Genomic DNA, 51,690 nt, shown 5'->3' on the forward strand with positions numbered 1-51,690 from the left:
GTTGTAGTTGAACGGGTGCGCGTGGTCGGCGAACCAGCGTGACCGTGGCTCGGCGTTGACCTCGGCCTCCAGGGCCTTGATCCGCTCGATCACGGGCATCGCGGCCAGCGCGGCGTTGATGGCTTGGTCCGCCCGTTCAGCGTGGGCGGCCTTGCCATGGACGGTCAACCGCGCCCACAGCACGCCGACCTGCGCCTCCAACGCCGCGTGGTTGAAGGGCTCGGGGATGAGCGCCGCATCCGTGCGCGGGCAGCGGGCCCGGCAGGCGGCGGCGCCGTTGCCCGTGCACTCCTCCTCGACGACGGTCTCGACGAAGACGTCGCCGCGCAGGCCGGCCTCGCTGAGCGCGCGCACGGCGCCGAGCATCGCCACCACGCCGGCCTTCATGTCCGCGGCGCCGCGGCCGTACATGCGGCCGCCGTCGATCTCGGCCCCCCACGGGTCATACGACCAGCGATGCTCCAGGGTCGCGGGGACGACGTCGATGTGACCGTTGAAGGTCAGCGAGCGCCCGCCGCCCAGCCCGGCGAGCCGCGCCGTGACGTTCGGGCGCCCGGCGTACCCCATCAACGGCGGCGAGGCGCCGGGCACGTCGGGGTTCACGTCCCACAGCTGCGGCTGCAGCCCGATCGAGCGCAGCTCCTCGGCCACGAGCTCCTGGGCGGCAAGCTCGTTGCCCAGCGTGCTGGGCACGCGCACGAGCTCCTTCAACAGCGCGAGTTGGCGGTTCCAACCCGCGTCGACGGCACTGCGCAGGTCCATCCCGAAACGGTGGCACACTCCGGCACGTGACGGACTTCTACCTGCTCGACGAGAAGCTCACCGACGACGAGCGCGGCATCCGGGACCGGCTGCGCGCGTTCTGCGCGGCCGAGATCACGCCCGTGATCAACGGCTACTGGGAGCGGGCCGAGTTCCCGTTCGAGCTGGTCCCGAAGATCGCGACGCTGCAGATGGCCGGCGGGACGATCGAGGGCTACGGCTGCCCCGGGATGAGCGCGACCGCGGCCGGCCTGGTGAGCATGGAGTGGGCCCGCGCCGACGGGAGCATGGGCACGTTCTACGGGGTGCACTCGAACCTCGCGATGCAGTCGATCGCGATGCTCGGCTCGGACGAGCAGAAGGCGCGCTGGCTCCCGCCGATGGCGGACCTGGACGCGATCGGCGCCTTCGCGCTGACCGAGCCCGAGCACGGCAGCGACGCCGTCCACCTCGAGACGAGCGTGCGGCGCGAGCAGGACGAGTTCGTCATCAACGGCCGCAAGCGCTGGATCGGCAACGCGAGCATCGCCGACGTCGTCATCGTCTGGGCGCGCGACGAGGACGGCCACGTCGGCGGCTACCTGGTCGAGAAGGGCACGCTCGGCTTCGACGCGACCGTGATGACCGGCAAGACCGCGCTCCGGGCCGTCTGGCAGGCCGACATCACGATGACCGACGTCCGCGTCCCCGCCCACAACAAGCTCCCCGGCTGCCGCAACTTCCGCGACGTCGCGGGCGTGCTCTCCCGCACGCGCTACACCGTCGCCTGGCGCGCGCTCGGCATGGCGCTCGGCGCCTACGAGGCGGCGCTCGCCTACGCGAAGGAGCGCGAGCAGTTCGGCAAGCCGATCGCGAGCTACCAGCTCGTGCAGGACAAGCTCAGCCGCATGCTCGCCGAGATCACAGCCATGCAGCTGCTGTGCCTGCGCCTCTCCGAGCTGGTCGAGGACGGCCGCCTCACCGCCGGGATGGCGTCGATGGCCAAGATGAACCACGCCGCGAAGGCGCGCGAGATCGTCGGCATGGCCCGCGACATCCTCGGCGGCAACGGCATCCTGCTCGAGAACCACGTCGCGCGCCAGCACGCCGACATGGAGGCGATCTTCACCTTCGAGGGCACGGACAGCATCCAGGCCCTGATCGTGGCCCGCGAGATCACGGGCCACAACGCGATCACTACGTGAAGGCCGGGAGCCCCGTGATCGCCTGACCGAGGATCAACGTGTGCATCTCGTGCGTGCCCTCGTACGTGAGCACCGACTCGAGGTTGTTCGCGTGGCGCAGGACCGGATACTCCAGCGTCACGCCGTTGGCGCCGAGGATCGTCCGGGCCGTGCGCGCCACGTCGATCGCGGCGCTGACGTTGTGGTACTTGCCGTAGGACACCTGCTCCGTGCGCAGCGTCCCGGCGTCCTTCATCCGCCCGAGGTGCAGCGCGAGCATCGTCGAGTTGGAGACCTTGACCGCCATGTCCACGAGCTTGGCCTGCGTGAGCTGGAAGCCCGCGATCGGCTTGTCGAACTGCACGCGGGTCTTGGCGTACTCGAGGGCCGCCTCGTAACACGCGCGCGCCGCGCCCGCCGCGCCGAAGACGATCCCGAAGCGCGCCTCGTTCAGGCAGCTCAAAGGCGCCCGCAGCGACGTCGCCTCCGGCAGCCGGCTGGACTCGGGCACCTCCACGTTGTCGAGCACGAGCTCGCTGGTCACCGACGCGCGCAGCGAGAGCTTGCCGTGCATGACGGGCGCGCTGAACCCGGGCGTGCCCTGCTCGACCAGGAACCCGTTGACCTTGCCGTCCTCGTTCTTCGCCCAGACGACGGCCACGTCCGCCAGCGAGCCGTTGGTGATCCACATCTTCGAGCCGTTGAGCACCCAGCCGGCGTCCGTCTTCTTCGCGCGCGTGCGCATGCCCGCGGGATTGGACCCCGCGTCCGGCTCGGTCAGCCCGAAGCAGCCGATCAGCTCACCGGCAGCCATGCCCGGCAGCCAGCGCTCCTTCTGCTCCTCGCTGCCCCACCGGTGGATCGCGAACATCGCCAGCGAGCCCTGCACCGAGCAGAACGACCGCAGGCCGGAATCGCCCGCCTCGAGCTCCAGGCACGTGAGCCCGTACGCCGTCGCCGACGCGCCCGCGCAGCCGTAGCCCTCCAGGTGCATGCCCAGCAGCCCCAGCTGACCGAGGTCGAGCCCGATCCCGTCCGGCAGCGACCCGGCCTCGAAGTGCTCCGCCACCACCGGCAGGAACTTCTCGCGCACGTACTGGCGCACGGTGCTGCGGATCAGCCGCTCCTCGTCGTCGAGCTGCGCGTCCAGCGCGATCGGATCGAGCGGATCGAAGGTCGGGAGGGTGGCGGTGGACATGCCCCAAGGGTACGCCCGGAATATGTCTGATGTTTGGTGGGTATTCGGCTCCAATGAGGAGAGCCTGGCCCGCATATCGCACCCTGTGGATCTTCCTGCTGCTCGGCTGGACCGTCAGCGCCGCCGACCGCGCCCTCACCGGCCCGGTGGTCACCTGGATGATCGAGAACAAGGTCGGGTTCCTCTCCGCCACTGAGAACCGGTACGCGCTCGGCGGCCTGATCGGCGGCCTGTTCTTCGCCGGCTACATGCTCACCCAGTTCCCCGGCGGCTACCTCGGCGACAAGTACGGGCACCGCACGATCATCACCATCAGCCTCATCTGGGCCGGCATCGCGACGATGCTCAGCGGCTTCATCACCGGCCTCGTCGCGTTCATCGCCATCCGCGTGCTCACGGGCCTCGGCGAGGGCGCGTTCTACTCCAACGACCGCAGCCTGATCGCCGCCGAGACGCCCCAGGAGAAGCGCAGCCTCGGCATGGGCGTCGTCATCACCGGCCTCGCGCTCGGCATCACGATCGCGACCGTGTTCGCGCCGAACATGATCGAGCTCGGCGGCAGCGTGTTCAGCGACGGCGAGGACGCCTGGCGGATGCCGTTCCTGATTCTCGGCGCGGCGACGCTCGTGGTCGGGATCGCGACCGCCGCGTACTTCCGCCGTCAGGAGCGCGGGCTCCCCTACGCCCGCGCCACCCTGCACCTGCTCGCCTACTCCGCCGTCGGCCTCGCGGCGGTCATGGGCGTGTACTTCGTCGGGGACGCCGCGGGGCTGAGCGACCTGTGGATCGCGATCCTCGAGGTCGGGCTCGCGCTCGGTCTCGTCGCGTTCGTCTTCTCGCGCCGCCAGACCGAGATGGGCGCGGTGCTCCAGAACCGCGACCTGGTGCTGATCAACCTGGCGTTCATCGCGGTGCTGTGGAACCTATGGTTCTTCAGCTTCTGGTCGGTGTCGATCGTCGCCGACGCCGCCGGCTCGTCGTTCGGCCGCAGCGCGATGATCGCCGCGTTCAACGCCGGCGCGGGCATCCTCGGCTTCCCGACCGGCGGCTGGCTGTCGGACGTCGCGGTGCGCCGGGGGATCGGCCGCAAGCCGCTCGTGGTCGGCTTCACCGCCGCCCAGTGCGTGCTGACCGTGATCTTCGGCTTCGTCGTCGCGGCAGGCGCGGCGAACGTGTGGCTGATGGCCGGCCTGCTGTTCTCCGCGAGCACGTTCTTCAACGCCATGCAGCCGATCGCGCACGCGATGCTGGCCGACATCGCGGCCCCGGAGCATCACGGCGCGGCGTTCGGCATGAACAACCTGATCGGGGAGATCGGCGCCGTGCTCTCGCCCGCCGTGAGCGGCGCGCTGCGCGACGCGACCGGCGGCTGGTCCGCCGCCGTCTTCGTGGACGCCGCGCTGATCGGCGGCGCGGTGATCCTGTTCCTGCTGGTGCGGGAGGCGACGAGCGTGGGCGACCGGCCCGCCGGAAGGTTCCGGCGGGCCGATTCCCAGACGACTACGGCTGCGTCGTCGACAGCGTGAACGTGAGGGTCTTCGAGTAAGACCCGGTGCGCAGCGCGTCCTTGTCCCCGATGGCCTGCTTGAAGGTCACGTTGACCTTCTCGCTCGAGGTGGGCGCGCTCCACGTCTTCACGGTGCCGAGGCCCTGGAGGGGCTGCGGCAGCGAGAAGGCGCCGTTGACGAGGTGACCCGTGGCGGTGGTGCTCGGGTCGGCGACCGTCAGCGTCGCGTTGCCGGCGGTGCTGGTGACGGTGGCCTCGGTCGTGGCCGTGTACTCCTTGGCGACGCCCGGCGTGAACGCGCCGAACGAGGCCGGCGTGCCCAGCGTCAGGGCGAGCGTCGCAGGAACGCTCCCACCGACGGTCCCGTCCTCCTGGTCCAGATCGCCACCGGTGGCGTTGGCGAAGGCCTTCGCCCCGCCGACGACCGGGAGCGAGAACGCGGTGCCGGCCAGGTCGACCGACACCTCGGTGCCCGGGGCCGGGCGGATCGAGAACTCGTTGTCGCTCGACAGGACCATCAGGCCGATCCGGCGGCCCGCGGCCACGACAGCGTCCTTGCCCATGAGCTCGAAGCTGTAGTCGTAGAACGTGCCGGGCGTGATCGGGTCGGTCACGTAGTCCGAGTTGCGGTTCTCGGGATCGATCCAGCCACGCGTGAGGATCGAGCCGTTGCCGGTCGCCGGCAGCGAGACGAGGATCGCGGTCAGGTTGGCCTTGGCCTTGCTGAACGCGGCCTTGATCTTGATCTTCGGCGTACCGGAGATGCGGATGTCCTTCGTGAGCGGCGGCGTCACGTAGAGCAGGCGCGAGTCGTCGGTCGCGGCGTTCATGAGCGTCGCGGCCGGCTGGCGGGCGTCGTCGACGAGCGTCTCGGAGCCGGTCGTGGCGCCCGCGACGGTGAGGCCGCCGCGCGTCAGGCCGCCCGTGGTCGGCTTGAGCACCGCGTCACCCGCGGCGACGTCGGGCCACTCGGGGTACTCGGTCGGGTTCGCGTTGCCGCACACGAGGTTCACGACCGCGCCGGAGGCGACCGTCTGGCCGGCGCCCGTCGCGAACGCGGAGGCCAGCGTGAGCGTGTTGCCGGCGATGTTGGTGATCACGCGCGTGGTGTTCGTGACCGTCCCGGTCGTGTTCAGCTGCGGGATCGTCAGCGTCTGGCCGACGCGGAACGGCGAAGCGTCCGCGACGGTCAGCGTCGTGCTGGCGTTGGGCGCCGCGACCGTCGTCGTCGACTGACGCGGCGGGCACGCGGTGGTCTCACGCACGACGTACGACTTCGGCTGGTTCTGCACGCCGTTGTCCTGGTTCCACAGGTACTTCGTGAACCACAGGTTCAGCAGGTAGTCCGGCGGCGCGCCGCCGTGGCCGCCCTGGTGGAAGTAGAACTGGTGCGGGATGTTCTGCTTCTTGAGCTCGGCGTAGAGCTGGGTGGCGTGCTTGGTCATGACGTTGAAGTCATTGCCGCCGTGGGCGATCAGCGTCGCGGCCTTCAGCTTGCCGGCGCGAACGTCCTTCATGTAGTCGCGCGCGTCCCAGAAGGCCGAGCGGTCGCCGGTCTTGCGGTCCTGGTCGATCTTCAGCTGCTCGATCAGCGGACGGCAGATGGAGCGCGTGTTCGGCGGGTTCTCGTCCCAGCGCGTGTACACGTACTCGGTCAGGACGTCGAGGTCCTCGCCCTGGTAGCCGCCCGGAGCCTTCACGGCGCCGTTGGCGCGGTAGTAGTCGTACCAGTCGGAGATCGCGGAGATCGGGACGATCGCCTTCAGGCCCTCGACGCCGGTCGACGCGGCCGCGATCGGCAGCGTGCCGTTGTAGGAGGTGCCCATCATCGCCGTGTTGCCGTTGTGCCAGGTGACCGGCGCGGCCTCGACGTTGCCGTCACGCGACGTGAAGGCCTTGCGCTTGCCGTTGAGCCACTCGATGACGCCGGTCGCGCCCTGCGTCTCGATCGGGGCGCCGGAGTTCGGGCAGCCCGTCGAGGAGCCCGAGCCGGGCGATTCGGCGTGCACGACGGCGTACCCGCGCTGCACCCAGTTCGCGCAGCTGTTGCTCGCGACCTCGCAGATGGTCGAGATCGTCGAGGTGTGGGCGCGGCCGTTGAACGCGGCGGGCAGCGCACGCATCGCCGGCGGGACGCCGAGCTCGTGATCCACAGCCCAGTTGTCCTGGTTCGGGCCACCCGCGTAGTACGGGCTGTCCTCGAAGATCACGGGGACCTTCAGGCCGTCCGTGTTGGTCTCGGTCGGGCGGGACACGTCGGTGTGGACGCGGTCCTTCTTGCCGTCGCCGTCGGTGTCGACGTCGAGCTCGACCCAGAGATCCTCGTTGACCCAGTTCACCGCGCTCGGCGCGAAGACGGGCTGCGACATGCCGTTGACGAACGTCGGGACGGCAGGCGCGGGCGCCGCCTGCGCGGGCGCCGACATTGCGACGGCCGCGGCGCTCGTCTTCGGCGGCAGCGGTGACGCTCCCGCGGAGCTGGTCGCAACGATGCCCGCGAGCGCCGCTGTAACCGTGAACGCGCTCGCCTTCGCGAGACGCTTGCCCAAATCCATTCCCTCGACCCCTCTCGTCGACCCAGCTAGAGACGCTTGAGTCTGTTGGGGGAACGCGCCGCCCGCAACTGCCAATGGACGGGTGGCGTGCGGAGATCTCTCCACACCTGTATAGGGTCCGCGCGTGAAGCGCGTGCTCTTGATGGGTGGAGGCGACCTCGCCAAGGAAGTTCGGGTCGCACTGGAGGCCGCCGGGGCGACCGTCGACTGGATCGACGAGCCCGACGACGAGGCGGTCCAGTCGGCCATGCGATCCGCCCGCTACGACGTGGCCTGCGCGGCTTCGCGCGAGGATGCGTTCCCGCTGCGGATGGCCCTGCTCGTGCGCCATCTGGACGAGGAGCTCCCGCTCGTGGTGACGATCTTCGATCCCGCGATCACCCGGCAGGTCGAGCGCACGATCCCGCACTGCACGGTCACCTCGGTGGCCGACATCGTGGCGCCCTTGCTCGCCGGGCCATGTCTGGATCCAGACATCGTCGCGGTGCGTCACTCCGCTTCTGGGTGGGTCGGGCTGGACGACTCGCTCGAGGAGGTCCCGCTGCCGGACACGCGTGCGCGCAAGCTGCGCGCGCTGGTCGAGGCCGTGTTCGCGCCCTACGACCGCTCGGCCGGGCTGCTCTTCTACGGCTCGATCGGGCTGGCGGCGATGCTGGCCTTCGAGTGGGTCGGGTCGATGATCGTGCTCGAGCAGGGCGCGATCGACGCGCTCTACGGCTCCACCAAGTCGCTGGCGACGGTCGGCCCGAACGCCGCCGTGGACGACGGGCCGAAGTGGTTCAAGGGCGCGATCGTGGCCTCGATGGTCCTGACGTTGCTGAGCGCGGCGTGCTTCACGGGCGGGCTGATCAACCGGCTCGTCGACTCGTCCTTGACCGGGTTGATCGGCCGGCGGGCGGTGCCGCGGCGCGATCACGTCGTGGTCGTCGGGCTCGGGCAAGTCGGGCTGCGGCTGTGCCTGCTCCTGCGCGAGTGCGGCGTGAACGTGGTCGCGGTGGACACCAAGGCGGACGGCGAGAACGTCGGGTTCGCGCGGCGGGCGAAGCTGCCGGTGGTGATCGGGCGCGGCGCGAACCCGGCGATGCTCCGGAAGCTGTCCTTGGAGCGGGCGCTCTGCCTGGCGGCCGTCACGCCGGACGACCTGAACAACATCGAGGCCGCGATGGCCGCGCGCGCTGCCGACGAGGACCTGCGCGTGCTGCTGCGCGCGGGGGACGGCGACGTCGCGGACGAGACGGCGTCGCTCGAACGGATCGGGCACGTCGTCGACGTGCATCAGCTCGCCGGCAAGCACATCGCGGGCCTTGCGCTCGGGCGCGAGATGGACGTGGCCGAGTTGGCGCGCTCATAGTTGGGTAATTCCCCAACTATGGATGAGATGACGTTGGAGGTCGCCGAGGTCTCGGGCGCGCGACTGCGCTTCCGGTGGGGCGGAGCCGGGCCGGTCGTGCTGCTGCTGCACGGGCACCCGCGGACGCACACGACGTGGTGGCGGGTCGCACCGCGGCTGATCGCGGACGGGTTCACCGTCGTCTGCCCGGACCTGCCGGGGTATGGGGAGTCGCGGATCGCGTCCTACTCCAAGCGGGCGATGGCGAGCGCGGTGGCCGAGCTGATGGAGCGATTCGGGCCGTACTGCGCCGTCGGCCACGACCGGGGCTCGTACGTCGCGCACCGGCTCGCGGTGTCGCACGGCGCCGAACGGCTGGTGGTCCTGGACGGCGTCCCGATCGCGCACGCGCTGGGCACGTGCGACGCGAAGTTCGCGGCCGCGTACTGGCACTGGTTCTTCTTCCTGCAGGAGGACAAGCCGGCGGAGGAGTGGATCTCGCGCGATCCTCTGGCCTGGTACCGGAACGCGGACCCGGAGGCGATGGGTGCGGAGAACTACGCGGACTGGAAGGCGGCCGTGACGAATCCGGAGGTGGTGGCGGCGATGGTCGGCGACTATCGGGCGGGGCCGCAGGTGGATCGGGCCGACGAGGAGGCGGACTTCGCGGCGGGGCGACTTGCCTCGTGTCCGACGCTGGTCGGCTGGAGCGCGCATGACGACCTGGAGGAGCTGCACGGCGACCCGGTCGCGGTGTGGCGCGAGTGGCTGACCGGGCCGGTGCGGGGCGTCAAGCTCGACTCCGGGCACCACATGGCCGAGGACGCGCCGGATGCGCTCGCGGACGCGATCGCGGGGTTCATGCGTGAGTGACGCGCGGGTCGCGGTGTTGAAGGCGCTCGGGCATCCGCTGCGGCTGCGCGTGGTCGACCGGCTCGGGCACGTCGGGCCGGCGCCGGTGAGCGCGCTGGCGGCCGAGCTCGACGCGTCGCTCCCGGACGTGTCGGCGGCGCTGCGGGTGCTGCGGTCGGCGGGGCTCGTGTCGGTGGCGCGCGAGGGCCGCTCGTCCGTGTACGCGTTGACGGCGGGCGTGGACCTGGTGCTGCCGTGGCTCGATCGCGTGGTCGGCGCGGGGCCGGCGCCGGCGAGCGCGCGGCCGCGCGTGTCGCGCACGTGTTACGGGCACCTCGGCGGGCCGCTCGGCGTCTCGCTCTACCGGTGGCTCGTCGCGCGGGGCGCGCTGGTGGCGGGCGAAGACGGCGTGGTCACCGTCGTGCGCGAGGACGAGCTGCGGTCGCTCGGCGTCGAGTCGGTCGAGATCGGCCGCCAACGACTGGCGTTCGAGTGCCTGGACGCGACCGAGCACGCGCCGCACCTGGCCGGCGCGCTCGGCGACGCGCTCGCCGCCGCGTTGTTCGAGCGGGGCTGGATCGAGCGTGCCGGGGACGGGCGTGAGGTGACGGTCGTGGACGGCCGGCTCGAGCGGATGATCGCCGGCGACGAACGCTGACGCTCCCGCTGGTGGAGCGCTCGTCCACCCGGTCGGAGCGGTCCGGAACACGACGGGACTAGTCCAGGTGAATGACAGCTGTTCGCGCCAGCTTCCCTGTCTAGTCGAACATCCGTCCCTGGACCCCGATTCGGTCATCTGGCTGCCCGATACGGCCCCTGTCCCCTCCCCAGGGCGAGAGCCCGATCAGGAGCCGTTATGAGCATCAACGTCCAGGGCGCCACCGGCGCCACCCAGTGGACCGACTGGGCCGGCGCTCCCAAGCGCCAGACCGAACCGGAGCGCGAGCGCACGACCGTCGTGGCCGAGACCGCGACGATCAAGACCGCCGCCCCGACCCGTCCCGCCACCCCGAAGCTGACCCAGCAGGACTTCGAGGTCGCGATGCGCCTGAAGGCCGGCGCGACGATGAACCGCACGCTCGACCAGCTCGTCGACGTGGAGAAGATCGACCGCCGCGGCTTCGACCCGGTCGAGGACCGCAAGCAGGTCACCCAGTCCGACCGCGTCACGACGTCCCTGCGCAACGCGGCCCTCCGCTACAAGACGGCCGCCCCGACGCCGGCCGAGGTCGTCGAGGCGCCGAGCGAGACCACGACCGCCTCGACCGCCGCCACCGCCTGGGCCTACAAGCCGCAGTCCAAGCACGAGTTCGGCCAGCAGTACGTGCTCGACGCGCTCGCCGCCTACCAGCGCAACGCGAGCGCGAGCGCGACCACGGCCACGACGCGCGTCGCCGCGGCGGTGACGACGACGGTCGCCGCGGTCACGGCACCGGTCGCGACGGTCGTGTCCGCAGCCACGACGCCGGCCACCACCACGAGCACGCAGCCCGCGGCGACGACCTCGCCGGCACCGGCCAGCACGACGCAGCCCGCCGCCACGACGAGCCCGACGCCGACGCAGCCGGCCGCGGCGACCCAGCCGACCACCGCCGCCGCCCCGAAGGCGCCGGATCTCGCCGCGCACCTCACCGCGCTGCTGAACACGCTCCTCGGCAAGCGCTGATCTCCCGCGTGGGCCTCGGACGCCCGTGGCCCACGCGAGACGATGCACCATCATGTAGTTCTCGCCACTCGCTTTGGTTTCCTGTAGCGTGGCGTTGACGCCATGAACACGCACGCCCCGCACGAGGAGTCGGTGGCGGTACGCCCCGCGCGGCCGGCGCCACCGCCGGCGCCCGACTGGTCGACGCTCTCGCCCGAGCTCGTGCGCACGCTCCAGCGCACGGCGGGGAACGCCGCAACCGCCCGCGCGCTGCAGCGGATGAAGGACGAGAAAGGCGAGCCGGTCGACATCGAGGCGATCGACTCGCTCGGCGCCGCGAAGGACGCGCTGTGGAAGCTCGACCACGGGGTCTACACCGAGGAGGTCGGCGACCGCGACGCGCTGGGCAACCGCATCGGCGAGCTCCGCGGGACGCTCAAGGAGCAGACGGCGAAGTCGACCGTGGACACGATGGACGCGCTCAACCAGGGCCGCGTCATGTACCACCACAACGCCGTCGCGCATCACAACGACCTACTCGGGACCCTCGACGACCCGGCCAACGGGTACGCCAACCCCGCGTTCTTCACCCGGACCAAGCCGTTCACGTGGACGCTGAACGAGCGCAAGAGCGCGTCGCAGGCCCTGCGCGCCTTCCTCGAACCGGGGCCGGGCATCACGGTCGTCGAGTGCCAGACGGCGGCGCAGGCCGCGCTCTACAACTCGATCCTGCGCGCGGTCGGCGACCAGCGGTTCGACCGGCGCTTCGGCCGCGCGGACCAGGCGACCGCGGAGGTCGAGCGGCTCAAGCTCCAGAAGGACATGGACCGCAACAACCCGCTCATGACCTACCTGGAGGCGCCGACGCTCGACGTGAGCGACGACGACGAGGCAAACGAGCTGACGCAAGATCTCCAGGGCAACGTCGTCAGCGCGCCCGGCGACCGTCCGGCGCGGGTCGGCGGCTGGTACTACCTCGCGAACCACCCGAAGTACTCCCTCCGCCACCCCGACGGCATCTGGGGCGGCGAGAACGCGATCTACATCGGGCGCGACGGGAACCAGGTCCAGCGGTTCACCGGGTTCGGCGTAGAGAACAAGACGGAGACCGAGCTCGCCGTGTTCTTCGCCACGGACTTCCGCAGGCCGCCCTCCGCGGCCGAGATCACCAAGATCCTCAACCGCAGCCCGGGGGACTGGTCGCTGGTCCTGCCCACGCTCGGCGACCTGGCATCGATCGGCGAGCTCGTGCTGACCGAGCGGGACGTGGAGCTCATCGAACGCGCATGGAGCTTCGAGCGCGAGCAACCCGGCCTGGAGGGCGACCGGCTCGCCCAGGCACGCGAGAAGCTGCGGCGGATCATCGTCAGCCGCGGGAACCTCGTCCAGCCGGTGACGCCCCAGGACCTCCTGAAGACCATCAGCGTGTCCCGGAGCGTGAACACGCCGTCACCCGGTCCGGCCGTCACCGCGGAAGGCACGTGGACGGCGCCCACCAAGGGCGCTGTGACTCTGACGCTGGGGAACGCCAAGAAGCTCTCGCTCTACAGCTACACCGACCTCTACTGCAAGCAGTTCGGCCTGCGCCTGGCGGGCCAGCTGGTCAGCGCGGTGCGCGGCCTCAACCAGGCCACGTTCGGCGCCGTCTCGGAGAAGAGCGGCGTGCCGCTCAAGCAGGGCGACACCGTCAGCTTCCCGAACACCGACGACGTCTCCAAGCTCGCGATCACCGGCGGCGGATTCCAGAGCTGGGGCGAGCAGCTCCTGTCTCCGGACAAGATCGGCGAGCTCGCCGACACCAACGTCGGCTGAGCGGGGAGTGGGCGGTGCGCGGCTCGAACGCGCGACCTCCTGCTTGTAAGGCAGGCGCTCTGACCAACTGAGCTAACCGCCCCTGGGTTTCGCGCGGGCGGCGAAACCGGGGGCCAGGATAGACCTCGCCTGTCCGATCTCGACCGAGGGGCTCGAACCGGTCAGCGCGGCCCACCCGCTGTAGGCCGAACGGCCATACAGGCGGCGACACGCACGGGCCCCCTCTGGTACACCCCCGTACTGGTGTTGCGGCGACTCGCCCCGATCGTCGTACTCGCAGGCCTGTCCGTGCTTCTCGGCCTGCCGTTCCTGCGTTCCGCGTCGGCGGCGCCGCTCGCCGCGAAGGGCGCCGTCCGGCTCGTCGACCCGAGTGGTGGGCCACTTTCCGGCCAATGGCAGAGCTGGGCGACGCACGCGCTCGTCCCGACCGTCACGGGGCAGGTGACGCTGCGGCTGACCGGGTGTCCGGGACTCCCGCGGATGGCCGGCTGCGTGTACACGCGCCAGCCGCGCGTGATCTACGTCAAGCCCGGCATCAAGCAGCCGCGGGCCGTCCTGCTGCACGAGCTCGGGCATGTCTATGACCTGACCGTCTTCTCGAACACGGATCGCGGACGGTTCCGCAAGATCATGCGCCGGCCGCACACGCGCTGGTGGAGCGGGACCCGCCCGCTGGCCGAGTGGTTCGCCGAGGCCTACGCGTGGTGCTCCCGCTACGCGCGGATCGAGTCCGTGAAGGACTACGCGATCTACGAGTACGACCCGACACCGGCCCAGCACCGCCAGGCCTGCTCGCTGATCAAGACCGCGGCCCGCGACCGCACGCCACCGGCGCCGCCGCCCGACGCCCCGCCGGTCGTGACCGGCGACCCGGCCCAGAGCTCCACCCAGCCCGCCCCGTCGACGACGCCCGGACCGGCGCCGATGCCGACGGTGCCGGCGAGGTCGACGCCGGCCGGGCGGGCGGCCGAGTCGACGCCGAGCCCGGCGAAGACCGCCACGCCGACCGCGACCAAGACGCCCACCGCGACCCCGACGGCGACGAAGACGCCGGCGCCGAGCCCGACGCGCACGGCGAGCCCGACCCCGACCGCGACGCCCACGGCCACCAGCACGGCGTCACCGACGGCCACCGCCACCACGACGGCGAGCCCGACCGCCACGGCGACGAGCACCCCGACGCCCTCGGCGACCCCGACGGCGACCGCGACGCCGACGCCTTCCGCGACGGCCACCGCCACGCCGACCACGACCGCAACGCCGGCACCGACTCCCACCGCGACCGCAACGACCACCCCCGAGCCGACGGCGACGCCCACGGCGACCGCGTCACCGACGGCCACCGCCACACCCGCCCCGACCGCCACGCCGACGGAGACGCCCGTCGCGACCCCCACCCCCGTGGCGACCGAGACGCCCTCGCCCGAGCCCGAGCCGACCGAGACCCCCGAGCCGCCGGACCCGTTCGACCCCGCGTGGTGGGTCTGGTGCGTGCTCTACGGCGACTGTGGCGGTCCGCTCGAGCCGATCTGGCCGGACTTTCGGGAGCGCGTCTCGCTCGTGCCATGATGGCCGGCATGGAAGGGTCGGTCGTGTGGCGCGCGGCGCTGCTTCAGGCGCTGACGCTCGGAGTCGTGGCGCTCACGTTGTCGGTGACGCTGGATCGGGAGTTCTTCGTGTCCTGGGGCTGGCTCGCCGGCCCGGGCGCGTGGGCGGTGTGCGCGCTCTTCACCGGCGCGGTCCTCAAGCTCCCGCTCCTCCCCGTGCTCGCGGGCGCGGCCCTCGCCGGCATCCCGAGCCTGATCGGCGTGCTGCTCGACCAGCACTGGCTCGGCGCGCCGCTCGCGGTGGCGATCTTCGCGATCTGGTGCGGCCGACTCGCTCGCTCTCGACGACTGGCGGTGGCGTGATGGATCTCGGGCTCGCAGGCAAGGCCGCGCTGGTCACGGCCGGCTCGAAGGGCATCGGCCGCGGCATCGCCGACGCGCTCTCCGCCGAGGGCGCGAGGGTCGCGGTCACCTCCCGCTCGACCGAACGCGCCGAGCAGGTCGCGGGCGAGATCGGCGGCTGCGGCTACGCGTTCGACTCCGACGACCTCGACGCGGTCCCGGGCCTCATCGACGCGGTCGAGGCCGACCTCGGCCCGATCGACATCTACGTCGCCAACACCGGCGGCCCGCCCGCCGGCGACCCGCTCGCCTTCACGCGTGAGCAGTGGGAAGCGGCCCAGCGCACGCTCCTGCTCTCGCCGATGGCGATCCTCCAGCGCCTCGTCCCCGGCATGCGCGAGCGCGGCTTCGGGCGCGTCGTCGCCGTCGGCTCGATGGCCGTGCGCGAGCCGATCGACGCCCTCCAGCTCTCCAACGCCCACCGCCCCGGCCTCGTCGCCGCGTTCAAGGTCCTCGCCCGCCAGCACGCCGCCCACGGCCTGACGTTCAACCACGTGCACCCGGGCAAGATCGCGACCGACCGCATGATCGACACCGCCGGCTCCCTCGAAGCCGCCCGCGAGGACGCCAAGAAGACCATCCCGGCGGGCCGCCTCGGCACCGTCGAAGAGCTCGCCGCGGCCGCCGTCTTCCTGTGCTCGGAGCCCGCCGCGTACATCAACGGCACGGCGATTCTGGTCGACGGCGGACTCACCCGAAGCGTCTGACCTAGAATCTCTCCCCGCGCCCCCATGGTGTAGCGGTTAGCACGCGAGCCTTTCACGCTTGTAGCACGGGTTCGATTCCCGTTGGGGGTACTGCCGAGGCCTAGACTCGACGGTCCGTGGCTCGTCTACCCGCAGGAGATCCCGCGCCCGCCGACGGCGAGCTCCCGGACAGCGCGCTCGCCGGTGTCGGGACGCGGCCGTTCGGGTTCTACGTGCACGTGCCGTTCTGCGCTTCGCGCTGCGGCTATTGCGACTTCAACACGTACGTGCCCGGCGAGCAGGGGGCCGAGCAGGCGAGCGGGTACGTGAGCGCGGTGCTGGCGGAGATCGACCTCGCGGCGAAGGTGCTCGGTGAGGCGCGGCCGCGCGTGAGCACCGTGTTCTTCGGCGGCGGCACGCCGTCGCTGCTGGCCGCGGAGGAGCTGATCCGGATCCTGCGGCGGATCGAGGAGCGGTTCGGCCTCGAGCCGGGGGCGGAGGTCACGACCGAGGCCAATCCGGAGTCGGTTGGCCCGGCGAAGCTGACAGCGCTCCGCGAGGCGGGCTTCACGCGGCTGTCGCTGGGAATGCAGAGCGCGGTGCCGCGCGTGCTGGCGACGCTCGAGCGCGCGCACTCGCCCGGGCGGCCGCAGCAGGCCGTCGTGGAGGCGCGGGCCGCCGGGTTCGAGCAGGTCAGCCTGGACCTGATCTACGGGACGCCGGGCGAGACCGCTGAGGACTGGCGGACTTCGCTCGACGCGGCATTGAGCGCGGAGCCCGATCACCTGTCGACGTACTCGCTGATCGTCGAGCCCGGAACGCGGCTCGCGGCGCAGGTGCGCCGCGGCGAGCTGGTCACCCCGGGCGAGGCCGTGATCGTGGACCGCTTCGAGACGGCGGAACGGGTGCTCGCGGAAGCCGGGATGCACTGGTACGAGACGTGCTCGTGGGCGACGAGCGAGGCAGCCTGGTGCCGGCACAACCTCGGCTACTGGGGCGGCGACGACTGGTGGGGCGCGGGGCCCGGCGCGCACAGCCACGTCGGCGGCGTGCGGTGGTGGAACGTGCTGCACCCGAAGGCCTGGAGCGAGCGCCTGCAGGCCGGCACGTCACCCGCCGCGGCGCGTGAGCTGCCCGGCAGCGAGGAGGTCCGGCTCGAGCGCGTGATGCTCGGGTTGCGACTCCGGTCCGGCGTGGCGCTCGACCAGCTCACCCGGCAAGGCCGGACCGCGGCCACGCGCCACCTCGCCGAAGGACTCCTCGAACCGGACGACCACGCGGCCGGCCGGGCCGTGCTCACGCTCCGTGGCCGGCTGCTCGCCGACCCCGTCACGATCGACCTCGCCGCTTAGGCCTCGTCAGGCCAGTGACCGTGCGCGTCGAAGTACTCGCGCGCGGCCTCTTCCTTGGCGCGGTCGTCGTCCTTCTTCGCGAGGAAGTAGATGATCACCGCGCACATGGCCAGGCCGAGGATGATGGAGACCCAGCCCCAGATTTCGTAGAACATGAGTGCCGCCGGTTGGATTCGAACCAACGCACAACGGATTAAAAGTCCGCTGCTCTACCACTGAGCTACGGCGGCTGGCGCGTGCGACTGTATCGCGCGAGTAGGCTTGACCGAGGTGAGCGCAGGTCAAGTGGAGGAGACGGGCGGCCGCCGCCGTCGGCGGACGCCTGAGGTCGCCGAGGCGGAGATCGTGGCTGCGGCAGAGGCGCTGCTGCGCGAGCGGTCGTTCCGTGAGCTGACCGTGGACGAGGTGATGCGGCGGACGGATCTGTCCCGCCCGTCGTTCTACGTCTACTTCCGCGACCGGCATCATCTGATGCTCCGTGTCGTCGAGCACGTCGGCGCCGAGCTGCGGACGATGTCCCAGCGCTGGTACGCCGGCTCTGGCGACGGGCCCGCCCAGGCGCGCGAGGCGATGGAAGGCTTCGTCGAGGTCTACGCGCAGCACGGCGCGGTCCTGCGCGCCCTCGCGGACGCGGCGACGGACGACCGCGAGGTCGAGCGCGTGTACACCGGGCTCGTGCACGAGTTCGTGGACGTCACCGCCCGCCACATCGAGAAGGAGATCGAGGCCGGGCGGGTGCTCCCGCTGGACCCGAAGGAGACCGCGCGGGCCCTCGTGTGGATGATGGAGCGCTACCTGAACCGCTCGATGGGCCACGAGCCCCGCACGCACCGCGAGACCGTCGCCGACACGCTGACGACGATCTGGACGCGCGTCCTCTACGGCGCGAGCTGACGCGCGGCCCACACGCTGAGCGCGGCGCCGCTCGCGGCGAACGCGACGACCCCGGTACGGCCGAGCAGCGGCAGTGAGCGCCGCGCGGCCAGCGTCGCCAGCAGATCCGCCGCGTCCCCCGCCGCGCCCGCCAAGAGCCACGGACGTGCGTCAGCGCCGTTCTCCAGCGCGTGCCACAGCCCGCCGCCGATCGCCACGTCCCGCGCGCCAAACCCCGCGCCGAGCACCTTGGCGGCCGTGGTGGTGCCGTCCGCGCCGAGCCAGACGCGTCCGAACACGCCGGGGACGACGGTCAGGCCGGCGCCAAGCCCAAGGCGGCCGACAGCGATCAGACGAGCGACGGTGGAAGCGTCCATGCCTATGACGCTACCCAGCGCTCGTCCGTGCGTCCGCTCAGGACTGGACGAGCGGGCCGCGCATGGCTATCACAGGCCTGTGATCCTGCGCATTGTCCTCATCGTGCTCGCACTCGCGGTCGTCGGCACGGCGCTCTGGCCCGGAGGCGGGGACGTCACGGCCGGAGAGGAAGCGCTGGCGCGCGCGGAGACGCTGGCGCAGCAGGGCCGCTCGCTCACACCGGCGGCGCTCACCGACGCGTCGTTCGACCGATTCGTGGTCCTGAGCGGTCACGACACCGCCGACGAGATCCGGCAGACGCTCGGCTTCGACTGGAAGCGTGCCGAGCAGCTCGGGTACCACTGCTGCGACCCGGCCCCGCTCTGGGTCTTCGTGGAAGCCGACGAGGTCGTCGCGTTCTTCCGTGCCTCACCGGAGCTCAGCTACGGCGACGGCGTCCGTCCCGGCAGCTACCGCCCGGACGCGGCACTCTCCCTCGATAGAACGTATGTTCGAGTGCCGGTGACGCCGGGTAGCCCCGCCCTATGAGCGAGATGACGAACACCGAGAAGGACCCGAACGAGTGGGTCACCGGCGACGAGCCGATGACCGGCGCCCAGGCCTCCTACCTGAAGACGCTCAGCGACGAGGCGGGCGAGGCCTTCGACGAGAAGATGACGAAGGCCGACGCCTCGAAGCGGATCGACGCGCTGCAGGGCAAGACCGGGCGCGGGCAGTAGCCCGCGCCGAGCCGGGATCAGTGCTTGAAGTGGCGGCGGTGCGTGAAGACCATCGAGATGCCCGCCGCGTCGGCGGCCTCGACGACTTCGTGGTCGCGCTTGGAGCCGCCCGGCTGGATGATCGCCGTGATGCCGGCGTCGATGCCCAGCTGCGGGCCGTCCGGGAACGGGAAGAACGCGTCTGAGGCCATCGCGGCGCCGTGGAGCGCGGAGCCCGCGATGCCGGCCTTCTCGATCGCCAGGCGCACGGAGTCCACGCGCGACATCTGGCCGGCGCCGATGCCGACCGAAGCCAGGTCGTTGGAGAGCACGATCGCGTTCGAGCGCACGTGCTTGCAGACCTTCCAGGCGAAGAGCATCTCGCCCCACTCGGCCTCACTCGGCTTGCGGGCCGTCACGACCTGCATCTCCGTGCGGTCCTCCAGGCCCATGTCGCGGTCCTGCACGAGCAGGCCGCCCATGACGCGCTTGTAGTCGCGCTCGGCGATGTTCTGGCGGCGGCGCTCGCCGTCCTCGAGGATGCGCATGTTCGGCTTGGTGGCGAGCAGCTCGAGCGCCTCCTCCGTGAAGTGCGGCGCGAGGATGACCTCGCAGAACTGCTTCAGGAGCGCCTCGGCGAACTGCTTGTCGACCGGCTTGTTGACCGCGATCACGCCGCCGAAGGCCGACAGGGGGTCGCACGCGAACGCCGCGTGGTAGGCCTCGACGACCGAGCCGCCGACCGCCACACCGCACGGGGTGTTGTGCTTGATGATCACGCACGCCGGCAGCTCGAACTCCTCCATCAACAGCCGCGCGGAGTTCAGGTCCAGCACGTTGTTGAACGACAGCTCCTTGCCGCCGAGCTGGCGCACCATCGAGAGCACGTGCATGCGCGCGCCCGAGTCGGCGTAGTAGGCGGCGCGCTGGTGCGGGTTCTCGCCGTACGAGAGGTCGGTCACCTTCTCGTAGGCGGTCATCATCAGCGGCGCGAAGTCGTCGGCCTGCTTCTCGACGAACCAGCGGGAGATCGCGCTGTCGTAGCGTGCGGTGTAGGAGAACGCCTCGGCGGCCAGCGACTCGCGCGTGCCCAGCGATAGCTTGCCCTGCGCGTCCGTGAGCTCCTGCAGCACCGCGTCGTAGGACGCCGGGTTCACGACGACCGCGGAGAACGCGAAGTTCTTCGCCGCGGCGCGGATCATCGTCGGGCCACCGATGTCGATGTTCTCGATCACCTCGTGGTCGGCGGCGCCGCGCCGGCGCGCCGTGGCCTCGAACGGGTACAGGTTCACGCACACGAGATCGACGAACTCGATCTCCTGCTCGGCCGCCGTCGCCAGGTGCTGCTCGTTGTCGCGCAGCGCCAGCAGGCCGGCGTAGAGCTTCGGATGCAGCGTCTTGACGCGGCCGTCCATGATCTCCGGGAAGCCGGTGAAGTCCGTGATGCCACGGACTTCGAGCCCGGCCTCGCGCAGGGCGGTGGCGGTGCCGCCGGTCGAGATGAGCTCGATGCCGAGCGCCGCGAGCCCGCGCGCGAACTCGACCACACCCGTCTTGTCGGAGACCGAGATCAGCGCGCGCTGGACACGGACCTCACCCGGCTGAACGATGGCCTCCATGGGACCGCGGACGTTACCTGGAGCAGCCATTCATTGAACCTCTACTGAGACGAAGCGGGGGTGTACGGGGTCGGGGCGGACGGCCCCGCGGGCGATCAACGCGACCGCGGACGTCAGCAGGTCGTGCTCGACCGGGCGCAGACGGGCGCGGACCTCGTCCGCTTCTCTGACTTCCGGTAGTTCGAGCGCGCGTTGCAGGATGACAGGGCCGGTGTCCACGCCGGCGTCGACGAAGTGGACGGTGACGCCGAAGACCTTGACGCCGTACTCGAGCGCCTGCTCGACCGCGCGAATGCCCGGGAACGCGGGCAGCAGCGCGGGATGCACGTTGATCACGCGCTGCGGGAACCGGCCGAGGAACGCGGCCGACACGAGCTGCATGTAGCCCGCGAGCACGACGAGCTGGACGCCCTGCTCGAGCAGCCACGCGGCCATCGCCGTGTCCCGCGCCTCGCGGTCGGCGTACTCCGCGCCCGGGAAGGTCGCGGTCGCGATGCCGAGCGCCTCGGCGCGCGCCAGCGCCTGCGCGCCAGGCTTGTCCGAGCCGACCGCGACGACGTCGGCAGCGCGGCCGTGCACGCGGTCGAGGATGGCCTGGAGGTTGGAGCCGGTGCCCGACGCGAGGACCCCGACGCGGAAGCGGTCGGTCATTGAGCCGATCAGTATGGGACGTTCACACGACCGCGAGCTTCGGGTAGCGGCCTTCTCCCAGGCGCAGGCGCCCCGTCTCCACCAGCCCGTCGATCGTGGCGAGCACGTCGCCGGCCCGCCGCTCCCGGTAGGCGCCGTAGTACGGGAGCCCGTCGTAGGAGTGCTTCTCGACGGCCTTCGTGCGCGCGCCGCGCAGCACCTCGACGCAGCGGTTGCGCCCCATGCCTGGCTGGGCGACAGCGACGACCTGCAGGATCGCGCTCTCCAGGTCGGCCGCGGGCGTGAGCGTCGACTGCCGCGCCGCCCGCTCCGGCACCGCGGGGACGAGCGCGGGGTCGCAGACGTCGCAGCACGGCCCTTCCGACACGAGCGCCGCCCGGTCGCCGAAGTGGCGCAGGATGCCCGCGCGCCGGCAACCCTCGCCCTCGACCCACGCCCACACCGCACGGTACTGGCGCCAGCGCTGGCGTGTGCCCTCCTGGGTGGCCGCGCGGCACGCCGCCAGCGTGTTGCGGTCCCACACCCCGACCAGACGGCCCGCGACGCGATCCGGCCCCGAAGGCGCCGGCGCCAGCACGCCCGCGCGCGCCATGTAGCCGACGATCGCCCGCACCGCCTCCTCCTCGCCCTCCGCCTGCGCGAGGTCGTTCATGTGCAGGTTGAAGCGCGGCGGCGACCCCTCCGCCGACCGCACGATCGTGCGCGCGACGAACTTCAGCTGGTCTTCCTCGATCTCCGCGCGCTCGATGAAGAACACGTGCAGGCCCTTGTCGCGCTCCGTGGAGAACAGCAGCGCGCGCGCCGGCCGCCCGTCCCGCCCCGCGCGGCCCGCCTCCTGGTAGTAGGCCTCGATCGACGACGGCACCGACTCGTGGCAGACCGTGCGCACGTCGGCTTTGTCCACACCCATGCCGAACGCGTTGGTGGCGACCACGACCGGTGCCGAGCCGTCCATGAAGCGCCGCTGCACGTCCGCCCGCACATCCCGCGGCAGCCCGGCGTGGTAGGCGACCACCTCCACGCCCAGCTCGTACCCGAGCCGCTCCGACAGCCGCTCGCACTCCGCCCGCGTACCCGCATAGACGATCGCCGGCAGCGCGCCCGGCTCGCCCAAGACCGCCGCGATCCGCTCGCCCACGGCCTCCTTGCGCGGGCACGGCACGACCGCGAACGACAGGTTCGGCCGATCGAACCCCGTCGCGACGTGCACCGGCTCGCGGAGCCCGAGCCGCACCACGATGTCTCGCGCCACCTCGGGCGTCGCGGTCGCGGTGGAGGCGATGATCGCCTCGGCGCCGAGCCAGCGCGCCGCGTCCGCGAGGCGGAAGTAGTCCGGCCGGAAGTCGTGCCCCCACTGGGACACGCAGTGCGCCTCGTCGACCACGAACAGGCCGATGCGCGCCTCCCGCAACCGCTCGAGGAAGCCGGGCGAGGAGAACCGCTCGGGCGCGACGTACAAGACCCGCACGCGGCCGGAGATCGCGCCGTCCAGCGCGCGCCGGTTCGCCGCCGCGTCCTGCTGGCCGTTGACCAAGGCCACGCGCCCTGGAGCCACGGCCTCCAGCGCCTCCACCTGGTCCTGCATCAGCGAGACCAGGGGCGAGACGACGAGCGTCAGGTCCGACCGCAGCAGCGCCGGCAGCTGGTAGCAGAGCGACTTGCCCGAGCCGGTGGGCATCACCACCAGCACGTCCCGCCCTTCGCGGGCGGCGACCACCGCCTCCCGCTGCCCGGGCCGGAAGCTCGCGAACCCGAAGGCGTCCCGCAGCGCCGAGTCGACGTCCCCGGACGCCAGCACGGGTACCGCCGGCACGCGCCCGTCGGCCTCCCCCAGATCGAACCCGAGCTGGGGCGGCGGTGGCGGATCTTCAAGCCAGGCGAGAGACATCCGGATCGGCGACATTAGCCACCGATCCGGACGCTCCCCCGCCTTTTGCGCAGTTTTGTTGCAGACTGCGCGTGACTCCTAACGAAGCGACGTGAAGGCGAAGTCCCAGACGCCGAGCGACGCGTTCGCGACCGCGTTCACGTTCGCCGAGTGCGCCATCGGCACGCGGTCCCAGGTGAGCGGGACGGCCGGCGCGAGCGCCGTGATCGCCCGGTCGACGTCGCCCCACTTCTGCGCGCGCACGGCCGGGTCGGTCTCGACCTTGGCGTCCTCGATCGCGGCGTTGACGGCCGGATCGTCGAGCTGGGAGGCGTTGACGTTGCCGGCGGGCTGGATCGCCTTGCCGTTGAACGTCGCGTCCAGGTAGGTCTGGCCGTCGGCGAAGTCGCGGGTCCAGCCGATGTTCGGGCAGACCGCGACCTCCGCGGCCGGCACCGTGCAGTACTTGGTCATCACGATCTGCTGCGAGAGCAGGCGCAGGTTGACCTTGAAGCCGATCGACTCGAAGGCGGCCTTCGCCAGCTCGGAGACGGCCTTGCCGTTGCCGTCGCGCGGGCCGACCATCAGGAGCTCCTCGGTGCCCTCGTAGCGGCCGGACGCGTAGCCGGCGGCCTGCAGGTACTTCGCCGCCACGGCCTTGTCGCCCGACGGGTTCGCGAGGAAGTCCACGCCCGTGCCCGACTCGCCGCCCGCCTGCTCGAAGCCCGGCATGCCCGGCGGCAGGAAGTGCGTCGCGACGGTGCCGACGTGCTTGCCGCCCAGCGCGAGCAGCACGCCCTTGCGGTCGAACGCGGCCAGGACGGCCTTGCGCACGTTGACGTCGTCGAACGGCTCGACCTTGGTGTTCAGCGCGGCCCAGCGGCCGCCGCCGGAGTCGACGAGCTCGAGCTGGTCCGGGGTGTCCTCGGCGGCCTTCTTGAGCATCGCCGGCGGCAGCAGCCAGTCGCCGGAGACCATGCTCTGGCCGTCGAGCACGCGCCGCGCGGCGATCGTGGCGTCGTCGTTGCCCTGCGGCATCTCGATCTTGTCGAGGTAGGCCGGGCGGAAGTCGGTCTTCGCGTCCCACGAGGGGTTGCGGACGAGCGTGATGGTGGTGCCGGGGTTGTACTCGGCGACCATGTACGGGCCGGTCGCGACCTGCTTGGCGCCGTAACCGGACGCCTTCTCACGGTCGAGCGGGAGCGCGTACTCGCGCGGCACCGGCGCGGCCAGCGGCAGCACGAGCGCCGCGGCGAGCGTGCCGCCCGTCCCGCGGCTGAGCTTGAACACGACGGTGTGCTCGTCCGGCGTGGTGATGCCGGGGACCTGCGTCCCCGGCTCCGCGCCGACCTTCGCGCCGACGAGGTCGCCGAAGTAGGAGCCCGCGTACGGGTTGTTGACGGTCTTGAAGAAGCCGCGCTCGATCGCGTACTTGAGGTCCGCGGAGGTGACCTCGCGCTTGACCGGCGGCGAGAAGCGCACGCCCTCGCGCAGCTTGACCGTGACGGTCTTGCCGTCCTCGGACACCTCGGGGGTGGCCGACGCCAGGTCCGGACGCGGATCGACCTTGCCGGGCTCGTAGGCCAGCGGCGTGCGCTGGGTGACGTTGGCGACCATGTAGCCGCCGGAGTAGTAGGTGATGCCGGGGTCGATCGAGTCGACGTCGCCCGACCACGGGACGGTCAGCACGCCGCCCCGCTTGGCTACTGGAGCCTGGGCGGCCTGCTCGTCGTCGCGGGAGGAATCAGCGCCACAGCCGGCGAGCAGGAGCACGGCCAGCGCGGCGGGAACAACGGTCTTGAGATGGAGCATGTATTCCACCGATCGGCGGACATGCCCCCTTCTTGATTGTGATTCAGCTCCGCACGAGCGGGAGCGCGTTCTCGAACGCGTTCTTGTCGGACGTGCCGACCAGCGGGTACTCGCCCGAGAAGCAGGCGTCGCAGTGCACTTCGCGCGCCGAGCCGATCGCCTCGTAGACGCCTTCCAGCGACAGGTAGGCGAGCGAATCGGCCCCCAGCTCGGCGGCCACTTCGGCCTCCGTGCGGTTGTGGGCGATCATCTCTTCGCGCGTCGACATGTCGATGCCGTAGTGGCACGGATGCTTGATCGGCGGCGCCGAGATGCGCATGTGCACCTCTGAGGCGCCTGCGTCCCGGAGCATCTGGACGATCTGGCGCGTGGTGTTGCCGCGCACGATCGAGTCGTCCACGACGACGATGCGCTTGCCGGAGACGACCTCGGGCAGCGGGTTGAACTTCAGCCGCAGGCCGTGCTTGCGCAGCTCCTGGCCGGGCTGGATGAAGGTGCGGGCGACGTAGCGGTTCTTGATCAGGCCGTCGTCCTGCGGGAGCCCGGAGGCGCGCGCGAAGCCGCGAGCGGCGGGACCGCCGGAGTCCGGCACCGGGATCACGAGGTCGGCCTCGACCGGCGACTCACGCGCGAGGATCTCGCCCATCCGGCCGCGGGAGACCTGGATGACGCGACCGCCGAGACGGCTGTCCGGGCGAGCGAAGTAGATGTGCTCGAAGACGCACAGGGCGGCGCGCGGCGACTCGACGGCCTGGCGCGTCTGGATGCCCTTCGGGGTGATCGAGACGACCTCGCCGGGCTGCACGTCACGCAGAAACTTCGCGCCGATGATGTCGAAGGCGCAGGACTCCGAGGCGACGGCGTAGGAGTCGCCGATCATGCCCAGCGAGAGCGGGCGCAGGCCGAGCGGGTCGCGGAAGGCGACGACGCGGTCCTTCGTCATCACGACGGTCGAGTAGGCGCCCTCGACGCGCTGGATGACGTCCACGACGGCGTCCTCGATCGTCTCCGCCTCGTGCGTAGAGAGCAGCGCGGCGATGATCTCGGAGTCCGACGTCGAGCGGAACGTGACGCCGGCCTGGCGCAGCTCCGTGTGCAGCTCGACGACGTTGACCAGGTTGCCGTTGTGCGCGAGCGCGACCTCGCGCTTGTCGCTGCGCCAGACGGGCTGGGTGTTCTCCCACGAGTTGGCGCCCGTGGTCGAGTAGCGGACGTGGCCGAGCGCCATGTCGCCCTGGAGCGCGCGCAGCTTGGACTCGTCGAAGACCTGGTTGACGAGGCCCTGGTCGCGCATGGCCATGATGTGGCCGCCCTGCGAAGTGGCGATGCCCGCCGACTCCTGGCCGCGGTGCTGGAGCGCGTAGAGCGCGAAGTACGTCAGTCGGGAGACTTCGCGGCCAGGGGCCACGATGCCGAAGACGCCGCACTCATCACGCGGACCATCGCGGTCATCGAGAAAAGATTCAGAAGGAAGCAACTGGGGTCCGGACGCCGGGGGAAGGACCTTGCCCTCCGAGGCTAGCAACCGGGTCGGCGACTTCACCCTTGAGAGTGATGTGCGGGCGTTAGGCCTACCGGAATGATCGGTCCGGTATGAGCACCCCCTCGCCGTTCCGCCAGGCTCGCCTGGCCGTCGTCGCCCTCCTCGGCGCCTGCATTCCCGCCGCCGTCGCCGCCGCGCCCGCCTCCGCCGCGATCTGGACCGAGGTCCCCACCGGGACCACCCAGAACATCACGGCCGTCGAGTACCAGTCCGCGACGCGCTTCTGGTTCACCACCGCGGCCGGCGCGATCTTCAAGCGCCAGGCCGACGGGACGTTCTCCCAGGTGAAGGCGCCGAGCGGCATCCCGTTCAACGACATCGAGTTCCAGACGGCGGGCAACATCGGCTTCGCCGTGGGCAACGGCGGACAGGTGTGGCGCTCGACGGACGCGGGCGCCACGTGGAACCCGAGTGGCGGGATCGTCGCCTCCAAGGCTTCGAGCTCGTTCGCCGACTGCACCGGCTCCGACCTGCTCGGCGACGTCAACGCCATCCGCTTCGCCGGCGCCTCGCGGGCGTGGCTCTTCGCCCAGGGCTCGCAGATCGCGACGTCGCAGCCCATCGGCGGCCCGACGCAGGTCGGCGGCCCGGGCACGTGGGTCGACGGGAACCGCGACACCAAGGGCACGCCCCAGACGGCCGACGACACGTGCAAGGTCCGGCCGTCCTACGGCGAGGGCTACGCGGACGCGTTCTTCGCGACGCCGGACGTCGGCTACATCGTCGCCTCGTCGTTCTCGGAGGTGTTCTTCACCGCCAACGACCTCGCCTCGGACGCCGCGAAGAAGGCCGGCGGCGCGGGCAACGCGGGCTCCGGCGGGCGCGTGATCGCGGGCGACCCGACCAACCCGAGCCGCATGTGGTCGGTCAACGCGGCGCCGTACGGTCGCTCGACCACCGCCTACACGCGTGACGGCTGGCAGACCAGCGACTGGTTCGAGATCGGCAACGACGCCGTCCGCGAGTTCCCCTCGTCCGGCCCGGCCGACGTCGACTACGCCGGCGGCACCGTCCTCGCCGCGGGTGACGCGGGCCTCGTGCTCAACTCGACCGACGGCGTGACCTTCTTCTACAACGACGCGGCCGGCGCGCTCGCCACGCAGCGCTGGAACGCGGTCGGCCTCGCCAGCGCGACCGACGGCGCGATCGCCGGCGACAACGGCAAGCTCGCGATCACGACCGCCGCGAACAGCCTCCCGCTGCCGCCCGCGGCGCCGGTGCCGACGCCGATCACCACCCCGGGCACCCAGACGCCGACGAAGCCGCTGGACCAGCGCCCGCTCCCGACCTTCACCCTGACCGGCGCGGGCAACGGCGCCAGCGCGAAGGTCAGCGGCGGCAAGGTCAAGGTCGTCATCAAGGGCAAGATCAAGGTCCCGGCCGGCGTGTCCACCAAGACCGCGTGCACCGGCACCGTCCAGATGACGATCAAGAAGGGCAAGAAGCTGCTCACGGCGCGCAACGCGAAGCTCAGCAAGTCCTGCTCCTTCACCAAGACGGTGAGCCTCAGCAAGAGCAAGGTCGGCAGCGCGAAGCAGCTCGCGATCACGGTGCGCTTCCAGGGCAACGCCGCGATCAAGCCCGTGACGAAGAACCTCACGGCGAAGATCAAGCGCTGAAGCACTAGGCTCCAGCGGACACATTTCCGCCCCCGCGCGTGGCCACGTGCGGGGGCTCGTCCGCTCTAAGGAACGGGATATCCATGGCCACCGACGCACCTGTTCAGATCCCTCGTCAGCGCATCTCCGAGCTGATCGAGCGTGAGGAGAAGCAGCTCAACGAGCGCACGCAGCGCTCGGATGAGACGTACAAGCGCGCGCAGGTCCACCTGTCCGGCGGCGTCGCGTCGTCGTACCAGCTGCGGGACCCGTGGCCGATCTACCTCGAGCGCGGGTCCGGCCCGAAGGTCTGGGACGTCGACGGCAACGAGATGTGGGACTTCCACAACGGCTTCGGCTCGATGGTCCAGGGCCACGCGCACCCGGCGATCGGCAAGGCGCTACAGGAGCGCTACGCCTCCGGCACGCACTTCGCGGCGCCGACCGAGGACGCGATCGCGGTCGGTGACGAGCTCGCGCGCCGCTGGGGCCTGCCGAAGTGGCGGTTCACGAACTCGGGCTCCGAGTCGACGATGGACGCGATCCGGATCGCCCGCGGCACCACCGGCCGCGAGACGATCGTGAAGATCTTCGGCTCCTACCACGGCCACCACGACGGCGTGATGGTCTCGATCGGCGTCGAGTACGACCAGATCGGCGACCACGAGAACCTGGCCAGCCTTCCCTACGGCGCAGGCATCCCGCAGGCCGTCGTCGACCTCACGATCCCGGTCCCGTTCAACGACGCGGCCGCGATGGAGCGCCGCATCGAGCGCCTCACGGAGGAGGGCCGCAAGCCCGCCTGCGTGATCATGGAGCCGGCGATGATGAACCTCGGCGTCGTGCTCCCGGAGCCCGGCTACCTCGAGGCCGTCCGCGACATCACGCGCCGCCACGGGATCATCCTGATCTTCGACGAGGTCAAGACGGGCCTGACGATCGCCGCCGGCGGCGCGACGGAGCGCTTCGGCATCACGCCGGACCTCGTGACGCTGGCCAAGGCGCTGGGCGGCGGTACGCCGATCGGCGCGATCGGCGGCACCGAGGAGGCCATGGCCGCCGTCGAGGACGGCTCGGTCTACCAGGTCGGCACCTACAACGGGAACCCGCTCGGCATGGCCGCCACCAAGGCGAACCTGCTCGAGGTGCTCACGCCCGAGGCCTACGCACACCTGGACTCGCTCAACGAGCGCATCCTGGCCGGCTGCGAGGGCGTCATCCGCAAGCACAACCTCCCGGGCTACTCGGTCGGCGTCGGCTCCAAGGGCTGCGTCACGTTCTCGGCCAACAAGATCGTCGACTACGAGACGTTCAAGGCCAACCAGGACAAGGACCTGTCCGAGCTCGCGTGGCTCTACAACATGAACCGCGGCATCTTCATGACGCCCGGCCGCGAGGAGGAGTGGACGCTCTCGGTGACCCACGACGACGCGTCGGTCGACGCGTACGTGCAGGTCTTCGAGGCGATGGCCGACGACCTGATGGCTTGACGGTCGGGGCCGGCGGCTCGCGCCGCCGGCCCCGCCTGAGTCATCCGGTCGCTAGAACACCGGCAGCAGGCAGAGCCCGCCGGTGCTCGGGTCCGCCACCCACTGCTTGGCGGCGACGTTCTTGAGGTAGTCCACCTGCGCCTTGGACATCTTCGGCGCGTTGACCTCCTTCGCGGAGGCCGCGGACGCCCGAGCGCCCTTCTTGAGCTTCAGGATGTCCACGCCGCGCGCGGCGTCGGCGGTGTAGATGTAGCCGCCTTCGTTGTACGACGCCCAGACGTTGCCGCCGTCGGGGCGGAAGTACGCGATCTGGATCGGCTTCGCCGGGTTGGAGATGTCCAGGATGCGCGTGCCCTGGCCGTACCAGCCGTACGTGACGATCGAGCCGTCGACGTCGAAGTAGTGCGCCGAGCAGGAGCCGAGGTTGTACACGGTGCCCTCGTTGTCGGCCGGGGCCCACGAGCCGACGGCCTCCATCCGGAACGGCTTCTCCGGCGTCGAGCGCCAGCCCTCGCCGTTGTAGGAGCCCTTCAGCGACGAGATCGTGAACTTGCCCTCTTCACGGCACGCGTTCGCGCCGGCGCCGAACCACTCCTCGGTGCCGAGCAGGAGCTCGCCCTTGATGTAGCGCCAGTCGGTCAGCGGGGCGCTGAGGCCGATCGGCCGCCACGAGTTGTGCATCCACCCGCCCGCGTTGCCGTCCGGCAGCGGTGAGAGCTGGGAGACGCCCGGGTTGAACTTCTCGCTCGTGGTCTGCGGCGAGAGGCCGCCGCCCGCGTACGGCACCGGGTCGACCGGCGTCGCGCGGCGGAAGCCACGCTGGACCGGGTCCCAGTGGATGCCGTCGGTCCAGTAGCCGCGCGTGCCGCCCAGGCCCGCGACCCACGCCACGCCCAGCTCGTCGACGTCGACGTCGTGCGCGTAGGCGGTGACGCCGTCCTGGCGGAAGAGGTCGACCGGCTTCTGCGGGTAGGAGACCGGGTTCTTCGGGTCGCGCAGGTCGGTCGCGATGATCGGGCGCCCGCCGAGCCAGCCGCCCTGCTCCTGCTTGGTGGTCGGCGCCGGGCCGCCGGTCCAGAGCCACTCGCAGTCGTTCACGCACGACGTCGTGTGGCCCGTCGGCAGCTCCTTGAACGAGAGCAGCTTCAGGTCGGCCGGGTTCTTGGCGTCGACGACGTAGACGCCGGCGATGTTGGTCGCGCCGTTCGGGTCCGAATCACCCGGCGAGCGCGTCGTCGAGCCACGGAACGCGCGCGGGTCACGCGACAGCAGCGCGAGCTTGCGCTTGTCGTCGACGTCCATGTCCTCGTTCTGCCAGAACGTCGACGTCGGGTTCGACGGCGAGTACGGCGGGTCACCCGGGAGCCGCAGCTGCTCGGAGGTGATCTCGTCGAGGAACTTCGGCTTCGCCGGGTCCGACAGGTCGTACGTCTTCAGGCCGAAGCGGCCCGTGACGAGCATGACCGTCTTGCCCTTGTCCTTCGGCTTGCCGAACCAGTCCCACAGCCAGTCGAAGCGACCGTGACCGCGGTCCTTCTTGCCGTATGTCATGAAGTTGATCGCGGTCGCGTTCGCGGCCTCCGGCAGGTTGCCGACCAGCTCCATGTTCTTGATCGCGCCCGGCGGTTGCGCGACCTGCGCCTGCGCCGGTGCCGCCGCGGCCACCGCCATGGCAGCTCCCACTGCCAGCGGTGCCAAAGCCCTGATGCCCCTCACTCAGCCACCCTCCCCAAGGGTCGAAAAAGCGGTACGAGGGCGGCACCCTACATCGGTGAGCGGTAGATGAGAAACGTTCACCGGCCGTTGGTGACAACGGCCGGTGACAGCACCTAATGCAACAGGTCGGCGAGCCCGCCGGTGAAGGCGCGCTCGAGGTCCGCGACCGGGACGCTGATCGCGCCCTCGATGATCAGCGTGTCGCCACCGACCTCGCCGATGACCTTCGCGGCCGCGCCGAACGCGGTGATCGCGTCGGCCGGGCCGGTGACGATGAACGCGCCCGGGCCCTCGCCGAAGAGGTCTTCCAGCCGGCCGATCGTCGCGCCCAACCCGCTGTGGATCGCGGACTCGGCGAGCGTGACGGCGACGCCACCCTCGGCGACGTCGTGCGCGGAGCTCAGCGAGCCCGACCGCACGGCCTGGCGGATCGCGGCGTGCAGGGCCTTCAGCTCGCCGAGATCGGCCTGCGGGAGCGGGCCCTCGACGACCTCGCCGCGGAGCTTGGAGAGCTCCGAAGCGGCATTCGACGGCGCCCACGAGTCGGCGGCCACGATCGCGACCACGTCGCCGGCGTGCTGGAACGCCAGCCGGCCGGACTTGCGCGCGTCCGGCAGCTCGCCGACCAGGCCGACGACCGGCGTCGGGTAGATCGGGCCCGAGGCGCCCTCGTTGTAGAGCGAGACGTTGCCGCCCACGACCGGGATGCCGAACGCCCGGCACGCGTCGCCGAGACCGGCGATGGCCCGCGAGAACTGCCACGCGATGTGCGGCTTCTCCGGGTTGCCGAAGTTCAGGCAGTTCGTGAGGCCGAGCGGCTCCGCGCCGACGCAGGCGAGGTTCGCGCTGCACTCGAGCACGGCCTCGACCGCACCGCGGTACGGGTCGGCGGCCACGCGGCGGCCGTTGCCGTCGATCGACACCGCGATCGCGGGCTTGGGCGCATCGTCGTCCCGCGGCGGGGCGAGCGACGTCAAGCGGTCGCCGTTCGCCGGGTCCGGCAGCAGGAGCACGGCCGCGTCGGCCTGCTCGGGCCGGCGGACCGTGCGCGAGCCGACGAGCGAGTCGTACTGCTCGAACACGGCCTTGCGGGACGCGAGGTTGGCCGAGCCGAGGAGCGCGAGCAGGATCTCGCCCGGGTCCTCGGTGTCGATCCGCTTCGGCGGCGCCGGGTACAGCGGCGTCGTCGGCTCGGCGGGCTCGAGCGTGTACGTCGGGCACTCGTCCACGAGCGCCGTGACCGGCAGGTCGCCGACGAGCTCGTCGCCGTCGAACACGCGCAGCCGGCGGGTGTCGGTGACCTCGCCGATGGCGGTGCCGTTGACCTCCCACTTGGCGCAGACGGCCAGCACCTCGTCGACCCGATCCGGCTCGACGACGCACAGCATGCGCTCCTGCGACTCCGAGATCATGATCTCGAACGGGTGCATGTCCTGCTCGCGCAACGGCACGCGCCGCACGTGCAGATCGAGTCCGACCTCGCCCTTCGCGGCCATCTCGGCGCTCGAGGACGTGATGCCCGCGGCGCCCAGGTCCTGCAGCGCGACCAGCAGCTTGCGGTCCAGCAGCTCCAGCGAGCACTCGAGGAGCTTCTTCTCCTCGAACGGATCGCCGATCTGCACGGTCGGCCGCTTCTCCATGTCGGCGTCGAGCTCGGCGCTCGCGAGCACCGAAGCGCCGCCGATGCCGTCCCGGCCGGTGCGCGCGCCGAACAGCACGACGACGTTGCCGACGCCCGCCGCGGCGGACTTGATCAGCTCGTCCGTCTCGATCAGGCCGACCGCCATCGCGTTGACGAGGCAGTTCTGCTCGTAGGGCTCCTCGAAGTAGATCTCGCCGCCGACGGTGGCGATGCCGATCGAGTTGCCGTAGTGGCCGATGCCGGCGACCGCGTGCTCGAGCAGGTAGCGCGAGCGCGCCGAATCGGCCACCTCGCCGAAGCGCAGGGAGTCCAGGATCGCGATCGGCCGCGCGCCGATGGCGAAGATGTCGCGCAGGATGCCGCCGACGCCGGTCGCGGCGCCCTGGAAGGGCTCGACCGCGCTCGGGTGGTTGTGCGACTCGACCTTGAACGCGCACGACAGGCCGTTGCCCACGTCCACGGCGCCGGCGTTCTCGCCCGGGCCCATGACGAGGCGCGGACCCTCGACCGGCAGCGTCTTCAGCAGCGGCCGCGAGTGCTTGTAGCCGCAGTGCTCGGACCACATCAGCGAGAAGACGGCCAGCTCGACCTCGTTGGGCTCGCGGCCCATCTTCTCGACGATGAGGTCGTACTCGAAGTCGGTGAGCCCGAGCTCGCGATGCTTGCTCATGCCGGGACCGCCGCGGCGGACGCGAACAGCTTCAGGCCGTCCGCGGAGCCCGTCAGCGGGTCGACCGCGTGCTCGGGGTGCGGCATCAGGCCGACCACGTTGCCCGCCTTGTTCGACACGCCCGCGATGTCCCGCACCGAGCCGTTGAAGTTGTGCCCCGCGGCGTAGCGCAGCACGACCTGGCCGTTGGCCTCGAGTTCGTCCAACGTCGCGTCGGACGCGTAGTAGCGACCCGTCGTGTGCTTGGCCGGGATCGACAGCGTGTCGCCGACCGCGGTCGCGTTCGTCCAGGAGGTCGACGCGTTGACGACCTCGAGGTCGACCTGGCGGCAGGTGAACTTCAGCGACGTGTTGGGGAGCAGCGCGCCCGGGAGCAGCCCGGCCTCGCACAGCACCTGGAAGCCGTTGCAGATGCCGAGCACGAGCCCGCCGCCCGCGGCGAAGCGCTCGACCTCGGCCATCACCGGCGCGAAGCGCGCGATCGCGCCGACGCGCAGGTGGTCGCCGTAGGAGAAGCCGCCCGGGACGATGACGGCGTCGACGCCCTTCAGGTCCGGATCGGCATGCCAGAGGATCTCCGCGTCACCCACGCGCGAGGCCGCGAGGTACGCGTCCACCTCGTCGCAGGTGCCGGGGAAGCGAACGACCCCGAACTTCACGACTGGATCTCGTAGTCCTCGATGAGCGGATTCGCCAGCAGCTTCTCGCACATCGCGGGAAGCTGCGACGGGTCTTCCACGTCCAGCTCGACCAGGCGGCCGACGTGCACGTTCGTGACGCCCTCGAAGCCGAGCGCCGGCAGCGCCCGCTCGACGGTCTGCCCCTGGGGGTCCAGGATGCCGGCCTTCGGCCGGATCAGCACGCGGACGCGGCTCATGCGACCCGGTCCAGCCACGCGCCGAAGGGCTCGCCCGACAGCCGCTCGTAGGCCGTCACGTAGCGCTCGCGCGTCTGCGCGACCACGTCGTCCGGGATCGACGGCGCGGGCGGGTTCTTGTCCCAGCCGCTGTTCGTCGCCCAGTCGCGCACGTACTGCTTGTCGAACGAGGGCTGGCCCTGGCCGACCGCGTAGGAGTCCACCGGCCAGAAGCGCGAGGAGTCCGGCGTGCAGACCTCGTCGCCCAGCGTGAGGACGCCATTCTCGTCGAGGCCGAACTCGAACTTGGTGTCGGCGAGAATCACGCCGCGCTCCAGCGCGTACGCGGCGACGGCCTTGTAGACCGCGATCGAGACGTCGCGCACCTGCGCCGCGAGCTCTTCCGAGCCGAGCAGCTTGACCGTCTCGGCGAAGTCGATCGCCTCGTCGTGGCCCTCTTCGGCCTTCGTCGAGGGCGTGTAGAGCGGCTCCGGGAACTGCTCGGACTCCTGCAGGCCCTCGGGCAGGGAGATGCCCGAGATCGCGCCCGTGTTCTTGTAGTCCTTCCAGCCCGAGCCCGTGATGTAGCCGCGGACGATGCACTCGACCGGCAGCATCTTCAGCTTGCGCACGCGCAGGCCGCGGCCGCGGAACTCCGCGGGTACCCCGTCGGTGGCGCTCAGGAAGTGGTTGGGGACGATGTCCTTCGTCAACCCGAACCACAGCACCGAGAGGCCCGTGAGGACCTTCCCCTTGTCGGGGATCGGCGTGGGATGGACGGCGTCGTAGGTCGAGATCCGGTCGGAGGCGACCATGAGCAGGTCGCCACCCAGGTCGTACATGTCCCGGACCTTGCCCGAATGCAGCAGCGGCAGCGTGGTCACGGGCAATCAGCCTACTTCACAGGTCGTAGGGGAACTCGGTGATGATCTCGTAGCCGTCCTCGGTGACGAGCACGAGGTCCTCCAGCCGGCAGCCGCCGAACCCGCGCCGATAGCAGCCCGGCTCCACCGTCACGACCTCACCCGCGAGCAGGTCGTCACCCATCCGGCCCATGAACGGGCGCTCGTGGACCTCGAGCCCGACGCCGTGGCCGAGCCCGTGGAAGTAGCCGTCCTCGAGCACCGTGCCCGGCTCCTTTGTGAGCTGGGTCGGCTGGCCCGCCTCGATGTACGGCTCGGCGGAGCGCTCGAACAGCGCGCGGCCGTTCGCGCCGGCGCGCAGGTCGGCGTACACGCGGCGCAGCGACTCCTGCGTGAGGCGGTGGTACTCGGCCAGCTCCTCCGGCGGCTCGCCGCCGCCCGCGACGAACGTCCGGGTCATGTCGGCGTAGCAGCGGGACGCCTTGTCGCGCGGCCAGATGTCGACGACCACCGGCTCACCGGCGCCGATCAGGCCGGAGCCCGAGTCGTGCCCGCGCGCCGACTGCTCGCCGTGCGAGACGATCGCGTCGTCGGAGAGCTCGCAGCCGTGTTCCTCGCAGACCTTCGCCATCGCGGCGCGGACCTGCTCGGACGTGAGCCCGGCGCGCAGCTCGTGGATGAGGTCGCGCGCGACGCCCATCGCGGCGTCGGCGGCCTTCTGCGCCCGCCGGATGCCCTCCAGCTCGGGCCCGGACTTCACGCGCCGGCGCTGGATGAACTCGTCCTCGTCGACCTTGAGCTCGATCCCGGCGGCGCGGAAGTAGTCCGCCAGGAAGAGCGGGAAGTCCGGCGGCACGAGCGCGGTCTCGATGTCGAGCTTCTGCGCGGCGCGCAGGCAGACCTCGGCCTCGATCGCGAGCCGGTCCCAGCCGTCGGCGATCAGCCCGTCCTGGCCGAGCGCCTGCGGGTCGATCGTCTCGATCCCGTGCGGGGTGACGCTGTGCGCGTCCAGCACGGACACGGTCGCCACGCGGCGACCGTCGTGCTCCAGGTACAGGAACGGGTCGCCGATGCCGGCCGGGATCTCGTGGAAGAGCGTGGCCGACAGCTCGGGGGCGCCGTAGATCAGGACTCCGGGGATGGGATGACCTCCAGCCGCTGCAGGACGGTGGGCACGTGACGGATGTAGTACCGGTAGTCGAAGACCGCGTCCAGGTCCAGGTCGACGCCCTCCTCCGCCTCCAGGAGCTGGCGCAGCGGCGTCTGGGTGTCCCACGCCTGCTGGCCGAGGCGCTGCACGATCCGGTACGCGTCGTCGCGCTGCAGGCCCGACTCGACGAGCGCGAGCAGCACGCGCTGCGAGAACAGCGCGCCCGACGTGATCTCAAGATTCGCGAGCATCCGGTCGGTGTGGACGGTCATGCCGCGCACGATCCGCAGCGCCAGCGCGAGGATCTGGTCGAGCAGGATGGTGCTGTCCGGGAGGATGATCCGCTCGGCGCTGGAGTGCGTGATGTCGCGCTCGTGCCACAGGGCGACGTTCTCGAGCGCCGCCTGTGCGTTGCCGCGCAGCACACGGGCGAGGCCGCAGATGCGCTCGGCGACGACCGGGTTGCGCTTGTGCGGCATCGCGCTCGAGCCCTTCTGGCCCTTGCGGAACGGCTCCTCGACCTCGCGCACCTCGGTGCGCTGCAGGTGGCGGATCTCCTGCGCGAAGCGCTCCAGGCCGGCGCCGGCGAGCGCGATGGCGGAGAGCAGCTCGGCGTGGCGATCACGCGGGACGACCTGCGTGGAGATCGGCTCGGTGATCAGCCCCAGGTTGCCGGCGACGCGCTCCTCGTACTCCGGGCCGAGCGTCGCGAACGTGCCGACGGCACCGGAGATCGCGGCCGTGATCTGGCCGAACGCGCGCTCGAGGCGCTCCGCGTTGCGGTGCGCCTCCATCGCGTAGCCCGCGAGCTTGAGCCCGAACGACGTCGGCTCGGCGTGCACGCCGTGCGTGCGGCCGACGCTCAACGTGTCGGCGTGCTCGCGCGCCTTCTCGGCCAGCTCCCACGCCAGCGCGCGCTGCGCCGGCAGCAGGATCTGTCCCGCCCGCTTGAGCTGCAGCGCGAGCCCCGTGTCGACCACGTCGGACGAGGTGAGCCCGTAGTGGATCCACCGCCCTGCGGGCCCGGCGGACGCCGCGAGGACGTCCACGAACGCCGCCGTGTCGTGGTCGAGGATCTTCTCCCGCTCGTTGATCGCGTCGACCGTGAAGGTCGCGGCGCGGATGGCCTCGAGGTCGGCTTCGGTGGGGCCGTCGGTGAGGGCTTCGGCGGCGGCGACTTCCACGTCGCGCATCGCGCCGAAGCGCGCTTCATCGGTCCAGACGGCCCCGATCTCGGGGCGGGTATAGCGAGCGATCACGCGGCCGATGCTAGGAGATCGCGCGCGGGACCCATAAGAACGGTCGCGCCGTGTCTCCAAATCTGCTTTTCTTGGAAACCTGAAGAGGTTAGATCCAGGATCGGACGTACGTTTCTTGGCGGCGCTCGGCGACCCCGAGCGCTGGCAGATCGTGCTGCGACTCCTCGAGTCGGACGCGACCCAGAAGCAGCTTTCCGCAGAGCTGGGCCTGTCCTCCGCGACGCTGAGCCGTCGGATGAACGAGCTCGAGCTGATGGGCCTCGTCGCGCGCGAGCGCAGCCACAGCCCGTACGTCCTGCTCTTCCGCCAACCGGTCCTGAAGGTCCTGCAGGCCGGTGCCGAGCTCGCGGAAGCCGTGTCGACCCGGCAGGCCACGGTCGACCAGGCGAAGACGAAGGATCTACGGCGGCTGGAGTTCCTGGGGAAGGCCGACGACCAGTTGCGGGAGCGAGACGGATAACCGCTCATGTGGACCGCCGCGATCGGGCCGTACCTGCGTCGCCTCGCCGCGCCGTTGACCCGTGGCTCGCTCGTCGCGTCGCTGGTCGCGGTCGGCGCCGCTCGCCCCGATGCGTCCGGGACCGTGCTCGCGGTGGCCGCTTTGACGTACTCCGCGCGCCATGCGCTGCACATCTGCCTCGGGTACCGGCGCGGAACACCGCGATTGCGCGGGCTGATGCGCGCCGACCTCGCGGTGGCCGGGCTGTTCGACGCCGCGGCGGTCACCGCACTCACGCTTCACGCTGAGCCGGTCGTCGTCGGGGCGGTCGCCGTGCCGACCGCGATCGCGGTCGCGCTCGTCTCCGGGATGACGGCCCGCGTCGCCAGCGCCGAAGGGGTTCCACGCGGGACCGACTGGCTGCTCGCGACGGGCGCGGCCGACTGGGTCCGGGGCTCCCTCAAGGCGTACGACGGTCCCGGAGTGCGCGCGCTCCGGGACGCGCTGACGATCAAGAAGCCGAAGTGGCTCGCCAGCTCGTACGTGCTTGCCCTGCTCTCGGTGCTGTTCAGCATGGCCGTGAGCCAGGCGGCGATGCCCACCGTCGGGGAGCAGCTCGGTTGGCCGACCGGCAGCGCCGGTGCCACGGACCCAACGTCCGACGACGGGCCGCAAGAGCCACCAGCGGACGAGCAGGTCGACGAGCCGTGCCGGGTCGTCCCCGGCACGGGTGCTCCCGAGCCCCACGCCACGCGGCTCTTGGCGTTGTGGCGCGGGAAGCACGGGGTCGGTGACGACATCGGCGGGTGCTCCGTGCCGGCGGTCGAGGCTCCGGCCGGCTCGGGCGTGTGGATCGTGCGCGCCTACTGCGCCGGCCATCTGCAGAGCGTGGCCGTGAGCAGCCCCGACGGACGTGCCGCACTGCTACTGGGCCAGGTCGCCGAGTTCGCCGACGCGCACATCGTGCTCGCCGCTTCCGCCCGCATCTCGAGCAGCACCGGGGACCTGCAGGTCGTGGAGACCACGGAAGGCGTGCACGTCCTGGCGCGCCAGGAGTCCTCGCTCGGGCCGTTGGCCGAAGGCGTCGGCGGAGCGGCCTGCGATCGGACGTTCGACCGTGACTCGCCGTACACGATCGTCCCGCCCGGCCTCATCGGCGCCTGGCGCGTGCTTGTCGCCGGGGCGTGGTCGTGGCCCGAGGACGCCGGCGCGGGCGAGTTCCGCTTCCGCGCCGACCGCCCGAGTCGCGACGTGATCGCGACCGCCACGTGTAGTGCGCTCGACAGCTGCTTCGTGCGGATCGGGACGGACGAGCTGCGCCCCACCGTCGATCCGGTCGTTGCCGCGGCGGCGCTGCTCGAGGCCGCGCCGCCGCCGCTGAGCCCGTGACTAGAGGCTGAGGATGCGAGCCGCGAGCGCGGCCGCGTTCTTCGGGTTGTCCACCCCGACCGTCGCCACCGGGACGCCCGGGGGCATCTGGGCGATCGACAGCAGCGCGTCGAGGCCGCCGGCGACGGTCATCGACGACGTGAGCGGAACGCCGATCACCGGCAGATCGGTGTGCGCGGCGACCACGCCCGGGAGCGCGGCGGCGAGGCCGGCACCCGCGATGATCACCTTCAGCCCGCGCATGCGGGCGTTCTTGGAGTACTCGGCGACGAGGTCGGGGTCGCGATGGGCGGACATGACGCGGATCTCGTTGCGGATCCCGCGCGCGTCCAGCTCCTTCGCGGCCTTCTCCATCACCGGCATGTCGGACTTGGAGCCCATGACGATGCCGACGAGCGGCGCGTCCACCTCCAGGCCGTCCAGTTCGGTTTCCAGCTGCGTCTCGGTGGTCGGCTCAGTCATGCGGCGATATCTCGTCTGTAGGTCTTGCCAGGGAAGTCGATCTTGTCCGCCGCAGCATAGGCAGCGGCTCGGGCGGCCTCGCGATCCTCGCCCAGCGCGGTCACGTTCAGCACGCGCCCGCCGGCGGTGACGATCGCGCCGTCGGACGCCGCCGTGCCCGCGTGGGTGACCTCGGCGTCGGCGTTCTCCAGCCCGCTGATGACGTCCCCGGAGGACGACGTGGCGGGGTAGCCGCGCGAGGCGAGCACGACCGTGACGCATGCGCGCTCGTCCCACTCGAGCTCGACGCCACGCAGGCCGCCGGGCTTGGTGGCGCGGATGAACAGGTCCAGCAGGTCCGTCTTCAGGCGTGGGAGCACGACCTGCGTCTCCGGATCGCCGAAGCGGACGTTGAACTCCAGCGTCGAGGGACCGTCCTCGGTGAGCATGAGGCCCGCGTAGAGGACGCCGTGGAAGGGCGTCCCGCGCTTCTTCAACTCGTCCACGACGGGCTGCAGCACCCGCACGCGGATCTCCTCGAGCAGCTCGGGCGTGGCGCCGTCGACCGGCGAGTACGCGCCCATGCCGCCCGTGTTCGGGCCGGTGTCGCCCTCGCCGATGCGCTTGAAGTCGCGCGCCGGGGCGAGCGGGATCGCGACCTCGCCGTCGCAGAGGGCGAGCACGGACAGCTCGACGCCCTCCAGGAACTCCTCGACCACGACCGGCACCTCGCCGAAGCGCTGCTCGACGAGCATCTCCTCCAGCGCGGCGCGGGCCTCGGCCTCGTCGCCCGCGATCACGACGCCCTTGCCGGCGGCGAGGCCGTCGGCCTTGATCACCGTGGGGTAGCGGGCGATCGCGCCCAGGCCGGCCTCGACGCTGTGGACGACCGTGTAGTCGGCGGTCGGCACGCCCGCGGCGATCATGACCTCCTTGGCGTGCGCCTTGGAGCCCTCGAGCTGCGCGGCGGCCGCGGACGGGCCGAAGACCGGCACCGGGCAGTCGTCCGCGTAACCCGCGACGAGCGGGGCCTCGGGGCCGACCACGACCAGGTCGACCTCGGCGACCTTCGCCGGATCCAGGTAGGGGGCGTCGGCCGCGATCCCGGCGTTGCCGGGCGCGCAGAAGACCTCAGGCGCCTGCGGCGAGCGCTTGAGCGCCCGCACGATGGCGTGTTCGCGGCCTCCGCCGCCAATGACAAGAACCTTCACAGGGCCGCGATGAAATCGTCAATCGGGATCGCTATCAAGGTCTCGTAGCGTCCCGTGCCCCGCGAGCCGAGCTCCAGGGAGATGCGCGCCATGGTCGTGTCGTCGGGCGCTTCGATGACATTCACGAAGTCGAATGACCCCAACGTGGCCCACTGCGCCTTGACCTCCGCCCCCAGCTGCTCGACCTCGCGATTGACCTCGCGGATGCGGCTCGGGTTGTTCTTGACGGTCTGGATTCCCTCTGGTGTGAGTGTCGAGAGCATGATGTAGGTCGGCACAGCGTCCTCCTCGATGGGTTCTGTGAACCTTCTACCGAACCTCCGTCGCCCATGCCGTGTTCATGACGTCGATGTTCCTGCGCGCCACCGTCATCACCACCACCCTGCTCGCCGTGCTGGCCGGGCCCGCCTCGGCGGCCAACCTGACCGAGCCGCTGAACCCCTGCTACGTCGTCGCGAGCGAAGGGCAGCGGCAGAGCGTCGTGGTCAAGGCCGTGGGCTTTTCCCCGTTCAGCAACGTCGACATCTTCGTCGACGAAGTGCTGCAGGACCAGCCGGCGACGCTGTTCGACGGCTCGATCGTCGGCACCGTGCTCGCTCCCTGGCACGAAGCGGGCCAGCGCCCGTTCACCCTGCGCATCTCCGAGCCCACCAAGCCCGCGAACACCGTCGAGGCGACCTCGATGGTCACGCGGCTGTCGGTCGAGCAGTCGCCCTCACGCGCGTCGACGGCCGACCGCGTGCGCTTCCGCGGCCGCGGCTTCACCACGGCGGGCGCCCCCGTCTACGCGCACTACGTCTTCGCCGGCAAGTCGCGCAAGACGGTCAAGCTCGGCGTCCCGCAGGGCCCGTGCGGGACGTTCTCGGTCAAGCGCACGCAGTTCCCGTTCAAGAAGAGCCCGCGCGTCGGCGTGTGGACGATCCAGTTCGACCAGCTCTCGTACTACGACCCGAAGGCCGCAGTACGAGTGCCGTTGACGATCAAGGTCCGGCGGATGCCGAAGGCCTAAGCGGGGGTCGGCTCGGCCTCGCCGACGCGCACGCGGGTGAACCGCAGCGCGCCCTCCTCCGCCTCGACCTCGACGTGGTCGCCGGCCGCGTACTCGTTCTTGAGCAGGCCTAGCGCCATCGGGTCGACCAGGTACTTGGAGATCACGCGCTTGAGCGGGCGCGCGCCGTACGCCGGGTCGTAGCCGAGGTCGCCGAGCAGGTCGCGGGCGGCGTCCGTGAGCTGGACGTCCACGCCGCGCTCGGCCACCCGCACGATCAGGCGCGCGACCTGGAGGTCCACGATCTCGCGCAGCTGCTCACGGGAGAGCGGCGCGAACTCGACGATGTCGTCCAGGCGGTTGATGAACTCCGGCTTGAAGTTGGCCTCCACGCCGGCGCGACCGCCGGGGATGTTGGAGGTCATGATCAGGACGGAGTTCTTGAAGTCGACCGTGCGGCCCTGGCCGTCCGTGAGGCGGCCGTCGTCGAACACCTGCAGCAGGATGTTGAAGACGTCGCTGTGGGCCTTCTCGATCTCGTCGAGCAGGATCACCGAGTACGGGCGCCGGCGCACCGCCTCGGTGAGCTGACCGCCCTCCTCGTAGCCGACGTAGCCGGGAGGCGCACCGACGAGCCGGGCCACGGAGTGCTTCTCCATGTACTCGGACATGTCGATCCGGATCATCGCGTCCTGGGAGTCGAACATGAACTCCGCGAGCGCGCGGGCCAGCTCGGTCTTGCCGACGCCGGTCGGGCCGAGGAACAGGAACGTGCCGATCGGGCGGTCGGGGTCGCTCAGGCCGGCGCGTGAGCGGCGCAGGGCGTCGGACACGGCCGTGACCGCCTCCTCCTGGCCGATGACGCGCTTGTGCAGGCGCTCCTCCATGTGGATGAGCTTCTCCACCTCGCCCTCGACGAGCCGGGACACCGGGATGCCCGTCCACTTGCCGACGACCTCGGCGATCTCGTCCACGTCGACGCGCTCGGACAGGTAGACCGGCGGCTCGTAGCTCTCCTCGGGCCGCGACTCGGCGTCCGCGAGCTTCTGCTCGAGGTCCGGGATCTCGCCGTGGCGCAGCTCGGCGGCGCGCTGGTAGTTGAGCTCGCGCTCGGCACGCTCGAGCTCGCGGCGCGCCTCGTCCAGCCGCTCGCGCAGCTTGCCGTGGCCCTCGGCCTGCTCCTTCTCGCGCTCCCACTGGGCGCGCATGGCGCTGGCCTGCTCACGCAGGTCGCCGAGCTCGCGCTCGATCTCCGCCTTGCGCTCCGCGGCGGTGTCGTCCTTGCCGACGGCGACCATCTCGATCTCGAGCTGCTTGATCCGGCGCTCCACCTCGTCGATCTCGGTGGGGACGGAGGAGAGCTCGATGCTGACGCGGCTGGCGGCCTCGTCGACGAGGTCGATCGCCTTGTCGGGGAGGAAGCGGTCGGCGATGTAGCGGTCCGACAGCGTGGCGGCGGCGATCAGCGCGGCGTCGGTGATGGTGACGCCGTGGTGCGCCTCGTAGCGCTCCTTCAGGCCGCGGAGGATCGCGATCGTGCCCTCCAGCGTCGGCTCGCCGACGTAGATCGGCTGGAAGCGGCGCTCCAGGGCGGCGTCCTTCTCGACGTGCTTCTTGTACTCGTCGAGCGTGGTCGCGCCGACGGCCCGCAGCTCGCCGCGGGCGAGCATCGGCTTGAGCAGCTGGGACGCGTCCACCGCGCCCTCGGCCGCGCCGGCGCCGACGATCGTGTGCAGCTCGTCCATGAACAGGATGATCTGGCCCTCGGCGTCCGCGATCTCCTTCAGGACCGCCTTCAGGCGCTCCTCGAACTCGCCGCGGTACTTGGAGCCGGCGAGCAGCGCGCCGATGTCCAGGCTGATGACCTTGCGGTCCTTCAGGGACTCGGGGATGTCGCCGGAGACGATGCGCTGGGCGAGTCCCTCGGCGATGGCGGTCTTGCCGACGCCGGGCTCGCCGATCAGGACGGGGTTGTTCTTCGTGCGGCGGCTCAGGACCTGGATGACGCGGCGGATCTCGTCGTCGCGGCCGATGACCGGGTCCAGCTTGCCGTCCTCGGCGTCGGCCGTGAGGTCGCGGCCGAACTTCTGCAGCGCCTGGTACTTGTCCTCGGGGCTCTGGTCGGTGACGCGGTGCGGGCCGCGGACCTGTTCGATCGCGCCCTCGAGCGCCTTGTGCGTGGCGCCGTTGCGATTGAGCGACTTGGCGGCCTCGCCGCCCTGCGCGTTGGAGAGCGCGAGCAGGATGTGCTCGGTCGAGATGTACTCGTCGCGGAGCTTGCCGGCCTCGCGCTCGGCGAGGCGCAGGACGTCCATCAGCTCACGGCTGGTGCCGGGCTCCTTGGCGCCGGCGGTGATGGTGGGCAGCCGGTCGAGCGCCTGCTCGACCTCGGCCTTGATCGTCTCGGGGCGCGCGCCCAGCTTGCGCAGGACGGGCACCACGACGGACTCGGGCTGCTCGAGCAGCGCGACGAGCAGGTGCTCAGGCTGCGTCTCGGTGTGGTTGCGGGCGGCGGCGACCGCGATGGCGGCCTGCAGCGCCTCCTGGGACTTGATCGTGAAGCGGTCGGCTTGCATTCGTTCCTAAATCTCAGTCGGTGTGACTGAGATTCTACAGCGCGCCGACCAGGTCATCAACCGCGTGCGCCGGCGACCACGATCATCTCGCACGGGCCGTGGAACCCATCCTCGCGCTCATAGGCGCGCAACGCGGCGGTGATCTCCTCCCAGGCCTCCTCACGCTCCGCCTCGCTGACGCCGGCCAGCATCTGGTGCAGGGCGCCGAACGACTCCCGTTCGAAGCGGACGCATTCGTCGGCGGAGGCCATCCGGACGGGCGACGGGATGCGCACGGCACGCACGTCCACGAAGCCGGCGTCGCGGAGGGCCTGCTCGGCCACACCGGGCGCGCCGAGGCTGAACGGGCCGGGCTGCCCGGGCGCCGGAGCGGGCAGCTGCGCCCGGCGACGGATGATCGAGACGGGGGTCGAGAAGAAGCCGTTGCGGTCGGCGGTCGAGTAGACGATCCCGGCGAGCCGGCCGCCCGGCTTGAGCGCGCGGCGCATGTCGGTGAGCGCCTTGTGCTGGTCGGGGAAGTAGATGAAGCCGACCCGGGAGATGACCGCGTCGAAGGTCTGCTCGGGGACATCGAGGTGCTCGCCGTCGAGGACCTGGGTGTCGATGCTCGTGAGCCCGGCGCGGGACGCCTCGAGCGCGGCGAACTCGAGGATGTTGGCCGAGATGTCGGTGGCGAGGACGTGGGCGCCGCGCCGGGCGGCCGCGAGCGACTGGCCTCCCGCGCCCGCCGCGACGTCGAGGACGCGCGTGCCGGCGTTCACACCGGCCAGGTCGAGCATCGTCGTGGTCGCCTCGCCGAGCCACTCCTCGATCACCGGACCCCATCGGTGCCACGCCTCGGCGGCCTCGTCCCACTGGATCCGGGTGGCGTCTTTGTACGCCTGCGGGTTGAATGTGACGGTCATGGGTGAGACCGTCGCCGGTGCGGCGTCTTCCGAGCGTCTCCCGAGCGTCAATGGGCTCCGCGTCAGCCTGTTCGGCGGAGTCACCGCGTCCCTCGACGGACGCGCGCTGGCACCGCCGCGGTCAGGGGCGGCGTGGGCCTTGCTCGCGTGGCTCGCGCTGCACCCCGGACGGCACCGGCGTGCCGGCGTCGCGGCCGTGTTCTGGCCGGACAGCCTGGACCGCAGCGCGCGGGGGAACCTCCGCACCGCGCTCTGGGCCTTGCGCGGCGTCGTCGGCGACTGCGTCGTCGTCGAGCGCGACCGGATCGGCTTGGACGCCTGGGTGGATGCGCGTGCGTTCGACGCGCTCTGCGCCGCGGGTCGGGAGGTCGACGCGTTGGCGCTGGCGCGTGGCGACCTCCTGGCCGGTTTGGAGGAGGAGTGGGCGCTGCTCGCGCGTGACCAGCACCGCGAGCGCTACTGCGAGCTGGCGGCCGCGACCGGCTCGGTGGCCTGGGCGCGGCGGGCCGCGGCGCTGGACCCGCTCGCCGAAGCGCCGCAGCGGGTGCTCATCGAACGGCTCGCGGCGACGGGCGACGTGCCGGCCGCGCTCGGTGCCCACACACGCTTCGCCGAGCGGCTGCGACGTCAGCTGGGCGTGGCGCCGTCAGCGTCGTTGCGCGCACGGGTGGAGGAGCTGCGCGAAGCGAGCCGTGCACCGGCGCGACCGGCCCGCGACGCCGGCGCGCCCGAGGCCGCGGCGGAAGCACCGGCCGGCGCGGTGCCGCGAGGACGAGCCGGCGAACCGCGCCTGATCGGACGGGCCAGCGAGCTGGAGACGCTGCGGTCGGCGTGGACAGCGGCGGTCGCGGGCCGTGGCGGCGTGGCGATCGTCGAGGGCGAAGCCGGGACCGGGAAGACGCGGCTCGTGGCCGAGCTCCAGCGGGAGGCGCCGCGGGTCGCGTCGGGGGCCGCGCTGCCGTTCGGAGGCGGCGTCCCGCTGAGCCTGTGGGCCGAGCTGCTGCGCGATCTGCTCCGTGACGGGCGACCCCCCGCCGCACTCGTGGGCGAGTGCGCGCGGCTCGTGCCCGAGCTCGGCACCCCGTCGCCCGCGCCTGCCGCCTTCGAGCGCGCGCGGCTTTATGAGGCGGTCGTCGGCGTCGTCGCGTGGGCGTGCGTCCGCTCGCCGCTGCTCCTCGTCCTCGAGGACCTCCATGACGCCGACGCGGCGAGCGTGGAGTTGGCGGGCTACCTGGCGCGACGCCTGGAAACGCTCCCCGCGCTGCTCGTCCTCACGCGCCGCGAGCATCCGCGGGCGCCGAACGTGGACGCTGTCGTGCACGCGCTGCGCAGCCGCGGGCTCCTCACCGCGGAACTTGCACTCAGGCCGCTGCCCGACGACGCGGCCGCGCGGCTTGCGCGGTCCGTGGCCGTGTTGGACGCCGAGCAGGTCGCGTCGGTCGTCGCGGGCGCGGAGGGCAACGCGCTGCTCGCCGTGGAGGGCGCGCGAGCGCTTGCGGCCGGGGAGCGGACCGTCCCGGCGACGCTCCGGGCCGCCGTGCGCGTCACCGCCCGGGGCCTGCCGGCGGAGGTGTGGCGGCTGGTCGAGCTCGCGGCGGCCGCCGGCCGCCCGCTGGACCCCGCGACACTCGCGGCGCTGCCCGTCACCGACGACGCGGCGGTCCGCGCGCTCGACTGCGGCCTGCTCGTCGAGCACGATCACGGCGTCGGTTTCCGCCACGCGCTGCTGCGCGACGCCGTCTATGCGGACCTCCCGGCGCCGCGCCGCGCGTGGGCGCACACCCGCATCGCCGAGGCGCTCGGATCGACGCTCGCGGGTGAGCGCGCTCGCCATCTCCGGCTGGCGGGCCGCGACGAGCTGGCCGTCGCCGAGTTGGTTCGCGCCGCCGCGGCGGCACGGGGGATGGCGGCGCTCGCCGAAGCGGAGGCCTTCCTCACCGAGGCGGTCGAGATCGTCCCGCGGGACGCATCGCTCCTGCTGGAGCTGGCGGAGGTGCAGGCGTGGGCGGGCCGCGGCGACCGGGCACTCGCGTCGCTGGAGCGCGCGCTCGCGGCCACGGCTCCCGACCAGCAAGCCGGGGCCCATCTGCGCGCGGGCGCGTGGCTGCGCGGTGCTGTGTGCGACCCACGCGCGGCGCTCACGCACTATCGCGCGGCGCTCGACGCCGGTGGCGATCGAGCCGCGGCGCTCGCGGGCAGCGCGTGGTGCGTCGCGGTCGCCGGTGACCCGGCACAGGTCGAGACGCTGCTGGCCGAGGTCGCCGAGCTCGCCGACGAGCGGGTCGCGCACGACATCGAGAGCGCTCGAGGGCTCGCGCTGCTCCGGCGCGGGCATTTCGCCGAGGCGGTGGAACCCTTGCTGGCCGGGGCGGAGCTGGCGGCGGAGCGGCCGGATCTCGCCTACACGTCATGGGTCAACGCCACCGTCGCGGCGTCGGCCTCGGGCGACTTCGAGCGGGCGCTGGAGATCAGCTCACGGGCGCTGACGGTGGTGGGACGCTTCAACCTCGTCGGTCTCGCGTTGCAGCTGCACGCCGCGCGAGGCCATCTGTTGAGCCGCCTCGGCCGCCACGCGGAGGGTCTGGCCGCGATGGCCGAGCAGGCGCGGCTCGCCGACCGGCTCGACGACCCCGCGCTCCGGGCGCTCGCCGACAATGACGCGGGCCTCGCGCGGCTTGCGGCAGGGGACTTCGCCGGCGCCGAGGCCTGTCTGGCTCGCGCGCTCGACGGTGCCGGGGCGATCAGCCGGCCGCTGGCGCGACTTGCCCGAGCGGAGGCGCTTGCCGCGCTCGGCCGCGCGGACGAGGCCGACGCGGAGCTGCGGGCGACGGTCGTCGAGCCGGTCGGGACCGCCGACGCGGCGGCGATGCTCGCGCCGCGCTTCGCCCGCGTGCAAGGGCTCGTCGCGGCCGCCCGCGGTGACAGCGCGGAAGCTGAGCGGCGGCTGCGCGAGGCACTCGCCGGGTGGGACCGGCGCGTCGGGCTGACGGAGGTCGGGCGTGCGTGGGTGGCGAGCATCGTGGACCTCGGGCGCCCGCCCGTGGTGGGCTTGATCGAGCCGGAACGCGAGCGGGCGCGCCTGCTGGCAGAGTTGGCGGCGCTGTGAGGCGCTTCACCGACGAGATCTTCGCGGCCGCGCCGATCGAGGAGCTGTGGAAGCTCGTCGTCGACCCGTCGCGGTACCCCGAGTGGTGGTCGGGGATCGCGTCGGTGCGGCCCGGCGGCGCGGCCGACGAGTTCGCGCTCTTCCACCCGGAAGAGCCGGAGCTCCCGTGGCCGCAGCGCCTGGAGGCGCATGACGGACAGGTGCTGATCTCGTGCCTGACGAGCGCGATCCGCTACGCGTGGAGACTCACGTCTGAGGACGGTGGCACGCGCGTGGCCGTGGATGTCGAGATCCCCGACGACTGGGCGGAGCACGAGGCGTCGCAGCGCGCCCTGATCGGCGCCTCGCTCCCGCGGCTGGTGGCGGTCGCTACGGGTTGACCTCGTCGCCGCTCTGGGCGTCGAGGAGGATGATCGCGCCGGCGGGGCACGCCCGCGCCGCTTGCCGGAGCTGGTCGTCCGTGCCGGGTGCTTGCTGCTCGGCCACGTCTCCCTCGAGGATGAACACGGTCGGCGCGACGTGGACGCAATCGCCGTGGCCGAGGCAGGCGGCGTCGTCGATCTGGGCGATGAGGGTCATGCGGCTTCCTTCAGGTCGCGCCGTGCCTTGCGCACGGCTTCGGGTTGGTTGAGCAGCACGACGGCGGCGAGGCGGCCGTCGCGGTTGTAGGTCAGGTCGCCGTTGGGCGTCGCGCCGCACGGGTCGCCGACGCGCTGGATGCGGACGCCGTGCTGGTCGGACCAGACGAGCGGCGGCTGCTCGGGCTTGGGTTGCACGCCGAGCATGCGTCGCGCGGCGTTCGCGCCCTGCGTGACGGCCGCCTCCCAGTGGGCGCTGCCGGTGACGTCGCCGGCGTGGAAGACGTTCGGGCCGGTCGTCGTCCAGCCGGGTCTGACGCCGATGGCGACGAGGATCGTGTCGGCGTTCAGCGGGCCCGGGCGTTGTCCTAGGCGGAGCTCGACCCCGTTAGCTTCGTGGAGCCGTCGCAGGTGCTCGCCCCCGCCCGGTCACATCAGGGCGTCGAACGGGCGCTCGGCCGCGTCGATCAGCGTGGTCCGGACGCCGCGGGCGACGGCCGCCGACGCGACCTCCTGCCCGATCAGCCCCGCGCCGATGATCGCGAGGTGGCGTGTGGTGGCGAGCGCCTCGTCGAGCGCGATCGCGTCTTCCCGCGTGCGGAGGGTGTGCGCGTGCGGGAGGGCCTCGAGCGCGACCGGGGTCGCGCCGGTGGCGATCAGCGCGCGGTCGTACTCGAGGCCGTCGAGGGACTCGATCCGCTGGTGGCGGAAGTCGACGTCGTGGTCGCGGTACCAGACGTCCGGGCGCAGCTGGACGGTGGGTCGCTCGCCCTTGAGGAACGCCTTCGAGAGCGGCGGCCGGTCGTACGGCGGGTGCGGCTCGTCGCCGTACATCGCGATCGGGCCGTCGTGGCCGAGCGCGCGCAGGGTCTCGGCGCAGCGCTGGGCGGCGAGGCCCGCGCCGACGAGGACGATCTTCATGCCTTGGCTCCCTTGAGACGAGGTTTCTTGGCCAGGCGGGCGAGCAGGAGCGCGGCGGCCGGGACGGCGGTGGCGAGCATGAACGCGCGCAGCCAGCTCGATTGCGCGTCGGTGCCCGCGCCGAGCGTATGGATCAGGCCGAGCACGTAGACGAGCGGGGTCGCCCGGTGCAGCTTGCGCCAGCGCTTGCCGCCGATCCGGCGGCGGGCGTAGAAGGACAGGCCGAGGGCGGCCGCCAGGTAGCCGGCGATGATCCCCAGGCCGACGTAGACCGGCTTGAAGTCGATCACGAACGGGATCGCGATGCCGGTGATGCCGGGCTTGAGGAAGCCGTCGCCGAGCAGCGCGAGGCCGTGGACGGCGATCGCGATCAGCGACGCGAGCGCCGTCTGCTCGTGGATGGCGACGAGGGCTCTTCTGCGCGGCGGGGGTCCGCCGAGGCCGGCGGCGAGGGTGAGGCCGATCAGCACGGACGTCGCGACGAGCAGGAGCGCGACCACGCCCGCGGAGCGGCTGACGAGCCAGAGCTCGTGGCCTTCGGTCATGCGTGGATCACCGTGCCGTCGTCGAGGACGAAGAGCCCGCCGTGGCGGCGGAGCCATCTGTGGGCGTGGTCGGGTCCGCTGAGCAGCGCGGCCTTGGCGAGCGTGTCGGCCTCCGTCGCGGTCGGGGCGAGGGCGGTGGCGCCGATGACGCCCGTCCAGGCGGGGCGTTGCGTGGCGGGGTCGAGCAGGTGGTGGCGCGGCGTGCCGTCGGGCGCGCGCCACAGGCGGCGGTCGATGCCGGACGTCGCGACCGCCTGATCGTGGAGTTGCAGGGTCTCGATCGGCTCCTGCGTGAGCGGGTGGCGGACGGTGACGGCGAACGCGCCGGAGACGCGGAGGTCGCCGCCACAGTCGATCGCCCAGCGACCGCCGTTGAGCCGGAGCGCGAGCATGTCGATCGCGAGGCCCTTGCCGATCCCGCCCGTGTCGAGCTTGGTGCCGGGCGGCCGGCGGACCGAGTGGTCGGTGACCTCGACGCGGGTCCACGCGCTGCCGGGCGTGGCAGGGGCGCGCGGGGGTGCGTGGTTGAGCGCTTCGGTCAACGGCAGCTCGGGCTCGCGGCGGGTGCGGTCGTAGCCGTTGGCCTCGAGCGCCGGCGTGAGCGTGGGGTCGACGAGCCCGTCCGTGAGCTCCGCCGCCATCAGCCCGGCCGAGATCGCGCCTCTGAGGAGGGCGGACGCGTCGACTTCTGCGTGCGGGCTCGCGTTGAGCGCGGACAGCTCGCTGTCGGGCCGGAACCGCGACAGCGCGGCGTCGAAGTCGTGCAGGAACTCCTGGCACGCGAGCGCCGTGGCCTCGTCGGCGACGACCAACCGGACCGTCGTGCCCATGCAGTCGAAGGTCACGTCGGTCATGACGACCGCGTCTCGAGCGGAGCGGGCGCGGGTGCCGCCGGAGCAGGAGCCGGAGCCGCGGGCGCGGGCGCTGGGGTTGACGGCGCGGGCGCGGCCGGCGTGCTCGTCTGCGCGCTCGGCGCAGGCGCGCTGGTCGCGCCCCGGTGCGGCCGGTGCTCGACGATCCGCGTCACGATCACGCGCCGGATGGCCGAGCTCGAGCTGGGCGTCGCGCTGCCCGCTCCGCCCGTGTTCGTCGCGC

General features: G+C 71.6%; 48 protein-coding genes and 3 tRNA genes (1 of these 51 only partly in view). 22 read left to right on the plus strand and 29 right to left on the minus strand.

The window, feature by feature from the left end:
* A protein-coding gene (locus tag OJ997_RS05160; protein ID WP_270023975.1) for an ArgE/DapE family deacylase crosses the window boundary here: on the minus strand, positions 1–762 show its 5' portion. Its footprint begins 423 nt before the window's first position; the window shows 762 of its 1,185 coding nt (coding positions 1–762); the start codon lies at positions 760–762; its stop codon lies off the left edge, out of view.
* A 26-nt stretch (positions 763–788) separates the two neighbouring features.
* On the opposite strand from OJ997_RS05160, the gene OJ997_RS05165 reads away from it, so the two are divergent.
* Positions 789–1,946: an acyl-CoA dehydrogenase family protein gene (locus OJ997_RS05165; protein WP_270023976.1), complete on the plus strand. Its 1,158-nt coding sequence runs from the start codon at positions 789–791 to the stop codon at positions 1,944–1,946.
* On the opposite strand, the gene OJ997_RS05170 is transcribed toward OJ997_RS05165, so the two are convergent.
* Positions 1,939–3,123: an acyl-CoA dehydrogenase family protein gene (locus OJ997_RS05170; RefSeq protein WP_270023977.1), complete on the minus strand. Its 1,185-nt coding sequence runs from the start codon at positions 3,121–3,123 to the stop codon at positions 1,939–1,941. The genes OJ997_RS05165 and OJ997_RS05170 overlap by 8 nt on opposite strands.
* 53 nt (positions 3,124–3,176) lie before the next feature.
* Here OJ997_RS05170 and OJ997_RS05175 point away from each other — a divergent pair, with 53 nt between their 5' ends.
* Complete coding sequence (locus OJ997_RS05175; protein ID WP_270023978.1) at positions 3,177–4,649, plus strand: MFS transporter; 1,473 nt, start codon at positions 3,177–3,179, stop codon at positions 4,647–4,649.
* Here OJ997_RS05175 and OJ997_RS05180 read toward each other — a convergent pair.
* The gene (locus OJ997_RS05180; RefSeq protein ID WP_270023979.1) at positions 4,624–7,179 is read right to left on the minus strand and encodes a Xaa-Pro dipeptidyl-peptidase; all 2,556 of its coding nucleotides are present in this window, start codon (positions 7,177–7,179) and stop codon (positions 4,624–4,626) included. The genes OJ997_RS05175 and OJ997_RS05180 overlap by 26 nt on opposite strands.
* 130 nt (positions 7,180–7,309) lie before the next feature.
* On the opposite strand from OJ997_RS05180, the gene OJ997_RS37370 reads away from it, so the two are divergent.
* From OJ997_RS37370 to OJ997_RS05205, 5 genes are all read left to right on the plus strand, one after another.
* Complete coding sequence (locus OJ997_RS37370; RefSeq protein ID WP_270023980.1) at positions 7,310–8,536, plus strand: NAD-binding protein; 1,227 nt, start codon at positions 7,310–7,312, stop codon at positions 8,534–8,536.
* A 27-nt stretch (positions 8,537–8,563) separates the two neighbouring features.
* Complete coding sequence (locus OJ997_RS05190) at positions 8,564–9,388, plus strand: alpha/beta fold hydrolase (RefSeq protein WP_270023981.1); 825 nt, start codon at positions 8,564–8,566, stop codon at positions 9,386–9,388.
* Positions 9,381–10,025, plus strand: coding sequence for an ArsR/SmtB family transcription factor (locus OJ997_RS05195; protein ID WP_270023983.1), 645 nt, complete (start codon positions 9,381–9,383; stop codon positions 10,023–10,025). The genes OJ997_RS05190 and OJ997_RS05195 overlap by 8 nt, the downstream gene beginning before the upstream one ends.
* A 198-nt stretch (positions 10,026–10,223) precedes the next feature.
* Positions 10,224–11,033 carry a hypothetical protein gene (locus tag OJ997_RS05200; RefSeq protein ID WP_270023984.1) on the plus strand — a complete coding sequence of 270 codons (810 nt, stop codon included), beginning with the start codon at positions 10,224–10,226 and terminating at the stop codon, positions 11,031–11,033.
* 102 nt (positions 11,034–11,135) lie between these two features.
* Complete coding sequence (locus OJ997_RS05205) at positions 11,136–12,824, plus strand: TGL-type protein-glutamine gamma-glutamyltransferase (RefSeq protein ID WP_270023985.1); 1,689 nt, start codon at positions 11,136–11,138, stop codon at positions 12,822–12,824.
* An 8-nt stretch (positions 12,825–12,832) separates the two neighbouring features.
* On the opposite strand, the gene OJ997_RS05210 is transcribed toward OJ997_RS05205, so the two are convergent.
* Positions 12,833–12,906, minus strand: a tRNA-Val gene (locus OJ997_RS05210).
* 161 nt (positions 12,907–13,067) lie between these two features.
* Between OJ997_RS05210 and OJ997_RS05215 the strand changes: the two genes are divergently transcribed.
* The 5 genes from OJ997_RS05215 (at position 13,068) to hemW (ending at position 16,811) form a co-directional block, all read left to right on the plus strand.
* On the plus strand, positions 13,068–14,393 hold the full coding sequence (locus OJ997_RS05215) for a hypothetical protein (protein WP_270023986.1): 1,326 nt from the start codon (positions 13,068–13,070) through the stop codon (positions 14,391–14,393).
* An 8-nt stretch (positions 14,394–14,401) separates the two neighbouring features.
* Positions 14,402–14,734 (plus strand): hypothetical protein, encoded by a 333-nt coding sequence (locus tag OJ997_RS05220; protein WP_270023987.1) that lies wholly within the window; start codon positions 14,402–14,404, stop codon positions 14,732–14,734.
* A complete protein-coding gene (locus tag OJ997_RS05225) occupies positions 14,734–15,480 on the plus strand; it encodes an SDR family oxidoreductase (protein ID WP_270023988.1) in 747 nt (248 codons plus the stop codon). Before OJ997_RS05220 ends, OJ997_RS05225 begins: the two co-directional genes overlap by 1 nt.
* Positions 15,481–15,498: 18 nt before the next feature.
* A tRNA-Glu gene (locus OJ997_RS05230) sits at positions 15,499–15,570 on the plus strand.
* 26 nt (positions 15,571–15,596) lie between these two features.
* Positions 15,597–16,811, plus strand: a complete 1,215-nt coding sequence (gene hemW / locus OJ997_RS05235) for a radical SAM family heme chaperone HemW (protein ID WP_270023989.1) — start codon at positions 15,597–15,599, stop codon at positions 16,809–16,811.
* On the opposite strand, the gene OJ997_RS05240 is transcribed toward hemW, so the two are convergent.
* Together OJ997_RS05240 and OJ997_RS05245 are read right to left on the minus strand one after the other, a co-directional pair.
* Positions 16,808–16,966, minus strand: a complete 159-nt coding sequence (locus OJ997_RS05240; protein WP_270023990.1) for a hypothetical protein — start codon at positions 16,964–16,966, stop codon at positions 16,808–16,810. The genes hemW and OJ997_RS05240 overlap by 4 nt on opposite strands.
* Positions 16,967–16,969: 3 nt before the next feature.
* Positions 16,970–17,041, minus strand: a tRNA-Lys gene (locus OJ997_RS05245).
* 40 nt (positions 17,042–17,081) lie between these two features.
* Here OJ997_RS05245 and OJ997_RS05250 point away from each other — a divergent pair.
* Positions 17,082–17,705, plus strand: coding sequence for a TetR/AcrR family transcriptional regulator (locus OJ997_RS05250; protein WP_270023991.1), 624 nt, complete (start codon positions 17,082–17,084; stop codon positions 17,703–17,705).
* On the opposite strand, the gene OJ997_RS05255 is transcribed toward OJ997_RS05250, so the two are convergent.
* Positions 17,690–18,061 (minus strand): hypothetical protein, encoded by a 372-nt coding sequence (locus OJ997_RS05255; protein WP_270023992.1) that lies wholly within the window; start codon positions 18,059–18,061, stop codon positions 17,690–17,692. The two genes, OJ997_RS05250 and OJ997_RS05255, sit on opposite strands and share 16 nt — an antisense overlap.
* A gap of 79 nt (positions 18,062–18,140) precedes the next feature.
* Between OJ997_RS05255 and OJ997_RS05260 the strand changes: the two genes are divergently transcribed.
* On the plus strand, positions 18,141–18,590 hold the full coding sequence (locus OJ997_RS05260) for a hypothetical protein (RefSeq protein ID WP_270023993.1): 450 nt from the start codon (positions 18,141–18,143) through the stop codon (positions 18,588–18,590).
* Positions 18,587–18,781 (plus strand): DUF3072 domain-containing protein, encoded by a 195-nt coding sequence (locus OJ997_RS05265; RefSeq protein ID WP_270023994.1) that lies wholly within the window; start codon positions 18,587–18,589, stop codon positions 18,779–18,781. Before OJ997_RS05260 ends, OJ997_RS05265 begins: the two co-directional genes overlap by 4 nt.
* Before the next feature lie 17 nt (positions 18,782–18,798).
* On the opposite strand, the gene purH is transcribed toward OJ997_RS05265, so the two are convergent.
* From purH to purF, 5 genes are all read right to left on the minus strand, one after another.
* On the minus strand, positions 18,799–20,379 hold the full coding sequence (gene purH, locus OJ997_RS05270) for a bifunctional phosphoribosylaminoimidazolecarboxamide formyltransferase/IMP cyclohydrolase (RefSeq protein ID WP_270023995.1): 1,581 nt from the start codon (positions 20,377–20,379) through the stop codon (positions 18,799–18,801).
* Positions 20,380–20,409: 30 nt separating this feature from the next.
* Positions 20,410–21,030 (minus strand): phosphoribosylglycinamide formyltransferase, encoded by a 621-nt coding sequence (gene purN, locus OJ997_RS05275; protein WP_270023996.1) that lies wholly within the window; start codon positions 21,028–21,030, stop codon positions 20,410–20,412.
* A gap of 22 nt (positions 21,031–21,052) precedes the next feature.
* Complete coding sequence (locus OJ997_RS05280; RefSeq protein WP_270023997.1) at positions 21,053–22,918, minus strand: RecQ family ATP-dependent DNA helicase; 1,866 nt, start codon at positions 22,916–22,918, stop codon at positions 21,053–21,055.
* Positions 22,919–22,996: 78 nt separating this feature from the next.
* Positions 22,997–24,709, minus strand: a complete 1,713-nt coding sequence (locus OJ997_RS05285; RefSeq protein WP_270023998.1) for an ABC transporter substrate-binding protein — start codon at positions 24,707–24,709, stop codon at positions 22,997–22,999.
* A 43-nt stretch (positions 24,710–24,752) separates the two neighbouring features.
* Complete coding sequence (purF, locus tag OJ997_RS05290) at positions 24,753–26,186, minus strand: amidophosphoribosyltransferase (RefSeq protein WP_270023999.1); 1,434 nt, start codon at positions 26,184–26,186, stop codon at positions 24,753–24,755.
* Between the two features lie 116 nt (positions 26,187–26,302).
* Between purF and OJ997_RS05295 the strand changes: the two genes are divergently transcribed.
* Together OJ997_RS05295 and OJ997_RS05300 are read left to right on the plus strand one after the other, a co-directional pair.
* Positions 26,303–27,871, plus strand: a complete 1,569-nt coding sequence (locus OJ997_RS05295) for a beta propeller repeat protein (protein WP_270024000.1) — start codon at positions 26,303–26,305, stop codon at positions 27,869–27,871.
* An 83-nt stretch (positions 27,872–27,954) separates the two neighbouring features.
* Entirely contained in the window at positions 27,955–29,340 is a 1,386-nt protein-coding gene (locus OJ997_RS05300; RefSeq protein ID WP_270024001.1) for an aspartate aminotransferase family protein, read from the plus strand.
* Between the two features lie 51 nt (positions 29,341–29,391).
* Here OJ997_RS05300 and OJ997_RS05305 read toward each other — a convergent pair whose 3' ends face one another.
* From OJ997_RS05305 to purB, 7 genes are all read right to left on the minus strand, one after another.
* Positions 29,392–31,011, minus strand: coding sequence for an LVIVD repeat-containing protein (locus tag OJ997_RS05305; RefSeq protein ID WP_270024002.1), 1,620 nt, complete (start codon positions 31,009–31,011; stop codon positions 29,392–29,394).
* Positions 31,012–31,169: 158 nt separating this feature from the next.
* Positions 31,170–33,368 (minus strand): phosphoribosylformylglycinamidine synthase subunit PurL, encoded by a 2,199-nt coding sequence (gene purL / locus OJ997_RS05310; RefSeq protein WP_270024003.1) that lies wholly within the window; start codon positions 33,366–33,368, stop codon positions 31,170–31,172.
* Complete coding sequence (purQ, locus tag OJ997_RS05315) at positions 33,365–34,027, minus strand: phosphoribosylformylglycinamidine synthase subunit PurQ (protein ID WP_270024004.1); 663 nt, start codon at positions 34,025–34,027, stop codon at positions 33,365–33,367. Before purQ ends, purL begins: the two co-directional genes overlap by 4 nt.
* A complete protein-coding gene (gene purS / locus OJ997_RS05320) occupies positions 34,024–34,245 on the minus strand; it encodes a phosphoribosylformylglycinamidine synthase subunit PurS (RefSeq protein ID WP_270024005.1) in 222 nt (73 codons plus the stop codon). The genes purQ and purS overlap by 4 nt, the downstream gene beginning before the upstream one ends.
* Entirely contained in the window at positions 34,242–35,099 is an 858-nt protein-coding gene (locus OJ997_RS05325; RefSeq protein ID WP_372517868.1) for a phosphoribosylaminoimidazolesuccinocarboxamide synthase, read from the minus strand. Before OJ997_RS05325 ends, purS begins: the two co-directional genes overlap by 4 nt.
* Positions 35,100–35,124: 25 nt before the next feature.
* A complete protein-coding gene (locus OJ997_RS05330) occupies positions 35,125–36,117 on the minus strand; it encodes a M24 family metallopeptidase (protein ID WP_270024007.1) in 993 nt (330 codons plus the stop codon).
* Positions 36,118–36,212: 95 nt separating this feature from the next.
* Complete coding sequence (gene purB / locus OJ997_RS05335) at positions 36,213–37,496, minus strand: adenylosuccinate lyase (RefSeq protein ID WP_270024008.1); 1,284 nt, start codon at positions 37,494–37,496, stop codon at positions 36,213–36,215.
* Between the two features lie 115 nt (positions 37,497–37,611).
* On the opposite strand from purB, the gene OJ997_RS05340 reads away from it, so the two are divergent.
* Entirely contained in the window at positions 37,612–37,956 is a 345-nt protein-coding gene (locus OJ997_RS05340; RefSeq protein ID WP_270024009.1) for a winged helix-turn-helix domain-containing protein, read from the plus strand.
* Positions 37,957–37,962: 6 nt separating this feature from the next.
* Entirely contained in the window at positions 37,963–39,324 is a 1,362-nt protein-coding gene (locus OJ997_RS05345; protein ID WP_270024010.1) for a hypothetical protein, read from the plus strand.
* On the opposite strand, the gene purE is transcribed toward OJ997_RS05345, so the two are convergent.
* From purE to OJ997_RS05360, 3 genes are all read right to left on the minus strand, one after another.
* Positions 39,325–39,705, minus strand: a complete 381-nt coding sequence (gene purE / locus OJ997_RS05350) for a 5-(carboxyamino)imidazole ribonucleotide mutase (protein WP_372517869.1) — start codon at positions 39,703–39,705, stop codon at positions 39,325–39,327. It abuts the gene before it with no gap.
* Positions 39,706–39,782: 77 nt separating this feature from the next.
* Entirely contained in the window at positions 39,783–40,976 is a 1,194-nt protein-coding gene (gene purD, locus OJ997_RS05355; protein WP_270024013.1) for a phosphoribosylamine--glycine ligase, read from the minus strand.
* On the minus strand, positions 40,973–41,254 hold the full coding sequence (locus OJ997_RS05360) for a GYD domain-containing protein (RefSeq protein WP_270024014.1): 282 nt from the start codon (positions 41,252–41,254) through the stop codon (positions 40,973–40,975). Before OJ997_RS05360 ends, purD begins: the two co-directional genes overlap by 4 nt.
* A 62-nt stretch (positions 41,255–41,316) precedes the next feature.
* Here OJ997_RS05360 and OJ997_RS05365 point away from each other — a divergent pair, with 62 nt between their 5' ends.
* Positions 41,317–41,985, plus strand: a complete 669-nt coding sequence (locus tag OJ997_RS05365) for a hypothetical protein (protein ID WP_270024015.1) — start codon at positions 41,317–41,319, stop codon at positions 41,983–41,985.
* Here the strand turns inward: OJ997_RS05365 and clpB are convergent.
* The gene (gene clpB, locus OJ997_RS05370; RefSeq protein ID WP_270024016.1) at positions 41,982–44,540 is read right to left on the minus strand and encodes an ATP-dependent chaperone ClpB; all 2,559 of its coding nucleotides are present in this window, start codon (positions 44,538–44,540) and stop codon (positions 41,982–41,984) included. The two genes, OJ997_RS05365 and clpB, sit on opposite strands and share 4 nt — an antisense overlap.
* A gap of 56 nt (positions 44,541–44,596) precedes the next feature.
* A complete protein-coding gene (locus OJ997_RS05375; protein ID WP_270024017.1) occupies positions 44,597–45,445 on the minus strand; it encodes a class I SAM-dependent methyltransferase in 849 nt (282 codons plus the stop codon).
* Between OJ997_RS05375 and OJ997_RS05380 the strand changes: the two genes are divergently transcribed.
* Positions 45,444–48,551, plus strand: coding sequence for an ATP-binding protein (locus tag OJ997_RS05380; protein ID WP_270024018.1), 3,108 nt, complete (start codon positions 45,444–45,446; stop codon positions 48,549–48,551). The genes OJ997_RS05375 and OJ997_RS05380 overlap by 2 nt on opposite strands.
* Positions 48,548–48,931 (plus strand): SRPBCC family protein, encoded by a 384-nt coding sequence (locus OJ997_RS05385; RefSeq protein ID WP_270024020.1) that lies wholly within the window; start codon positions 48,548–48,550, stop codon positions 48,929–48,931. The genes OJ997_RS05380 and OJ997_RS05385 overlap by 4 nt, the downstream gene beginning before the upstream one ends.
* Here OJ997_RS05385 and OJ997_RS05390 read toward each other — a convergent pair.
* From OJ997_RS05390 to OJ997_RS05410, 5 genes are all read right to left on the minus strand, one after another.
* Entirely contained in the window at positions 48,921–49,130 is a 210-nt protein-coding gene (locus OJ997_RS05390) for a ferredoxin (RefSeq protein ID WP_270024021.1), read from the minus strand. The two genes, OJ997_RS05385 and OJ997_RS05390, sit on opposite strands and share 11 nt — an antisense overlap.
* Positions 49,127–49,336: an oxidoreductase C-terminal domain-containing protein gene (locus OJ997_RS05395; protein WP_270024022.1), complete on the minus strand. Its 210-nt coding sequence runs from the start codon at positions 49,334–49,336 to the stop codon at positions 49,127–49,129. Before OJ997_RS05395 ends, OJ997_RS05390 begins: the two co-directional genes overlap by 4 nt.
* Before the next feature lie 222 nt (positions 49,337–49,558).
* Positions 49,559–50,050 (minus strand): FAD-dependent oxidoreductase, encoded by a 492-nt coding sequence (locus tag OJ997_RS05400; RefSeq protein WP_270024023.1) that lies wholly within the window; start codon positions 50,048–50,050, stop codon positions 49,559–49,561.
* Positions 50,047–50,595, minus strand: coding sequence for a ferric reductase-like transmembrane domain-containing protein (locus OJ997_RS05405; RefSeq protein WP_270024024.1), 549 nt, complete (start codon positions 50,593–50,595; stop codon positions 50,047–50,049). The genes OJ997_RS05400 and OJ997_RS05405 overlap by 4 nt, the downstream gene beginning before the upstream one ends.
* The gene (locus tag OJ997_RS05410; protein WP_270024025.1) at positions 50,592–51,449 is read right to left on the minus strand and encodes an FAD:protein FMN transferase; all 858 of its coding nucleotides are present in this window, start codon (positions 51,447–51,449) and stop codon (positions 50,592–50,594) included. Before OJ997_RS05410 ends, OJ997_RS05405 begins: the two co-directional genes overlap by 4 nt.
* Positions 51,450–51,690: the final 241 nt, after the last annotated feature.

Source organism: Solirubrobacter phytolaccae (genome assembly GCF_027587195.1).
Taxonomy (GTDB): Bacteria; Actinomycetota; Thermoleophilia; order Solirubrobacterales; family Solirubrobacteraceae; genus Solirubrobacter; species Solirubrobacter phytolaccae.

What these genes read in the sequence shown, in the direction of transcription:
- OJ997_RS05205 (WP_270023985.1), top strand. Translation starts at nt 11,136, where the DNA reads ATGAACACGCACGCCCCGCACGAGGAGTCGGTGGCGGTACGCCCCGCG.
- OJ997_RS05345 (WP_270024010.1), top strand. Translation starts at nt 37,963, where the DNA reads ATGTGGACCGCCGCGATCGGGCCGTACCTGCGTCGCCTCGCCGCGCCG.
- OJ997_RS05405 (WP_270024024.1), bottom strand. Translation starts at nt 50,595, where the DNA reads ATGACCGAAGGCCACGAGCTCTGGCTCGTCAGCCGCTCCGCGGGCGTG.
- purS (WP_270024005.1), bottom strand. Translation starts at nt 34,245, where the DNA reads ATGAGCCGCGTCCGCGTGCTGATCCGGCCGAAGGCCGGCATCCTGGAC.
- OJ997_RS05395 (WP_270024022.1), bottom strand. Translation starts at nt 49,336, where the DNA reads ATGCTCGGCGTGCAACCCAAGCCCGAGCAGCCGCCGCTCGTCTGGTCC.
- OJ997_RS05200 (WP_270023984.1), top strand. Translation starts at nt 10,224, where the DNA reads ATGAGCATCAACGTCCAGGGCGCCACCGGCGCCACCCAGTGGACCGAC.
- purL (WP_270024003.1), bottom strand. Translation starts at nt 33,368, where the DNA reads ATGAGCAAGCATCGCGAGCTCGGGCTCACCGACTTCGAGTACGACCTC.
- purE (WP_372517869.1), bottom strand. Translation starts at nt 39,705, where the DNA reads ATGGGCTCCAAGTCCGACATGCCGGTGATGGAGAAGGCCGCGAAGGAG.
- OJ997_RS05380 (WP_270024018.1), top strand. Translation starts at nt 45,444, where the DNA reads ATGGGTGAGACCGTCGCCGGTGCGGCGTCTTCCGAGCGTCTCCCGAGC.
- OJ997_RS05190 (WP_270023981.1), top strand. Translation starts at nt 8,564, where the DNA reads ATGACGTTGGAGGTCGCCGAGGTCTCGGGCGCGCGACTGCGCTTCCGG.
- clpB (WP_270024016.1), bottom strand. Translation starts at nt 44,540, where the DNA reads ATGCAAGCCGACCGCTTCACGATCAAGTCCCAGGAGGCGCTGCAGGCC.
- OJ997_RS05225 (WP_270023988.1), top strand. Translation starts at nt 14,734, where the DNA reads ATGGATCTCGGGCTCGCAGGCAAGGCCGCGCTGGTCACGGCCGGCTCG.
- OJ997_RS05295 (WP_270024000.1), top strand. Translation starts at nt 26,303, where the DNA reads ATGAGCACCCCCTCGCCGTTCCGCCAGGCTCGCCTGGCCGTCGTCGCC.
- purN (WP_270023996.1), bottom strand. Translation starts at nt 21,030, where the DNA reads ATGACCGACCGCTTCCGCGTCGGGGTCCTCGCGTCGGGCACCGGCTCC.
- OJ997_RS05300 (WP_270024001.1), top strand. Translation starts at nt 27,955, where the DNA reads ATGGCCACCGACGCACCTGTTCAGATCCCTCGTCAGCGCATCTCCGAG.
- OJ997_RS05220 (WP_270023987.1), top strand. Translation starts at nt 14,402, where the DNA reads ATGGAAGGGTCGGTCGTGTGGCGCGCGGCGCTGCTTCAGGCGCTGACG.
- OJ997_RS05365 (WP_270024015.1), top strand. Translation starts at nt 41,317, where the DNA reads ATGACGTCGATGTTCCTGCGCGCCACCGTCATCACCACCACCCTGCTC.
- OJ997_RS05285 (WP_270023998.1), bottom strand. Translation starts at nt 24,709, where the DNA reads ATGCTCCATCTCAAGACCGTTGTTCCCGCCGCGCTGGCCGTGCTCCTG.
- OJ997_RS05410 (WP_270024025.1), bottom strand. Translation starts at nt 51,449, where the DNA reads ATGACCGACGTGACCTTCGACTGCATGGGCACGACGGTCCGGTTGGTC.
- OJ997_RS05265 (WP_270023994.1), top strand. Translation starts at nt 18,587, where the DNA reads ATGAGCGAGATGACGAACACCGAGAAGGACCCGAACGAGTGGGTCACC.
- OJ997_RS05170 (WP_270023977.1), bottom strand. Translation starts at nt 3,123, where the DNA reads ATGTCCACCGCCACCCTCCCGACCTTCGATCCGCTCGATCCGATCGCG.
- OJ997_RS05305 (WP_270024002.1), bottom strand. Translation starts at nt 31,011, where the DNA reads ATGGCGGTGGCCGCGGCGGCACCGGCGCAGGCGCAGGTCGCGCAACCG.
- OJ997_RS05255 (WP_270023992.1), bottom strand. Translation starts at nt 18,061, where the DNA reads ATGGACGCTTCCACCGTCGCTCGTCTGATCGCTGTCGGCCGCCTTGGG.
- OJ997_RS05280 (WP_270023997.1), bottom strand. Translation starts at nt 22,918, where the DNA reads ATGTCTCTCGCCTGGCTTGAAGATCCGCCACCGCCGCCCCAGCTCGGG.
- OJ997_RS05175 (WP_270023978.1), top strand. Translation starts at nt 3,177, where the DNA reads ATGAGGAGAGCCTGGCCCGCATATCGCACCCTGTGGATCTTCCTGCTG.
- OJ997_RS05390 (WP_270024021.1), bottom strand. Translation starts at nt 49,130, where the DNA reads ATGACCCTCATCGCCCAGATCGACGACGCCGCCTGCCTCGGCCACGGC.
- OJ997_RS05400 (WP_270024023.1), bottom strand. Translation starts at nt 50,050, where the DNA reads ATGAAGATCGTCCTCGTCGGCGCGGGCCTCGCCGCCCAGCGCTGCGCC.
- OJ997_RS05240 (WP_270023990.1), bottom strand. Translation starts at nt 16,966, where the DNA reads ATGTTCTACGAAATCTGGGGCTGGGTCTCCATCATCCTCGGCCTGGCC.
- purH (WP_270023995.1), bottom strand. Translation starts at nt 20,379, where the DNA reads ATGGAGGCCATCGTTCAGCCGGGTGAGGTCCGTGTCCAGCGCGCGCTG.
- OJ997_RS05375 (WP_270024017.1), bottom strand. Translation starts at nt 45,445, where the DNA reads ATGACCGTCACATTCAACCCGCAGGCGTACAAAGACGCCACCCGGATC.